51 protein-coding genes and 1 pseudogene (1 of these 52 only partly in view) are annotated in these 55,929 nt (G+C 70.9%); 38 read left to right on the plus strand and 14 right to left on the minus strand.

Going from position 1 to position 55,929, the window contains the following annotated elements; translation table 11 throughout:
* Positions 1 to 389 precede the first annotated feature (389 nt).
* Positions 390 to 1,601 (plus strand): ATP-binding protein, encoded by a 1,212-nt coding sequence (locus ACT3SQ_RS13060; protein WP_441445248.1) that lies wholly within the window; start codon positions 390 to 392, stop codon positions 1,599 to 1,601.
* Positions 1,602 to 1,645: 44 nt separating this feature from the next.
* The gene (locus tag ACT3SQ_RS13065; RefSeq protein ID WP_441445249.1) at positions 1,646 to 2,143 is read left to right on the plus strand and encodes a DUF1648 domain-containing protein; all 498 of its coding nucleotides are present in this window, start codon (positions 1,646 to 1,648) and stop codon (positions 2,141 to 2,143) included.
* A gap of 10 nt (positions 2,144 to 2,153) precedes the next feature.
* Here the strand turns inward: ACT3SQ_RS13065 and ACT3SQ_RS13070 are convergent, their stop codons facing one another.
* Positions 2,154 to 3,257 (minus strand): MerR family transcriptional regulator, encoded by a 1,104-nt coding sequence (locus ACT3SQ_RS13070; RefSeq protein WP_441445250.1) that lies wholly within the window; start codon positions 3,255 to 3,257, stop codon positions 2,154 to 2,156.
* 155 nt (positions 3,258 to 3,412) lie between these two features.
* Here ACT3SQ_RS13070 and ACT3SQ_RS13075 point away from each other — a divergent pair, with 155 nt between their 5' ends.
* The 4 genes from ACT3SQ_RS13075 (at position 3,413) to ACT3SQ_RS13090 (ending at position 6,794) form a co-directional block, all read left to right on the plus strand.
* Positions 3,413 to 4,444: a GNAT family N-acetyltransferase gene (locus ACT3SQ_RS13075; protein WP_442332697.1), complete on the plus strand. Its 1,032-nt coding sequence runs from the start codon at positions 3,413 to 3,415 to the stop codon at positions 4,442 to 4,444.
* A 90-nt stretch (positions 4,445 to 4,534) separates the two neighbouring features.
* A complete protein-coding gene (locus ACT3SQ_RS13080) occupies positions 4,535 to 5,752 on the plus strand; it encodes a YncE family protein (RefSeq protein ID WP_441445252.1) in 1,218 nt (405 codons plus the stop codon).
* A gap of 14 nt (positions 5,753 to 5,766) precedes the next feature.
* A complete protein-coding gene (locus ACT3SQ_RS13085) occupies positions 5,767 to 6,234 on the plus strand; it encodes an SRPBCC family protein (RefSeq protein ID WP_441445253.1) in 468 nt (155 codons plus the stop codon).
* 62 nt (positions 6,235 to 6,296) lie between these two features.
* The gene (locus ACT3SQ_RS13090) at positions 6,297 to 6,794 is read left to right on the plus strand and encodes a J-domain-containing protein (RefSeq protein ID WP_441445254.1); all 498 of its coding nucleotides are present in this window, start codon (positions 6,297 to 6,299) and stop codon (positions 6,792 to 6,794) included.
* Positions 6,795 to 6,852: 58 nt separating this feature from the next.
* Here ACT3SQ_RS13090 and ACT3SQ_RS13095 read toward each other — a convergent pair whose 3' ends face one another.
* Positions 6,853 to 7,746, minus strand: coding sequence for a serine protein kinase RIO (locus ACT3SQ_RS13095; protein WP_441445255.1), 894 nt, complete (start codon positions 7,744 to 7,746; stop codon positions 6,853 to 6,855).
* Between the two features lie 313 nt (positions 7,747 to 8,059).
* On the opposite strand from ACT3SQ_RS13095, the gene ACT3SQ_RS13100 reads away from it, so the two are divergent.
* The 4 genes from ACT3SQ_RS13100 (at position 8,060) to ACT3SQ_RS13115 (ending at position 12,279) form a co-directional block, all read left to right on the plus strand.
* Positions 8,060 to 8,239, plus strand: a complete 180-nt coding sequence (locus ACT3SQ_RS13100) for a hypothetical protein (RefSeq protein WP_441445256.1) — start codon at positions 8,060 to 8,062, stop codon at positions 8,237 to 8,239.
* 88 nt (positions 8,240 to 8,327) lie between these two features.
* On the plus strand, positions 8,328 to 10,676 hold the full coding sequence (locus tag ACT3SQ_RS13105) for a hypothetical protein (RefSeq protein ID WP_444601190.1): 2,349 nt from the start codon (positions 8,328 to 8,330) through the stop codon (positions 10,674 to 10,676).
* Positions 10,673 to 11,035 carry a DoxX family protein gene (locus ACT3SQ_RS13110; RefSeq protein ID WP_441445258.1) on the plus strand — a complete coding sequence of 121 codons (363 nt, stop codon included), beginning with the start codon at positions 10,673 to 10,675 and terminating at the stop codon, positions 11,033 to 11,035. The genes ACT3SQ_RS13105 and ACT3SQ_RS13110 overlap by 4 nt, the downstream gene beginning before the upstream one ends.
* Before the next feature lie 8 nt (positions 11,036 to 11,043).
* A complete protein-coding gene (locus ACT3SQ_RS13115) occupies positions 11,044 to 12,279 on the plus strand; it encodes an MFS transporter (protein WP_444601191.1) in 1,236 nt (411 codons plus the stop codon).
* A gap of 9 nt (positions 12,280 to 12,288) precedes the next feature.
* Here ACT3SQ_RS13115 and ACT3SQ_RS13120 read toward each other — a convergent pair.
* Positions 12,289 to 12,588 (minus strand): annotated as a pseudogene (locus ACT3SQ_RS13120) (cysteine hydrolase); the annotation flags it as partial.
* A 74-nt stretch (positions 12,589 to 12,662) separates the two neighbouring features.
* Entirely contained in the window at positions 12,663 to 14,180 is a 1,518-nt protein-coding gene (locus ACT3SQ_RS13125) for an amidohydrolase (protein ID WP_444601192.1), read from the minus strand.
* A gap of 97 nt (positions 14,181 to 14,277) precedes the next feature.
* Between ACT3SQ_RS13125 and ACT3SQ_RS13130 the strand changes: the two genes are divergently transcribed.
* From ACT3SQ_RS13130 to ACT3SQ_RS13165, 8 genes are all read left to right on the plus strand, one after another.
* A complete protein-coding gene (locus tag ACT3SQ_RS13130; protein WP_444601193.1) occupies positions 14,278 to 15,246 on the plus strand; it encodes an ABC transporter ATP-binding protein in 969 nt (322 codons plus the stop codon).
* 56 nt (positions 15,247 to 15,302) lie between these two features.
* Positions 15,303 to 16,142, plus strand: coding sequence for an ABC transporter permease (locus ACT3SQ_RS13135; RefSeq protein WP_444601194.1), 840 nt, complete (start codon positions 15,303 to 15,305; stop codon positions 16,140 to 16,142).
* A gap of 13 nt (positions 16,143 to 16,155) precedes the next feature.
* Positions 16,156 to 17,307 carry a sensor histidine kinase gene (locus ACT3SQ_RS13140; RefSeq protein ID WP_444601195.1) on the plus strand — a complete coding sequence of 384 codons (1,152 nt, stop codon included), beginning with the start codon at positions 16,156 to 16,158 and terminating at the stop codon, positions 17,305 to 17,307.
* Entirely contained in the window at positions 17,304 to 17,939 is a 636-nt protein-coding gene (locus tag ACT3SQ_RS13145) for a response regulator (protein ID WP_444601196.1), read from the plus strand. Before ACT3SQ_RS13140 ends, ACT3SQ_RS13145 begins: the two co-directional genes overlap by 4 nt.
* A gap of 33 nt (positions 17,940 to 17,972) precedes the next feature.
* A complete protein-coding gene (locus ACT3SQ_RS13150; protein WP_444601197.1) occupies positions 17,973 to 18,911 on the plus strand; it encodes a bile acid:sodium symporter family protein in 939 nt (312 codons plus the stop codon).
* Between the two features lie 144 nt (positions 18,912 to 19,055).
* Positions 19,056 to 20,960 (plus strand): ABC transporter ATP-binding protein, encoded by a 1,905-nt coding sequence (locus ACT3SQ_RS13155; protein WP_444599605.1) that lies wholly within the window; start codon positions 19,056 to 19,058, stop codon positions 20,958 to 20,960.
* Positions 20,961 to 20,994: 34 nt separating this feature from the next.
* On the plus strand, positions 20,995 to 21,567 hold the full coding sequence (locus ACT3SQ_RS13160; protein ID WP_444599606.1) for a GrpB family protein: 573 nt from the start codon (positions 20,995 to 20,997) through the stop codon (positions 21,565 to 21,567).
* A gap of 74 nt (positions 21,568 to 21,641) precedes the next feature.
* Positions 21,642 to 22,352, plus strand: coding sequence for a class I SAM-dependent methyltransferase (locus ACT3SQ_RS13165; protein WP_441445293.1), 711 nt, complete (start codon positions 21,642 to 21,644; stop codon positions 22,350 to 22,352).
* On the opposite strand, the gene ACT3SQ_RS13170 is transcribed toward ACT3SQ_RS13165, so the two are convergent.
* Entirely contained in the window at positions 22,318 to 23,277 is a 960-nt protein-coding gene (locus tag ACT3SQ_RS13170; protein ID WP_442332862.1) for an arsenic resistance protein, read from the minus strand. The two genes, ACT3SQ_RS13165 and ACT3SQ_RS13170, sit on opposite strands and share 35 nt — an antisense overlap.
* A 96-nt stretch (positions 23,278 to 23,373) precedes the next feature.
* Here ACT3SQ_RS13170 and ACT3SQ_RS13175 point away from each other — a divergent pair, with 96 nt between their 5' ends.
* The 5 genes from ACT3SQ_RS13175 (at position 23,374) to ACT3SQ_RS13195 (ending at position 28,745) form a co-directional block, all read left to right on the plus strand.
* Positions 23,374 to 24,588, plus strand: coding sequence for an SHOCT domain-containing protein (locus ACT3SQ_RS13175; RefSeq protein ID WP_444599607.1), 1,215 nt, complete (start codon positions 23,374 to 23,376; stop codon positions 24,586 to 24,588).
* A 211-nt stretch (positions 24,589 to 24,799) separates the two neighbouring features.
* Positions 24,800 to 26,116: a TFIIB-type zinc ribbon-containing protein gene (locus tag ACT3SQ_RS13180; RefSeq protein ID WP_444599608.1), complete on the plus strand. Its 1,317-nt coding sequence runs from the start codon at positions 24,800 to 24,802 to the stop codon at positions 26,114 to 26,116.
* 51 nt (positions 26,117 to 26,167) lie between these two features.
* The gene (locus ACT3SQ_RS13185) at positions 26,168 to 26,488 is read left to right on the plus strand and encodes a hypothetical protein (RefSeq protein WP_345080905.1); all 321 of its coding nucleotides are present in this window, start codon (positions 26,168 to 26,170) and stop codon (positions 26,486 to 26,488) included.
* Position 26,489: 1 nt separating this feature from the next.
* Positions 26,490 to 28,193 (plus strand): FAD-binding dehydrogenase, encoded by a 1,704-nt coding sequence (locus tag ACT3SQ_RS13190; protein ID WP_444592430.1) that lies wholly within the window; start codon positions 26,490 to 26,492, stop codon positions 28,191 to 28,193.
* A 9-nt stretch (positions 28,194 to 28,202) separates the two neighbouring features.
* Positions 28,203 to 28,745, plus strand: coding sequence for an AAA family ATPase (locus tag ACT3SQ_RS13195; RefSeq protein ID WP_442332657.1), 543 nt, complete (start codon positions 28,203 to 28,205; stop codon positions 28,743 to 28,745).
* Positions 28,746 to 28,777: 32 nt separating this feature from the next.
* Here ACT3SQ_RS13195 and ACT3SQ_RS13200 read toward each other — a convergent pair whose 3' ends face one another.
* The gene (locus tag ACT3SQ_RS13200; protein ID WP_442332658.1) at positions 28,778 to 29,644 is read right to left on the minus strand and encodes an NAD(P)-dependent oxidoreductase; all 867 of its coding nucleotides are present in this window, start codon (positions 29,642 to 29,644) and stop codon (positions 28,778 to 28,780) included.
* Between the two features lie 111 nt (positions 29,645 to 29,755).
* Between ACT3SQ_RS13200 and ACT3SQ_RS13205 the strand changes: the two genes are divergently transcribed.
* Positions 29,756 to 30,976: an endonuclease/exonuclease/phosphatase family protein gene (locus ACT3SQ_RS13205; protein ID WP_442332659.1), complete on the plus strand. Its 1,221-nt coding sequence runs from the start codon at positions 29,756 to 29,758 to the stop codon at positions 30,974 to 30,976.
* Between the two features lie 65 nt (positions 30,977 to 31,041).
* Positions 31,042 to 31,890: a sulfurtransferase gene (locus ACT3SQ_RS13210; RefSeq protein ID WP_444592431.1), complete on the plus strand. Its 849-nt coding sequence runs from the start codon at positions 31,042 to 31,044 to the stop codon at positions 31,888 to 31,890.
* A 7-nt stretch (positions 31,891 to 31,897) separates the two neighbouring features.
* Here ACT3SQ_RS13210 and ACT3SQ_RS13215 read toward each other — a convergent pair whose 3' ends face one another.
* Positions 31,898 to 33,670 carry an alpha/beta hydrolase gene (locus ACT3SQ_RS13215; RefSeq protein ID WP_444601198.1) on the minus strand — a complete coding sequence of 591 codons (1,773 nt, stop codon included), beginning with the start codon at positions 33,668 to 33,670 and terminating at the stop codon, positions 31,898 to 31,900.
* A 139-nt stretch (positions 33,671 to 33,809) separates the two neighbouring features.
* Here ACT3SQ_RS13215 and ACT3SQ_RS13220 point away from each other — a divergent pair, with 139 nt between their 5' ends.
* Positions 33,810 to 34,751: a phosphoglycerate dehydrogenase gene (locus ACT3SQ_RS13220; protein WP_444592433.1), complete on the plus strand. Its 942-nt coding sequence runs from the start codon at positions 33,810 to 33,812 to the stop codon at positions 34,749 to 34,751.
* Between the two features lie 33 nt (positions 34,752 to 34,784).
* On the opposite strand, the gene ACT3SQ_RS13225 is transcribed toward ACT3SQ_RS13220, so the two are convergent.
* From ACT3SQ_RS13225 to mtnN, 4 genes are read right to left on the minus strand one after another with little or no spacing between them, the layout of a single operon-like run.
* A complete protein-coding gene (locus ACT3SQ_RS13225; RefSeq protein WP_444592434.1) occupies positions 34,785 to 35,969 on the minus strand; it encodes an MFS transporter in 1,185 nt (394 codons plus the stop codon).
* Entirely contained in the window at positions 35,966 to 37,297 is a 1,332-nt protein-coding gene (locus ACT3SQ_RS13230; protein ID WP_442332663.1) for a hypothetical protein, read from the minus strand. Before ACT3SQ_RS13230 ends, ACT3SQ_RS13225 begins: the two co-directional genes overlap by 4 nt.
* The gene (locus ACT3SQ_RS13235; protein WP_442332664.1) at positions 37,290 to 38,330 is read right to left on the minus strand and encodes a substrate-binding periplasmic protein; all 1,041 of its coding nucleotides are present in this window, start codon (positions 38,328 to 38,330) and stop codon (positions 37,290 to 37,292) included. The genes ACT3SQ_RS13230 and ACT3SQ_RS13235 overlap by 8 nt, the downstream gene beginning before the upstream one ends.
* A 22-nt stretch (positions 38,331 to 38,352) precedes the next feature.
* Positions 38,353 to 39,162 carry a 5'-methylthioadenosine/S-adenosylhomocysteine nucleosidase gene (mtnN, locus tag ACT3SQ_RS13240; protein WP_444502490.1) on the minus strand — a complete coding sequence of 270 codons (810 nt, stop codon included), beginning with the start codon at positions 39,160 to 39,162 and terminating at the stop codon, positions 38,353 to 38,355.
* Positions 39,163 to 39,269: 107 nt separating this feature from the next.
* Between mtnN and ACT3SQ_RS13245 the strand changes: the two genes are divergently transcribed.
* Positions 39,270 to 40,178, plus strand: coding sequence for an alpha/beta hydrolase fold domain-containing protein (locus ACT3SQ_RS13245; protein ID WP_444502491.1), 909 nt, complete (start codon positions 39,270 to 39,272; stop codon positions 40,176 to 40,178).
* Positions 40,179 to 40,199: 21 nt separating this feature from the next.
* Here the strand turns inward: ACT3SQ_RS13245 and ACT3SQ_RS13250 are convergent, their stop codons facing one another.
* Together ACT3SQ_RS13250 and argS are read right to left on the minus strand one after the other, a co-directional pair.
* Positions 40,200 to 40,907, minus strand: coding sequence for a lysoplasmalogenase family protein (locus ACT3SQ_RS13250; RefSeq protein WP_441445283.1), 708 nt, complete (start codon positions 40,905 to 40,907; stop codon positions 40,200 to 40,202).
* 175 nt (positions 40,908 to 41,082) lie between these two features.
* Positions 41,083 to 42,864, minus strand: coding sequence for an arginine--tRNA ligase (argS, locus tag ACT3SQ_RS13255; RefSeq protein ID WP_444502492.1), 1,782 nt, complete (start codon positions 42,862 to 42,864; stop codon positions 41,083 to 41,085).
* Between the two features lie 140 nt (positions 42,865 to 43,004).
* Here argS and ACT3SQ_RS13260 point away from each other — a divergent pair, with 140 nt between their 5' ends.
* From ACT3SQ_RS13260 to ACT3SQ_RS13295, 8 genes are all read left to right on the plus strand, one after another.
* Positions 43,005 to 43,424, plus strand: a complete 420-nt coding sequence (locus ACT3SQ_RS13260) for a YccF domain-containing protein (RefSeq protein WP_441445286.1) — start codon at positions 43,005 to 43,007, stop codon at positions 43,422 to 43,424.
* Positions 43,425 to 43,433: 9 nt separating this feature from the next.
* Positions 43,434 to 43,922: a flavin reductase family protein gene (locus ACT3SQ_RS13265; protein ID WP_441445287.1), complete on the plus strand. Its 489-nt coding sequence runs from the start codon at positions 43,434 to 43,436 to the stop codon at positions 43,920 to 43,922.
* A gap of 83 nt (positions 43,923 to 44,005) precedes the next feature.
* Positions 44,006 to 44,977, plus strand: coding sequence for an alpha/beta hydrolase (locus tag ACT3SQ_RS13270; RefSeq protein WP_441445288.1), 972 nt, complete (start codon positions 44,006 to 44,008; stop codon positions 44,975 to 44,977).
* Entirely contained in the window at positions 44,974 to 46,461 is a 1,488-nt protein-coding gene (locus ACT3SQ_RS13275; protein ID WP_441445289.1) for an alcohol acetyltransferase, read from the plus strand. Before ACT3SQ_RS13270 ends, ACT3SQ_RS13275 begins: the two co-directional genes overlap by 4 nt.
* A complete protein-coding gene (locus tag ACT3SQ_RS13280) occupies positions 46,458 to 47,123 on the plus strand; it encodes a DUF6320 domain-containing protein (RefSeq protein ID WP_441445290.1) in 666 nt (221 codons plus the stop codon). Before ACT3SQ_RS13275 ends, ACT3SQ_RS13280 begins: the two co-directional genes overlap by 4 nt.
* Positions 47,124 to 47,321: 198 nt before the next feature.
* On the plus strand, positions 47,322 to 49,070 hold the full coding sequence (locus ACT3SQ_RS13285) for a DUF7937 domain-containing protein (protein ID WP_444601199.1): 1,749 nt from the start codon (positions 47,322 to 47,324) through the stop codon (positions 49,068 to 49,070).
* A 78-nt stretch (positions 49,071 to 49,148) separates the two neighbouring features.
* Entirely contained in the window at positions 49,149 to 50,447 is a 1,299-nt protein-coding gene (locus ACT3SQ_RS13290; RefSeq protein ID WP_442332444.1) for a uracil-xanthine permease family protein, read from the plus strand.
* 4 nt (positions 50,448 to 50,451) lie between these two features.
* On the plus strand, positions 50,452 to 51,006 hold the full coding sequence (locus tag ACT3SQ_RS13295; protein WP_441446119.1) for an AAA family ATPase: 555 nt from the start codon (positions 50,452 to 50,454) through the stop codon (positions 51,004 to 51,006).
* Here the strand turns inward: ACT3SQ_RS13295 and ACT3SQ_RS13300 are convergent.
* A complete protein-coding gene (locus ACT3SQ_RS13300; RefSeq protein WP_444599622.1) occupies positions 50,981 to 52,009 on the minus strand; it encodes an ornithine cyclodeaminase in 1,029 nt (342 codons plus the stop codon). The genes ACT3SQ_RS13295 and ACT3SQ_RS13300 overlap by 26 nt on opposite strands.
* Positions 52,010 to 52,259: 250 nt before the next feature.
* Between ACT3SQ_RS13300 and ACT3SQ_RS13305 the strand changes: the two genes are divergently transcribed.
* From ACT3SQ_RS13305 to ACT3SQ_RS13315, 3 genes are all read left to right on the plus strand, one after another.
* Positions 52,260 to 53,150, plus strand: coding sequence for an ABC transporter ATP-binding protein (locus ACT3SQ_RS13305; protein WP_444601200.1), 891 nt, complete (start codon positions 52,260 to 52,262; stop codon positions 53,148 to 53,150).
* A gap of 154 nt (positions 53,151 to 53,304) precedes the next feature.
* Positions 53,305 to 54,348 carry an iron-siderophore ABC transporter substrate-binding protein gene (locus ACT3SQ_RS13310; RefSeq protein WP_441446116.1) on the plus strand — a complete coding sequence of 348 codons (1,044 nt, stop codon included), beginning with the start codon at positions 53,305 to 53,307 and terminating at the stop codon, positions 54,346 to 54,348.
* A protein-coding gene (locus tag ACT3SQ_RS13315; protein WP_442332442.1) for an iron ABC transporter permease crosses the window boundary here: on the plus strand, positions 54,345 to 55,929 show its 5' portion. Its footprint extends 473 nt past the window's final position; the window shows 1,585 of its 2,058 coding nt (coding positions 1-1,585); it begins with the start codon at positions 54,345 to 54,347; its stop codon lies beyond the right edge, outside the window. Before ACT3SQ_RS13310 ends, ACT3SQ_RS13315 begins: the two co-directional genes overlap by 4 nt.

Raw genomic sequence — 55,929 nt, forward strand, 5'->3', positions numbered from 1 at the left:
GGATTTCTCTGTGCTCACGGGCCCATATTGTGGGGGCGGAACGGCATAGAGCGGGCGGGACCGCGCACGGTAAGTGGGATTGCGCTGAGCTCAAAAAAGTTCCGGAACTTCTCGGAGAGAAATGGATTTGTCAAGACGGGCCGCGTAAATGTGGATAACTCGCGTTAGGGGGGAATGGTGCGGCCAGGCTCTATGTGAATCGCTCCGGTGACGCCGAGGGCGAGGGCGAGGCCGAGGGCGAGGGCGAGATCCGGGAGCACGCTGTCGCGCACCGCCAGCGACGAGCGCTCGCGACCCAATCCTCTGGGGATGACCCGACCCCTGTACATACAGCGACATACAGCGCACGATGGCTCCATGGCGACGCCCCACCCGATGAACCCCATCCGATGAACCGCTCCACGCCCCCGTCGATCCGTGCGACCTCCGCGAACCCCTTCACCCCCGGCTTCGGGCTCACCCCGATGATCCTCGCCGGGCGCGACCTCGCGATCGAGGAGTTCACCGCGGCGCTGGCCGGGAACGTGCCCGAGGCGAGGGCGATCCTCATCTCGGGTGCGCGCGGCTCGGGCAAGACCGTGCTGCTCACCGAGTTCCGGGAGCTGGCCCTCGACGCCGGATGGACGGATCTGCGGCTGCACACCTCCTCGACCTCCCTGGTCGAGGAGCTGCGGGGCCAGGCCATCGCGCACCTGAGGGAGATGGACCCTGACGCAGAGACCTCGCGGCTGACCTCCGCCGGGGCCTTCAACGTCAACGCCTCGCGCGACGTCATCCAGCGCTACGAGGGGGAGGGGGAGGTGCTCTCCACGGTGCTCGACCGACTGGCCCAGCTCACCGATGAGGATGGCGGAGGGCTGCTGATCACCCTCGATGAGCTGCAGTCGGTCGAGCGTGATCAGCTGCATGCCCTCACCCAGCACGTGCAGGACCTCATCGGGTCCGGCCATGCCGTCGCCTTCATCGCTGCCGGGGTGAGGCCGGGGGTCGATGCGCTGCTGGACCATGAGCGCACCACCTTCCTGCGCCGCGCCCACCGGATCGAGGTGGGCAGCGTGGATGTGGGCACCGCGGCGGAGGCGATTCGCATGACCGTCGCCGACACCGCGAAGACGATCACCCCCGAGGCTGCAGTGCTGGCCGGCGAGATCTCGCGGGGGTACCCCTACCTGATCCAGCTCGTCGGCTCGAAGGCCTGGCAGAACAGCGGCGAGGCGGACACGATCGAGATCGAGGACGTGCGCGGCGGGCGCGACGCCGTGGTCGCGGCGATGATCAAGAACGTCCACGGCCCGGCGCTGCGCGGGCTGAGCCCCCGCAAGCGCGAGTACCTCCACGCGATGCTCGCGGACGAGGGGCCCTCCGCCGTCGGCGACATCGCGGCACGGATGGGCATCGACCCGCGCAACCAGTCCACCTACCGCGAGCGCCTCATCGAGGAGGAGCTGATCCGCCCCGCCGGGCGCGGCTTCGTCGAGTTCTCCCTGCCCTACCTCGGCGATGCGCTGCGGCATGAGGCGCGGGAGGGGGTGGGGGCGGATGTCGAACCAGATCGCGGGGTCCGACGCTCTCACCGTGCGCGGCGCAGCCCTCGACGATAGGCGGAGGCGGGCGCCGGGACGGCGTCGGTAGCGTGAAGGGCACCATGAGCACGATCATCAGTAAGTCCCAGCGCCCCGTCCGTACCTACACCACCGGCCCCATCACCAGGGCGCTGCGGTGGTTCGCGGTGCTGTCGACGGTCGGCATCACGGCCTGGCTGCTCGTGCGCTACCCCTCCCTCCCGGACACGGTGGCGACCCATTTCGACGCCCGCGGCGAGGCCGACGACTGGGGGCCGAAGTGGTCGATCCTCGTGCTCGCCGGCGTGATGCTGCTGCTGTCGCTGGGCTTCGCCGCGCTGTCGACGCGGCCGCGGGCCTTCAACTATCCGCTCGAGATCACCACGCGCAACGCCCAGGCCATCTACCGCGAAGGGGAGCGGATGATGGTCTGGACGCTGCTCGCGATGGTGGTGGTCTACCTGGGGATCGCCTGGTCGGTGCTGGAGACCGGTGGGGCGCCGCTGATCGCCGCGGGGCTTGCGGTGATGGTCGCGGCGGTTGTCGTCGGGGTGATCCGCCTGGTCCGCGCCGGGCGCTGAATCGGCGCCGTCAGAGCCGTGCGAGCGCGAGGGCGATGTTGTCCGGGGCGCCGGCGGTGAGGGCGAGGTCGACCAGCCGGGCGGAGAGCGCGTCGACGTCGTCGCGGCTGTTCTCCAGCGCCTCCACCAGCGTCTCCGCCAGGGCCGACGGGTCGACGACGGCGTGCAGTCCGTCGGTCGCGACCAGCACCAGATCGCCCGGGGCGAGGCGGCGTACCAGCAGATCTGGCGCGGTGGGAGCGCCCGCGGCCAGCGCCCGGTTCAGCACTGCGCGATCCGGATGCGCGGCGACCTCCTCGGGGGAGAGCCTGCCCGCCTCGACCAGCGAGCGCAGACGGGTGTGATCCTGCGTGACCACGTCGACCTGCTCGCCGCGCACCAGCACCACCCGGGTGTCGCCGAGATGCGCGATGTGGAGCTTCTCGCCGTCGATCAGCGCCGCGGTCAGGGTCGAGCCGGCGTCGCCGTCGGCCGGCACCAGGGCTTCGGCGGCGGCCCAGGCGGTCTCGAGGGCAGCCAGCGGCGCGGCCGACGGATCGGCCTCGAGGGCCGACGAGAGCGCCGCCGCGAACGCGGCGAGGATCTGTGAGGCGAGGCCATCTGCGCTGCCGAGACCATCAGTGCTGCCGAAGCCATCGGCGACGGCGAGTAGGGTGCGGCCGCCCGGCAGCTCACGGACCAGCACGGCGTCCTGCTGAGCGCCTCGGACGAGGCCCTGATGGAGCGCCGAGGCGGTGCGAGGGGTGAGGGTGGAAGTGGTCATGATGTCCTCCGTCGGACGTTCCCCGAGGTCACGGGCGAGTGAGCGGACGGACGCGGCACGGGAGAGGGCGTCGGCCTCCTCCTGCCGCCACCAGGAGCGCAGCTCCGCGGCAGCGGCATCGCTGTCCAGATCGCACAGCACGCCGATGCGCGCGAGCCCCATCCCGAGGCCGCGCAGCGCGGCGATCAGCCGCGCCCGCTCGACCTGGTCACCGCCGTAGGAGCGGTAGCCGGTGAAGGGGTCGACGCGTCGGGGCACGAGCAGTCCCGATTCGGCGTAGAGGCGCAGCGCCTTGGGGCTCAGCCCGCTCGCGGCGGCCAGCTCCCCGATGCTCAGCAGCGTCTCGTCCATGCCATCCTCCGTCATCTCTCGCCCGGTCCCCGGGCTCCGGGTCTCTCCCGGTGAGCACCACGTTCCGGATTGTCCCAGGGGGAGAGTCAAGCGCTGCCGAGAATATTCCGTCGACCAGCACGGATCTGGTGTGGTCTGCTTTCCGCATGCATGTGATGATCCGACCCCTGGACCCCACCTCCGATCTCGAGCTCGACCAGTACCTCGCGCTCGGGAGGGCGCTGGACGAGCACACCTACGGCGGCAGTCAGGCCCTCACCCGGGAGCAGCTGCGGGCGCAGTTCAGCGAGTCGCCGTACTGGATGGTGCGGCGCTGGGTGGCGATCGCCGAGGTGATCGAGGGCGGCGAGCTGCTCGTCGGCCGAGCGAACACCTTCATGCCGCTGCAGGAGAACCTCGAGACCATCTCCGTCGGGGTCTCGGTGCATCCCGCCTTCCGCGGTCAGGGGATCGCGACTGCGCTGGTCGAGGAGGTGCTGCTGCCTGCGATCCGCGAGTCCGGCCGCACCCTGGTCGAGGGCTATGGCGAGGTCCCATCCGAGGGCGACCCCGACAGCCCCGAGGAGCCCGTGAACCGGCTCGCCCGCCGGCTCGGGATCACCCGCAAGAACCTCGCCGTCTGCCGGGCGCTGGCACTGCCGCTCGAGGCCTCCCTGCTGGAGATGCTGCAGGCCGAGGCTGCGGAGAAGATCGGCCAGTACCGGGTCGAGGTGTGGGACGGGGAGATCCCCGAGGAGCACCTCGAGACCTACGGCCTGCTGCTGCGCCAGCTCGAGCTCGATGAACCCGACGAGGACGTCGAGCACGAGGCACCCGAGTACACCCCGGAGCGGATCCGCGAGAGCGAGCGCCGCATGCGCGAGGCGGGGACGCTACGGATCACCGCAGTGGCCATCGCACCCGACGGCAGCTTCGCCGGGAACTCCGAGGTCCACGTGCACACCGCTGCGGACAGCACCCTCGGCTGGCAGGAGAACACCCTGGTGATGCCCGAGCACCGCGGGCACCGGCTGGGCCTCGCGCTCAAGGTCGCCACCCACCGTCAGCTGGGCGAGCGCGCGCCGCAGCTGCGGAGCCTGGTCACCTGGAACTCGCACGTGAATCCCTGGATGATCCAGATCAACGAGAAGCTCGGCTACCGCGCCCTCTATCGGGAGCTGGTGCTGCAGGGGCGTCCCGCGCTCTGAGTCTGAGCCCCGAACCTCCGACACGCCGCGCCGCCTCCCGCTCGGCGGCGGCTGTCGGGCTAGGTTCGGCCGCATGGGAGCGGACGATCGATGAGCGTGCAGGCGAAGCACCGCAGGAGGCCCCGGCGCGAGCGACCGCATCACCAGTTCACGATCGCCATCGCGATCCTGTCGTTGGTGATGGCCGGGGGCATGGTCGCAGGGCTGGTGACCAGCGTCGCGGGGCCCGACGGCGGGACATCGGCCGCAGGCTCCGAGCTGCCGCCCGGCGAACCCTCGAACACCACCCGCCTGACCCACCTGGACAGGATCACCGGGGACATCACCCCGAAGTCCGTGGTCGCGAGCCCGGCCGGCACCGTCATCGCGAACAACATGATGTACAGCCACTCCTCGACGCTCTACGACGCCGAATCCCTCGAGCTCACGAACACCGTGGCCGACACCGTGGATCTCGCCGAGTTCGGGTATCCGGACCGCGCCGGGACGACGGAGGGAGCGCCCGTGGAGGCGGTGTTCTCTCTCGACGGGAAGTACGCCTACGTCTCCCAGTACCGCCTGCGCGGCCCCGGCGAAGGAGCCGCTGCCACCGACGACTGCGCAGGTGGTGAAGAGATCGGGCGCTCCGCAGTGTTCCGCCTCGACATCGCCGCCGGTGAGTGGGACCAGGTGATCGAGGTGGGACGGGTCCCGAAGTTCATCTCCCTCTCCGCCGACGGCAGCACCGCGCTGGTCTCGAACTGGTGCGATGAGACCGTCTCCGTGCTCGACCTCGAGGCGGGGGAGGAGGTCCGGGAGATCCCGGTGGACGCCGCTCCGCGCGGCAGCGTGATCCTGCCGGACAACCGCACCGCCTATGTCACCGCGATGTACGCCGATGAGCTGTACAAGGTCGACCTCGAGACCGGGCAGAGCGAGCTGGTGCTCGAGACCGGGCGCAAGCCCCGCCATCTGGTGCTCTCGCCCGACGCGACGCGCATGTACCTCACCGTCTCCGGCAGCGATGAGCTGCTCGAGCTCGACGCCGCCACCGGCGAGGTGCTGCGCACCGCGCCGACCGGCCGCGAGCCGCGCACTATGGCGATCTCCCCGGACGGCCTCGCGCTGTACGTCGTGAACTACTACGCGAACACCGTCTCCAAGTTCGACACCGCGACCCTGGAGGAGATCCAGAGCGTCGAGGTGGGCAAGAACCCCATCGGCATCACCTACGAGCCCACCCAGCGCCGGGTCTGGGTCGCGAACTACGCCGGTTCGATCGACGTCTTCGACGACACCACCTCCTCTGGCGGCACGCTCGAGCCATGAGGCACGATGGAGCCATGAGCCAGGACCTCGAAGGCATCGTCACCGCGACCCGTGAGATCGACGCACCGGCCAGCGCGATCTTCGCGCTGATCGCCGATCCCTCGCAGCAGCCCCGCTGGGACGGCAACGACAACCTCGCCGAGGCCGCGCCCGGCCAGCGGGTCCATGCCGTGGGCGAGCTCTTCGTGATGACCAATAAGAACGGCGGGGTGCGCGACAACCACATCGTCGCCTTCGCCGAGGGGCGCGAGATCGCCTGGCGCCCGGCACCGCACGGCGAGCAGCCGGCCGGCCACCAGTGGGGCTGGGAGCTCGAGCCGCTCGAGGACGGTCGCACGCGCGTCACCCACACCTACGACTTCACCGCGCTGCCCCCCGAGCAGGAGAAGCGCCTGGCCAAGGCTCGCCTGATGACTGCGGAGAGACTGATGGCCTCGATCGACCGCCTCGTCCGGCTCGCCGAGGAGGGCGGGCAGTCCTGAGCTCGGCACCGGAGGGGCCCGTCGACCCTGAGCCCGTCGACCCGAGGACCCTCGGGCCGGTGATGGCGCCCGACGTCGCGCGCGTCGAATCTGCGATCGAGCAGGCCGCGCGGCGCGGGGACTTCGACAACCTCCCCGGCGCCGGGAAGCCGCTGAACCTGCCGGCCACCCACGATCCGGACTGGTGGATCAACCAGCGCCTGGCCAGCGGCGAGATCGACAGCCAGGCCCTGCTGCCGGTGGTGGTGCTGCTGCGCAAGGAGTTCGAGCAGCGCGCGGAGACACTCGCCGCGCTGACGGACGAGCGCGCGGCCCGCGCCTACGCCGAGGATTTCACCGAGCGGGTCCACCGCGACCGGCGTGAGAACCCCTTCCAGCGGATGCTCGCCCCGGCCTGGGATCCGGACGACGCGGCGCAGCGGTGGCGGGAGCTGCGGGCGGCAGCGCCGACATCGGTGGCGGAGCCGACAGCTCCGCAGGAGTCGGTGGCCGAGCCCCGCCGGCGGCGCTGGTGGCAGCCCCGCCGGCGGCGCTGGTGGCAGCCGCGCCGACGGGGCTGATCGAGACGTAGGAACTGTGCTGTTCCGGGCTCGGTGGCGCACGTTTCCTACGGCTCGGTCAGCGCAGTGCCTGCCCGGCGGCGGCGCACCACTCCTCGGGATCGCTCAGCGCCGTCGGCGCCCCGTTCGCCCGCAGCCAGGTGCACACATTGACGCAGTCACGGCGCAGGAACTCTGTGCCATTCGGGTTCGCGATCAGGTCGATCACCTGCGGGACGTCGATGATCACCGGATCGGGCTCGTTCTGCCGAGAGTCGACGAGGATGTTGTACGGGGAGAGGTCGCCGTGGACCAGGCCCAGGAGGGCGAGATCCAGGACCGCGCCCCGCAGCAGGTGGGCCCAGCGCTCGATCGTGCGTGGATCAGGCGTGGTCTCCTGCAGGCGCGGGGCGGCGACCGTGCCGTGCTCGTCGTCGGTGCCGATGAACTCCATGCACACCTCGGTGCCGACGAGCTGGATCGGGTAGGGCACCGGCAGCCCGGCCTCCCACAGCCGGCAGAGCATGTCGAACTCGGTGCGGGCCCACTGCGCGGCGGCGACCTGCTTGCCGAAGGCGGTGCCCTTGGCCATCGCCCGGGCCTCGCGGGTGTCCTTGGTGCGACGGCCGTCGGTGTAGGCGCTGCCGCGGTGGAAGGTCGAGTGGTCGGAGGAGCGGTACCGCTTGGCGACCATCAGCACTGCCTCGCCGGGAGCACCGCTCAGGAGCTCCTCGGGCAGGGCGCGTTCGAGGAGGAAGGCGTCGGCCTCCTTGCCGGTCTTGAGGATTCCGAGCTCGGTGTCGATCGCCCCGTCGTGCTGGACGACCCAGTCGGGGAAGGGCTGCGGGCCACGGTCGATGGTGCGGGCGGTCTCGGGCCAGGTGGACCAGCGCTGATCCTCGTCGAGCTCGGCGATGGTGGCGGTGAACATGGCGTGGGCGAAGAAGGCGTCCTGGTCGAAGGACGTGGCCATAGGGGTCTCCTGAGGGAGGACCTGCGAGATGCTCAGCAGGTCGTGGCGGAAGGGAGGACTGCAGGGGTCAGCACGGTGACAACCATCAGCTCCTCCTTCCCTCAGGGCTCCACGCGGAACCGGGGACAGCGTATGACGGGACGTCGGCGGAGTGCGAGCGAATATTCGGCAAGCGAGGAAAAGGCGTGGTGACCAGTGGATTGGGGAAAACTCTCGTCGCCCGGAGAGAGGGCAGGGTGCCGAGGAGGAACCGCCTCCGCGCGCGACGGTCACGCTGGCGCCGCTGACCATCTCCGAGGCCCTGCTGCCCACGGTGCCCGTAAGAGCCGGGACCTGGACCGCGACGCTCCTGCCTGACGGCGAGGGCCGCTTCCCCGGGGTCCATCTCGCCGAGGACGGCGAGGACGTGGTGGTGCTCGCCATCGAGCAGGACGTGCCCCGGGGATACCGAATCGTCGGGGCCAGGTCAGAAGTGCTCAGGGCCGGGGAGTGAATCGAGGGGCAGCCGTCGGCCGTCACAGTCATGATGCGATTCACCAGAAGCTGTCCCGATCGCCGGACGAATGTGGTCAGATTTCAGGATGACCGCCTCGCGCTCCACGCTCCGCACCGTCCCGCCCCGCACCGTCCCGCTCCGCCCCGCTCGCCGCTCCGTGCTGCTCTCCGGCGCTCTCCTGGTGCCGCTCGGACTGGCAGGATGCGACCCGGAGCGGGACGGTCCTCCCGAGGAGCTGTCCGCGCCCACCCTGAACTTCGAGCCGATGACGAGCGACGAGAAGCTCCTGCCCGAGCAGCCCATGCTCGAGGACTCCTGGAACATCTCGCCGACGGACGAACACCCTCTGGCGGTGCTCGTGAGCCGGACTCTCGCCCAGGAGCGGGATCTCTTCGTGATCACGCGCGAGCAGCCGAGAGGCATCGCGGTCCCGATCGATCCGGCGACGACGGGGCTCGCCGTCGACCGCCACGCGGCCACGGTCGGAGTCCTCGCCTCGACCGTCGTGGACGCCGAGCATCGGCAGCAGCTGTGGAGCTCCGCGGACCTCGCCGACTGGACAGCGGTCGAGGTCACCGGCATCGACCGGGAGATCGCGGCCTTCGGCGGCGGGATCGTGGCCTCCGCCGTCAACGGGCGCACCGTCGCCGTCTGGGAGCTGCCCGCCGACGGCACGGCTGCCGCTCTCACCGCACTGGAGGTGCCCGAGGGTGTTGAGTGGGAGGTGCTGGACGTCGCACGGAACAACGCGGCGATCGTGCTGCTGGTGACCGCGAGGGACGCCGCCGGCACGGAGGCGCCCGCGATCCTGGCCTCTCAGGACTCCGGCGCCACCTGGGCAGAGCCTCAGGTGCTTCCCGACGACGGGAAGGACGCCGTCGCCATGTCGGTCTCTCCCCTCGGCGAGGGCTTCGTGGTGATCGGGAGCCACGAGCCGGCATCGGATGACGGCGCGTATATGAGACCGACGGCCTGGGTGAGCCCCGACGGCACCTCCTTCACGCAGGAGGAGATCCCATTACCGGCGTTCGGCCTGGACGGATGGACGAGGAGCGGCGAGAAGATCCCCGTGGACGATCCCATCGACTGGGGGTCATTCGGTGCGTCCCCGGCGGTGGTCGACGCGAAGACCGGGACTGTCCATTTCGCGGCCATCCTCGAAGACGACTGCCGCTGCGCGACCCGGTCCGCTGAGGGGACGTGGACGGTCTCAGACATGGGCGACTTCGTCGGGCACACCCTCACCCACGGCGCGGCGACCCCCGACAGCCAGATCCTGCTGGGTGAGACGAGCACCTACGCCCGTGAGGGCGGTGGCGGATCCCTCGCACTGGGGCTGCCCTTCACAATCGGTCGGAATTACATCCGACTGATACACGATGTGCACAACGGTATCGATGCCGTGATCCAGGGCTACCGGAGCTTCGTCGACAAGTCGAGCACACATAGCTCGACCTCCGTCGCCAGCAACCTCGGAGTGAGCATCCGCGATGGCGGATTCGTCCTCGCCGAGGACTTCCCCCAGCAGGTGGAGGAATGGGACTGGGGCCGGGTCCATCGGCTGCCGGACGGGGTGGAGATCCTGTCCGGCCGGGAAGAGGACGAGGACGGCAACGGACAACTCCTCTCCCTGGCCCGGGGCGACGGCGAGTGGGTCGACACCGAAGGGCTCGAGATCCCCGGGCTCTACATGCTGGGAAGCACCTCCATCGTCGGCGAGACCAGCTACTTGTCCGGTGCTGGCACCATCGCGGACCAGGACGGATCAGCCCTGGGCGGGATCAAGGTCCTCTCCTCCTCGGACGGGCTCACCTGGGAACAGGTCGGATCGGGCCCCGACTCGCCTTCGGAGGATCCCGCCTTCGGCGGAGGTGGATACATCACGACCGTCACCTCTGTCGACGGAGTGCTCATCGGCCTGGGGACGGCAGTGGCCGAGCACGGTCTGAATCGTGCCGCGACATTCGTCCTCACGGTCGGTGTCTGGACGCCGCGGGTGATCGAAGACATCCCGCCGGGCCTCAACTTCGGCTTCCCCTACCCGGTCGGGGACGCCGTGCATGTGTTAGCGGCAGGCTATGACAGGGTGTATCACGGTGTCCTCGCTGCGGACGGGAGCTGCACACGGACCTACCTGTCCTCGGACCAGGAACAGCGCGATATGCTCACCGACCTCGGCGGCGGGGCGCTGCTCGCCTCCGGGTGGAGCCGGACCGCCTCGGCCTTCGGGGCGTGCGTGTGGGCGAGCCGAGACGGCGGCGAGACGTGGGCGGCGACGGTGCTCCCCGAGCATGAGGGCCGGTTCCCCCGCGTCGACCTCGCCCGAGACGGGGAGGACGTCGTGGTCATCGCGGAGCATGACGATGCTCCAGTGGGCTTCAAGATCATCGGTGCGCAGAAGGCCGTCCTGCCGGACACAGGATCTGAAGGGTGACCCACGCGAGGAAGACCGCCGGATGCCTGGCGACGCTGCTCGGCGGAGCGGGGATCCTGCACCTGGCCCGGCCCGAGCCTTTCGACAGCATCGTCCCACCGGCGCTGCCCGGCCCGGCGCGGACCTACACCTACGCCTCCGGGGTGGCGGAGCTCGGCATCGCCGGGCTGCTCGCCGTGCCGCGCACCCGACGGCTGGGCGGGATCGCCGCAGCGGCGCTGTTCGTCGCGGTGTTCCCCGCGAACCTGCAGATGGCCTACGACTGGCGCCACGCCCGGCCCCGGAAGCGCGCGATCGCGTGGGGGCGCCTGCCGCTGCAGGCGGTGCTCATCGCGCAGGCGCGGCACGTGGCGCGATGACGGCACCTGTGCCCGCAGCCATCCTCGATGATCTCGAGCGCTGCCGGGTCCAGCGGCGCACTCTCGCGATCCTCATCGCGGGACAGATCGTCTCCGGCCTCGGCGTCGGTGCGGCGTTCAGCATGGGCGCGCTGCTGGTCGCCGCGGTGACCGGCAGCGAGGCCTGGTCCGGGATGGCCGCGACCATGAACACCCTCGGTGCCGCGGTCTTCGCGATCCCGCTCGCGATGCTCGCACGCCGTCGCGGCCGACGGGTTTCGCTGACCACGGGCGCCCTGTTCGCCGCGCTCGGCGCCCTCGCAGTCACCGTCGCCGCGGCGCTCGACAGCCCGGCCCTGCTGCTGCCCAGCATGGCCGTGATGGGCATCGGCTCCGCCCTGAACTTCCAGTCGCGCTTCGCCGCGACCGACCTCGCGACCGAGGCGACCCGCGGCCGGGACCTGTCCCTCGTGGTCTGGTCCACGACCCTCGGCGCGGTGATCGGCCCGAACCTCGCCGAGCCCAGCGACGCCCTCGGCATCGCCCTCGGGCTGCCTGCGCTCAGCGGAGGGTTCGTCATCGCCGCTGCAGCTCAGCTGGCGGGTGCGCTGCTGTATGCGATCGCGCTGCGGCCGGATCCGCTGCTGCTGGCGCTCGGCCCGCACCGAGTGGTGCCCGCCGGGCCGGAGCGTCGGGCGGCGCGCGGTCTCGCGATTCTGCGCGCCAACCCGACCGCCCGCAGCGCCGTGCTCGCCGTCGCCCTCGGTCACGCCGTGATGGTGGCACTGATGGGGATGACGCCGATCCACCTCATGGGCCACGGCGGGTCCCTGTCGATCGTCGGCATCACGATCAGCCTCCACGTCGCGGGGATGTTCGGGCTCTCGCACGTGTTCGGGATCCTCACCGACAAGATCGGCGGGCGTGCCGTGATCCTCGGCGGTCAGGCCATGCTCGCCGCCGCGATGCTCATCGCGGCGGTCGGCGCGGAGAGCAACGCGCTGGTCGCGGTCGCGCTCACACTGCTGGGCCTCGGCTGGTCCGCGTCGAACGTGGCCGGGTCGACCCTGGTCAGCGGCGCCGTCCCCACTGCGCAGCGCCCGGCCGTGCAGGGCACCTCGGACCTGCTGATGAACCTTGCCGGGGCGACCGGCGGCGCGCTCGCCGGGCTGATCCTCGCCGGGATCGGATTCTCGGGCCTGGCACTGGTCCTGCTGGTGCCGGTGGTGATCGTGACCGCGGACCAGCTGCGGAGGCGCCGCTGAGCGAAGGGCTCAGGCGCCGGCGGCCTGCTGGGCGCCCATGACGGCGGAGGTGCCCAGGTCGCTCTTGGGCAGCGGCTGCTGAGCGGAGAGCGCCTCGGTCCAGGCCTCGGTGGTCACGACCGCGGCCAGGTTCGAGTTCAGCACCGCCATGATCGTGCGGTGCACCGTCTCGGCGGAGGCGAAGCCCGCGTCGTTGGCGATATTGATCGCGCTGGTGGCGTCGGACAGCACCTCGGTGGTGAACCCGAGGCCCTCGCCCTCCACGGCGGAGGCGAGGATGCAGTTGTTGGTCATGTAGCCGACCAGGGTGACAGTGTCGACCTACTGCTGGCCGCCGCGATGCTGATCGGGCAGTGATCGCGCGGAGGTGACCTCCCGGCGGTTCAGAGTTGGGACTCGAGCCGCCCTGCCACGATCGTCGCGAGCACCGTGGTCTCCTGCAACAGCTCGGAGGCCTCTCGAGCGGCGGCGTCGACCATCAGCCCGTCGGCGCCGAGTGGGACGTCGGCGAAGGGTGAGTGCTCGAGCAGCACGATGTCTCCTGGGCCGCCCACCTGCAGGGACGTGATCTCGTCGGTGGAGGCGGCGAGGGCCTCGCGGGGCTGCAGCTGCTGGCCGGGATGCCAGCCCGGGCGCTCGTCTGCGCTGCGGTGCACGGCGGCGGCCATCGCGAGCCAGGGATCCAGCGGTGCGACGGGCGCATCGGAGCCGAGGGCGAGCGGCACTCCGGCGTCCAGCAGGTCCCGCAGCCGGAAGGCCTGGGTGCCGTGCCCGGGCCAGATCGCCTCGGTCGCGTCCCGGTCGTCCAGCAGATGCGCGGGCTGGACGGAGGCGATTACGCCTAGCGCGGCCATCGCGTCGATGTCGTCATCGGTGAGCATCTGCGCATGTTCGATCCGGGCGCGCTCGACGCCGACGCTCCTGATCGCATCGAGCGCGACCTGCGCGGCGGCGTCCCCGATCGCATGGACCGCGGCGGCTAGACCCTGCGACGTCGCCCTGGTCAGCACCTCGCGGAGCGCCTCGGGGCCGACGCTGAGGACACCGCGCCCCGCATAGCCGTGGCCGTCGGTGTAGGCGTCACGGGTGTAGGCCGAATGCGAGCCGAGGGCACCATCCACGATCACCTTGAGCGGCCCCATCGTCACCAGGCCCAGTTCATCGAGCACCGTGCCCGTCGGGCCGGGTGCCGCAGCGAGCTCCTCGGGGTAGACGGCAGTGCGGATCCGCATCCGGGCTGCGCGGTGCAGCCATTCCTCCCACGGCCGGCCCCACTCCATGTCCGTCATGCCCACCACGCCGCGCTGCAGGGCTTGACGCTGCAGCATCGCCGCGCCCGTGGCCACCGACTCGGCGACCCCTGGCAGCTCGGGCAGGCGCGGGGCGATCACGAACCACTCCTCCTCCGCGACGATCCCGTCCCGCGGCGGCATCCCCAGGGCACGCAGCGCGGCGGAGTTCAGCCAGGCATGGTGCGCATCCCCGCCGATCAGCACGGTCGGCACCGCGCCGGTGGCCTCATCGAGCGCCGGCACCGTCGGCTGCACCGCGAAGTCCACCAGGCGGTGCCCGAAGCCGATCAGCGCCTGCGCGGGATCGAGGGCGGAGTCACGACGTGCGGCGAGCTCGGCCCGCACCAGTTCGAGGATCACGCCCACGCTGCCCGCCCCGGAGGTGTCCAGGCGGGCATGGGCCTGGGCGAGCTGGCCGGAATGGACATGCTGGTCCCACAGGCCGGGGATCGCGAGGGCGCCGGCGGCCTCGTGGATCTCCTCGCCGGGAGCAGCTCGGAGGTCGGTGGCGAGCTCGGTGATCACCCCGTCGCGAAGCCGCAGGTCCACCGGGCGGGCCGGCGCCTCTCCCGTGGCGGCGTTGAAGGGCCGCACCTGTCTGATCAGCACCGATCCAGACTAGCCGCACGAGGTCATGACGACTGTCATGGCCCGGTCATGACCGCGGGGACTGGGGCGGGGGCCGCCGCTGCGGAAGCCTGGAGCCATGACCACGACCACCGCCTCCGCCACGGCTGCCGAACCCGCCTCCACCACCCCCGCCGCTGCCGCCACCGCTGCGATCAGCCTGCGCGGGCTCACCAAGCACTACGGGAGCGTCCGCGCTCTCGACGGCCTCGACCTCGAGATCCAACCCGGGGAGATCGTCGCCCTGCTGGGCCCCAACGGCGCCGGCAAGTCCACGGCGATGGAGATGATGGTCGGCCTCGCCACGCCCGACGCCGGCACCGTGGGCGTGCTCGGCACCGAACCCGCGACCGCCACCCGCACCGGACTGATCGGCACCATGCTCCAGGCCGGCGCGCTGCTGCCCGACCAGTCCGTCCGCTCGATGCTGCGGATGCTCCACTCCCTGCAGGCCCACCCGATGCCCATGGCCGAGGTGATCGCCCAGGCCGACATCCAAGACCTGGTGAAGCGCAAGATGGGGGCGCTTTCCGGCGGGCAGGCTCAGCGGGTCCGCTTCGCGATCGCCCTGCTCGGCGACCCGCAGGTGCTGCTGCTGGACGAACCGACCGTCGGGATGGACGTCGGCGCTCGCCGCGCCTTCTGGGACCAGATGCGGGACGTCGCCGCGACCGGTCGCACCGTCGTCTTCGCCACCCACCACCTCGACGAGGCCGAGCGCGAGGCTCGCCGCGTGATCGTCATGGACCGCGGCCGGGTGGTCGCCGACGGCACCGGCGCCGAGATCAGCGCCGTCGTCGCAGGCCGGGTGATCACCCTGCGCGGTGCGGAGCCCGCACAGATCGCCGCACTGCCCGGCGTGCAGAGTGCCGCGGCCGACGAGACCGACCCGCGCCGCGTGCGCGCCGTCTGCTCCGACTCCGATGCCGCGCTCGCCGCGCTGTTCACCGGGCCTCTCGCCGCCGACGTCCACGAGGTCCTGGTCTCTGCCCCCGGGCTCGAAGAAGCATTCCTGCGCATCACCGACCACGAGGGGGACGAGCGATGAGCCACCCCGCCGCCACGTCGGCCGCCCGAACCACCACCGATCAACGGAGCTCCGCCATGACCTCGCCGACCGTCGCCACCACGCTCACCTCCACCACTGCCACCACTGCCACCACCACCACATACGTTCCCCCGCCGCGCACCTCGGCGGCCCCGTCGGCTGTGACCCGCACCGCGCGCTATGCGCTGCACACCACCCGGATGACCGTCACCAACGTCATGTTCATGGTGTTCACGATTGCGATGCCGGTGGGGATGTACCTGCTGTTCGGGATGATGTTCGGCGACCAGGCCGAGGGCACCGTCCGCGGCATGATCATGGTCAACATGGCGGCCTACGGCGGGCTCGGCGCTGCCGTCACCGCCGGCACCCAGATCCAGGAGGACCAGCGCAACGGCTTCCTGCGCCAGCTGATCGTCGCAGGGCTGTCCCCGCGCTCGTTCCTGGCAGGCTCGGTGATGGCCGCGAGCGCCGTCATCGTCCCTGCTCTCCTCGCCGTGGGGGCGACGGGGCTGGCCACCGGTGTCGAGGTGGGTCCCACGAACTTCCTCGCCACCATCGTGATGCTGTGGCTGGGACTGCTGCCCACCATCCTCATCGGCCTCGTGCTGGGCATGGTCCTCAAGGGCGGTGCCGCGATGGCCGGAGGCATCGTCACCATGATGGCGATGGCGATCTTCGGCGGGCTGTGGATGCCGCTGGAGACATTCCCGAGCTGGATGCAGCAGATCGGGCAGTCCATACCCACCTACTGGATCTCGCGGCTCGGGCAATGGTCGATGTACGGCGGGGAGCTGCCGGTGACCGGCCTGCTCGTGATCGGCGCCTGGACCCTGGTGCTCGGCGTGCTGTGCGCGATCAGCCTGCGCCGCGCCGTGGGACTGAAGCGTCGCTGACACAATGAGCACCATGGGAACCACCGAGGCACCGACGTGGGGAGCCTGGGCGCGCGGCTCCGAGGAGGAGGCCGACGCCCGACCCCTCACCCCGCGCGCGATCCACCGGGCCGCCGTCGAGTCCGGAGGCCTCGCCTTCGCTCTCCCGCCGGTGCTGTTCATCCTGATCCCGATCTCGGTCGCCTGGTGGCAGGACCCCGGCCCCGGGGCTGTCGCGGTCACGCTGCTGCTGCCGCTCTACGCGCTGCTGTTCGTCTACGCCACCGGCATCGGCCTGTACCCGCCGCGGGTGCGGCTGGGCTGGTTCGCGGTGTGCACCGCCCTGCTGCTGCTCCTGATCCCCGCGCTGGGTGCGAATGTGCTGTTCATGGTGATGTTCCAGGCCATGACCCATGTGCTGCTGCTGCCCTGGCGCTGGGCCGTGCCCACGATGCTGCTGATGAGCCTCGGCGTGGTCGTGCTCGCCGTGGTGTTCGAGGTGTACATCGCGGCGGGGCTCGCAGTGATGGGCACCGTGATGGCGTGGGGCATCGGGTACGGGGTGCGCCAACAGATCCTCCAGGAGCAGCTCGAGGCCGCCCAGCACCGCAATGCCGTGCTCGCCGTCGCTGCGGAGCGTGAACGGATCGGCCGTGACCTGCACGATCTGGTGGGTCACTCGCTGACCTCGCTCACCATCTCTGCGCAGCTCGCCCGCAGGCTCCTGGACTCCGATCCCGAGGCGGCGCGCGAGCAGCTCGTCCACATCGAGACCACGGTGCGCCAGGCCCTCGCCGATGTCCGTGCCACGGCCTCCGGCATGCAGCATGTGCGCGCCGCGACCGAGATCGCCTCGGCCCGCACCGTGCTGTCCACGGTCGGCATCCAGGCCGAGGTCCCCACCGCCCTGCCGCCGCTGCACGACGACCTCGCTGAGCTGTTCGGCTATGTGATCCGCGAAGGGGTCACCAACATCGTGCGCCACTCCCGCGCCACCCGGGCCGAGATCAGCGTCGGCGAGGACTCCGTGAGCATCGAGGATGACGGCGTCGGCATCCCTCAGGGAGCGGACCGCTCCGGGCTGCGCGGCCTCGAGGCACGGGTCGCGCTCGCCGGCGGGCACCTCGAGGTTCGCTCCTCCGAGACCGGGACCCGCCTCACCGCAGTGATGGGAGCGGCGGCATGATCCGCCTGGTGGTCGCCGACGATCAGGCGATCCTGCGCTCGGGCCTGGTCGCGCTGCTGCGCCTGGAGAGCGACCTCGAGGTGGTCGGTGAGGCGGCCGACGGGGCGGGCGCCCTCGCCGCGGTGGCCGAGCATCGCCCCGATGTGCTGCTGCTGGACGTGCAGATGCCCGCCGGTGTCACGGCCGAGGGTGCGGAGGGCCCTGCAGATGGGATCGAGGTCGCCGAGGCTCTGCGGGGGAGCGACGGCGCGCCGCGGATCATCGTGCTGACCACCTTCGGCCGCGCCGGCTACCTGCGCCGCACCATGGAGGCCGGAGCACACGGCTTCATGGTCAAGGACACTCCCGTCGAGCAGCTCGTCGACGCGGTGCGCCGCGTGGACCAGGGGCTGCGGGTGGTGGACCCCGAGCTCGCCGCGCAGTCCCTCGCCGTCGGTGCGAGCCCGCTGACCGCCAAGGAGACCGAGGTGCTCCAGGCCGTGGCCGCGGGCGGCACCACCGCGTCGATCGCGCGGAGCCTCTTCCTCTCCGAGGGCACCGTGCGCAACCACCTCTCCGCCGTGATCGGGAAGCTCGGGATCACCAACCGAGCCGAAGCCGTGAGGACCGCCTCGGACAACGGCTGGATCTGACCCCTGCCCAGCCGGCCCGCGTAGTCTGCCGAGGTGCACACGCTCGAATCCCTGTTCGGCCTGCTGATCCAGATCAGCGTGCCGATCTTCGCGATCGCCTCCATGCTGTCGATGGGCCTGCGCACCCCGCTGCGCGCCTTCCGCAGCCAGCTGCGGGACCGCCGCACGGTCTTCGCGGTGCTCGGCGCGAACTTCGTGGTGGTCCCCGCCGTGGGCACCCTGCTGATCTGGCTGTTGAAGGACCTGCTCCCGCATCAGACCGGGGAGGGCTTCATCATCGCTCTCTGCGCCGCCGGCGCCCCCTTCGTGCTGCAGCTCGGCGCGATGGCCCGCATCCCCTATGGCGAGACCGCCGGCCCGATGGCGGTGCTGCTGCTCGGCTCGATCCTGTTCATGCCGCTGGTGGTGCCCTTCCTGCTCCAGGACGTGACCGTGCACGGCTGGGCGGTGGCGCAGCTGCTGCTGGGCACGATGCTCTCGCCGATGATCGCGGGCATCGTCATCGCGGCCGTCTGGCCGGGGTGGGCCGACCGGTTCGCCCGCACCGCCGGCAGCGTCGCCGCGATCTCCGCGGTGCTGATGTTCCTCTCCGGCTTCGGAGCCAACAGCCATCTGGTGCTGGACCTGATCCTGTCACCGGTGCTGCTGGTCGCGGCGGGCCTGGTGGCGCTCGCCTTCGTCACCGGCCGCATCGCCGGAGATCTCGCGGGCGACACCCTGACCGTCCATGACGGACCCGCGATCCTCACCTCCCAGCGCAATATCGCCGCCGCCCTGCTGGTGGCCCGCACCGGCGCCGAAGGGTCCGACGGCGACGGCTCGATCGTGGTCGCGATCCTGCTGCTCAGCGCCGTCGGCTTCGTGATGCTGGTGCCCTACGCGCTGGCAAGCGGCGTGCTGCGACGACGGCGAGCGGGGGAGAGGACCTCCCTCGGCGTGCTGCTGGGCGTGGTGGGCCCGAAATCGGACTGAGCCTGAGCGGTCACGTACTCCTCGGTATCCCCTCTGAGCTGTCGCCTGGGAGAGGTCGCAGCGACAGCTCAGAGGGGATACCTGCGAGGAAGGGGAGAGCAGAAGCACGTGGTCAGCGCTCGGGACCCCGCCTAGGCTGACCGGGTGACATCCCTGCTGCGCATCGTCCGCTTCACCCGTGCTCTCGCCCCGCTGTACATCGCGATCATCGCCTGCTCCGTGCTCACCGCGGTCGCGGGCCTCGCGGTCCCCTTCCTGATCGGTCACGCGACCGACACCGTCGCGGGCGCCGTGGGCGGGCAGGGCGCGACCGGCACCGCCGTGCGCACCGTCATCCTCATCGCCGTGGCGGTGCTGGTGGCCGAGCTGGCCGTCACCGTGATCTCGAACGTCGGCGGCTGGTTCGGCGACGTGATGAGCAACCGGATGCGCACGATCCTCTCGGTGCGCTACTACGACAAGCTGCTCCACCTGCCGCAGCGCTGGTTCGACGGCGAGATCACCGGCACGATCGTGGCGAGGCTGAACCGTTCGATCACCGAGATCACGAACTTCACGAAGATGATGTCGAACTCCTTCGCGTCGATGCTGATCACCACCGCCGCGGTGCTCGCGATCAGCGCCTACTACGCCTGGCCGCTCACGGTGCTGCTGCTGATCGTGTTCCCCGTCTACGTGTGGCTGACCTCGCTGACCTCGGTGAAGTGGCAGCGCCTGGAGGGGGAGAAGAACGAGCAGATCGACATCGCCTCGGGCCGCTTCGCCGAGGTGGTCGGGCAGATCCGGGTGGTGAAGTCCTTCGTGCGCGAGCGCGGGGAGCTCGCGGACTTCTCCCGCCGCTTCCGCTCCACCGACGCCACCACGCGTGCGCAGTCCACGCACTGGCACCGGATGGACGTGATCCGTCGGGCGTTCCTGAACCTCATCTTCTTCGGCATCTACGTGATCATCTTCGTGCGCACCGTCCAGGGGCAGTTCACCCTCGGCGAGATGGTGCTGCTGATCCAGCTGATGGCCATGGCCAAGGCCCCGGTGGAGTCGATGAGCTGGGTGATCGACTCCGCCCAGCGCGCGATCGCCGGCTCCAAGGACTACTTCCGCGTGATGGAGACCCCCGTGGATCCCCGCACCGCCGCGGTGATGGCGGCGCGGCCGACGGATGCTGCGGATGCGGGCCACGCGAGCGGCACCGCCTCCGCCGAGGAGGGGGTCGAGGAGCGAGCCGACGACAGCGCTCCCGCCCCCGTGCTCACCGTCTCCCCGGAGATCGAGTCGGTGCCGGGCGCTCCCGTGGTCGCCTTCCGGGAGGTGTCCTTCGCCTATGAGGACGGCGAGGATGTGCTGCACGAGATCGACTTCGCGGTCGAGCGCGGCGAGAAGATCGCCCTGGTGGGGGAGTCCGGCGGCGGCAAGTCCACCATCGTGAACCTGCTGCTGGGTCTCTACGAGCCGCGCCGGGGCAGCATCGAGGTGGTGGGCCACCCGAGCGCGGACCTGCCGCTGGACCAGCTGCGCTCCCGTATCGGGGTGGTCTTCCAGGACGCCTCCCTGTTCTCCGGCAGCATCCGCGACAACATCTCCTACGGGCGGCCCGAGGCGAGCGAGGAGGAGGTCGTCGACGCGGCCCGTCGCGCGAACGCCGACACCTTCATCCGCCGCTTCCCGGCCGGCTACGAGCAGGTGATCGGGGAGCGCGGGCTCAAGCTCTCCGGCGGGCAGCGCCAGCGGATCGCGGTGGCCCGCGCGATGCTCAAGGACGCCCCCGTGCTCGTGCTCGACGAGGCCACCTCCGCCCTGGACACCAAGGCCGAGATCCAGGTGCAGAAGGGGCTCGAGGAGCTGATGACCGGGCGCACCTCGATGATCATCGCCCACCGCCTCTCCACAATCGCCGGGGTGGATCGGATCATCACCCTGAGCGACGGGCGCATCGACGAGATCGGCTCCCCGGCCGAGCTCGCCGCGAGCGGTGGCATCTACGCCCAGCTGCTGGACCTGCAGAGCTCGGGGAACACGAAGAAGCTCGCGACGTTCGACATCACCGGCTGAGGCGGTTGTCGCTGACCGGTGAGAGGATCGCTTCATGACCTCCCACCCTGCCCCTGTCCGTCCGGACGTTACGGAGACCCAGCTCATCGGAGGCGTGGAGAAGCGCACCATCGAGATCGTCGACTATGACGAGCGCTGGCCCGACTGGTATCTCGCCCACGAGCAGCGGATCCGCGACGCGCTCGCCGGCGCCGGTATCCAGATCGAGCACATCGGGTCGACCTCCGTCCCCGGCCTCGCCGCGAAGCCGATCCTCGACGTCCTGGTCGTGGTCGAGCACATCACCGCCGAGGAGGACCATGCCGAGCCGCTCGTGCGGGCCGGCTACGAACTGCGGGTTCGTGAGCCGGGGCATCGTCTGGTGCGCACTCCGGAACGTGACGTCCATGTCCATCTGCTCGAGCGGGGTGACCCGGGCATCGAGGCGTACCTCCTGCTGCGCGATCGGCTGCGGACCGACGCCGCAGACCGTCAGCTCTACGAGGAGACCAAGCGAGAGCTCGCCACCAGGGTCTGGGAGGACATGAACGACTACGCGGACGCCAAGACCGAGGTGATCGCCGCGATTCTGAGCCGTGCACGCCAGCGCCGTGGGGTCGCTGAGTGAGCACCTGGAACGGCGTGGCGGAGGCATATCGACGGTCCTTCGCGACTCTGTGTGCCGGGACCGATGACACTCTTGTGGAGGCGACAGGGCCGGCGCACGTCCATCTCGACGTCGGGTGCGGGACAGGTAGCCTCGCGCTCGCTGCTGCGCGTCAGGGCCGACGGGCCATCGCGGTCGATCCAGACCCGGACATGGTCGCCGTGACCCGCAGGGCAGTGAGCACCTCGGGACTCGACGTCGATGTCTTCGGCGCGGGAGCACCGTCACTTCCGCTGGACGACAGCTCGGTTGATGCCGTCACCGCGAATTTCGTCATCAACCATGTGTCCGATCCTCGCGCGAGCGTCCGTGACCTTGCCCGGGTGGCCGCACCGTCGGCCCGGGTAGCGATGACGATCTGGCCCGCATCTCCGGGGCCGCATCTCGCCGCTTATGCGAGCGCAGCTGAGGGAGCCGACGCAGTCCCAGTTCCGAGCTCTCGGCTGGCTCCTGAGCGGGACTTCGAGCGCAGCCCTGCGGGGCTCGCCGAGCTGGCAGAGGACGCGGGGCTGCGCACCGAGCACGCGGGGGAGGTGCACTGGACCTGGCGGGTCACAGCCGACGATCTGTTCGCCGGCATCGCCGGTGGCATCGCAGGGCCCGGCCGAATCCATCAGGCGCAGACGGAGGCGGTGCGGGAGAAGATCGAGGAACGGGTACGAGGGCTGTGGGCGCACTATTCCGCCGATGGCGGCGTCCTCACCTTCCCGGTCACCGCAGTGCTGGTGGTTGCGGTCCGTCCCTGAGCAGCCGAGGCAGGATCCGCACCAGCACCACCATGCCGAGCAGCTCGACAAGGGTCTGGGTGACGACGGCGGCCGGGACGAGCGGGGACGGCATCGCGAGAGCTAGCGGCAGCACGACGAGGGAGTTGCGGGTCGCCGCAGAGAAGGTCAGGGCGCGGGATTCACCGACCCCGAGCTTCGCGAGCCGGGAGACGAGGATCCCGGCGGCCGTCGCCAGGACCAGGAATCCGGCGTAGATCGGCACCAGGGCCAGCAGCGCCGTGCCCGCGCCGAGCACGCGCGGAGTCTGGGACGCCACCACCGTGACCAGCACCAGCACCATCAGCGGCACCATCGCGGGGGAGAGGTCCCACCGCGGGGCGAAGCGTTGGATCAGGGCGGCCACCAGCAGGGGGAGCAGCACCAGCAGCACCAGCGCGCGCAGGAACGGGACCGGGTCGATGAGCCCCGCCGCCCCGCCGCCGCTCAGCAGCGGCACCAGCACCGGCAGGGCCAGCATCTGGGCGAGCATGAGCAGCGGCGTCGCCGCGAGCAGCCGTTGGTGAGCGCCGCCCGCGAGCGCGGTGAACACGATGACGTAGTCGATGCAGGGGGCCAGCAGCACCAGCAGGGCGCCGATCAGCAGTTCAGGGGAGTCGGCGAGCGGCCGGGTGAGAGCCCAGACGATCAGGGGGACTGCCAGGAGGTTGACTGCCAAGAGGGCCAGCAGGAAACGGCGATCCGCCAGCGCCGCCCCGATCCCGCGCAGCGGCACCCCGAGAAAGGTCACCAGCAGCAGGGCGGCGATCGCCGGTTCCACCGCGAGCTCGAGGGCCGGTGCCGCCCCGGGCAGGAGCGCCCCGAGCACCGCGCCCGCCCCGATCGCCAGCAGGTAGATCGCGACCTGATGACGCTCGGCCCACCGCCGGCTCTGCTCACGCTCCATACCCAGCGACGGTAGCCCGCGGATCCAGCGAGCATTCGGGTGCTTCGCGATAGCATGGCTCCGATCACACAGTCGCGGGGGAACGAAGGAGCTGACATGGGATTCATCCAGGCATTCAAGGGCGCGGTCGGCGGGATGCTCGCCGATCAGTGGAAGGACTTCCTCACCGTTCCGAACGGTCTGCCGCAGACGGCGGCTCTGTTCCCGGCGGTCCCCCAGGGCACCAACGCCGGTCGCGGCTCGAACACCCGCGGCAGCGAGAACGTCATCTCCAACGGGTCGAAGATCCTGGTGCCCCAGGGCTACGGCCTGATCACCGTGGTCGACGGCCGTGCGACCGGCCTGATCACGGAGGCCGGCGGCTACGAGTTCAACGACTCCTCCCCGGATTCCCGCTCCGTCTTCGCCGGTGACGACATCCTCGCCTCCACCGTCGGCACCTCCTGGGAGCGGTTCAAGTTCGGCGGCCGCCCCTCCTCGCAGCAGCTCGCCTTCTACGTGAGCCTCAAGGAGATCCCGGACAACCGCTTCGGCACCCAGTCGGAGATCTACTGGGACGACGCGTACCTCAACTCGCAGGTCGGCGCCGTGTGCCGCGGCTCGTACACGCTGCGGATCATCGACCCGCTGCTGTTCGTCCATAACTTCGTGCCGGCCACCTTCATCTCCGCGAACGCCCCGGTGTTCGACTTCGCCGATGTCGACAACAAGGCTGGCAGCCAGCTGTTCCAGGAGGTCGTCGGCTCCCTCGCACAGGCGTTCTCCCGCTACACGAACGATCCCGACAAGGGCAACCGGATCTCCAAGATCCAGGGCGACTCGGTGGGCTTCGCCCAGTCGCTCTCCGCCGCCGTCGAAGAGGGTTACCGCTGGTCCAGCGACCGCGGCCTCGCGATCGTGAAGACCGCGATCGTCTCGATCGAGTACGACCAGCACACCCGTGAGCTGCTCAAGGACGTGCAGAAGGCCGATGCCCTCTCCGGCGCCCGCTCGCAGTCGTTCATGAATCAGGCCGCCGCGCGCGGCGTGCAGGCCGCCGGGGAGACCGGTGGCGGTGCGGGTCTGGCGATGTTCGGGGCGGGTATGGGTGCGGCCGGCGGCATGGTCAACCCCGTCCAGCCCTGGGCCCCGCCGGGCCAGCAGGGCGCCCCGCAGCAGGCCGCGCCTCAGCAGGGTGCACCTCAGCAGCAGGCGGCGCCGGCGCAGGACGACCCGGTGGCCAAGCTCGCCCAGTACAAGCAGATGCTGGATCAGGGCCTGATCTCCGACGAGGACTACGAGGCGGCGAAGAAGGCCGCCCTCGGCCTCTGAGCCGGCACCCCGCAAAGCGATGACAGTGCCTCCTGAGCGCCCGCCGTGGGCGCGACCGGACCAGCCCGCCAGGCCTTCTCAGCCTGGCGGGCCGGTCCCGCCCGCCCCGACCGGGCAGCCGCTGCGTCCCGGACAGCCCGGACAGGGGGACCCGTCCGCCGGGGACCCCCGGTTCACCCCGTCGGGCGCTCCGAGCGCTGGGCCGCAGGCGATGCCCCAGTGGCCCGGCGGCGCTCAGCAGGGTGGTGCCCAGCAGGGCGGCAGCCAGCAGCCCCCGGAGCAGATGCTCGGCGATGAGGCGGTCTCCGGCGCGGCAGAGGCGGCGCTGAAGCACTCCTCGAACCGGATCATCGACACCAGCTCGGGCAAGGACGACGGGCTGAACAAGTGTCCCCGCTGCGGTGGTTCGGACATCCACTATTCGCTGAGCGCGAAGGCGCTGTTCTGCTCCTACTGCCGACACACCTGGAACGAGGAGAACGCGGAGCGGGCCTTCGGGCTGGACTCCTCGATCGCGGAGCTGCGCGGCCACACCCTGGCCTCGGGCACAGCGGACATCCGCGAGGACCTCACCACCGTGACCCTGAAGTGCCAGGGCTGCGGCGCCGAGGTGGTCATCAACGTCGAGCAGCAGCTGCAGGCCCGTTGCCACTGGTGTCGGCAGACCCTCTCGATCAACACCCAGATCCCCAACGGCGCGATCCCCGATGCGGTGCTGCCCTTCCAGCTCACCCGCGAAGAGGCGATCGAGCGCATCAGTGCTTTCGCGGGCAAGCGCAAAGCCTTCGCGCACGCCCGCTTCAAATCGGAGTTCGTCCCCGACAACGTGATGGGCGTGTACATCCCGTACATGGTGGTGGACGGGAACATGCATGCCGTCCTCCAGGGCACCGGTGAGGTCACCACCCGCCAGTACACGGTGCGGCGGAAGGTCGGGAAGGACAACTACGTCACCGAGACCTATTACGACGCGGACGTCTACTCCGTCCAGCGTGCCTTCGACCTGCTGGTGGACGACCTCACCGTGGAGTCCGCCGAGCGCTTCGATGTCAAGGACAACAAGCAGGCCACGAACAACATCCTCAATGCGGTGCAGCCGTATGACACCCAGAACGCCGTCGCCTACAACTCGAACTACCTCAAGAACTTCACCTCGGAGCGCCGTGACCTGAACGTGCGCGACGTGGACGACGAGGTCGAGAACCGATTCCTGGCGATCGCCCGCGCGAAGGCCGGCCCCACCATCGGCCGCTACGACCGCGGGGTGCGCTGGGAGGAAGAGGGGGTCGCCGTCCGCGGCACCCGCTGGGTCTCGGTGTACGTGCCGGTGTGGCTGTACAGCTATGCCGACTCCGCGAAGGGCGAGGGCTCCCTCGTGCACTACATCGCGGTCAACGCCCGCAACGGCAACACCATGGGCTCGGTCCCCGTCTCCCATCCGAAGATCTTCGCCGTGGCCTGCGCTGCAGGGTCCGTGGCGGCCGTGATCGGGGCCGTCGTCGGCTTCGGCTGGTTCCTGGCCGGATGAGACCCGCGATGACGCCCCTGATCTGTGATCCCCGCCCCCGAGGAGGATGCGATGCTCCCGCTGCTCGCTGAGCTGGCCGCCGATCCGACGACCACGATGCTGCTGGCCGATTCCGACTCCGGTGCCATCGGCATCGCCTTCCCCTTCATCGCCGGTCCGGCGGTGTTCGCGGCGGTCTACGGCGGGATCTACCGCTACTACCGCAACACCGACAAGCGCCACGAGTACGAGAAGGAGACGGAGGTCGCCGTCGGCAACCTCCGTCAGGGCGACCGGAAGGTCGGCTCCAACAACCGCCAGAAGAGCCGCTCCATGTCCGGGCGCAACAGCACCGAGCACCTCCAGCGCGTGCGCCGCATCAAAGTCCAGTGAGATGACCGCCCGCTCGAGCTCCGCCGGTGGCCAGGACGCGATCGTCATCGGCGCGGGCCTTGCGGGGCTGGTCGCCGCCACCGAGATCGCCGACGGCGGCCGACGTGTGCTCCTGCTCGAGCGCGAGGGGGAGCAGGATCTCGGCGGCCAGGCCTGGTGGAGCTTCGGCGGGCTGTTCTTCATCGACTCCCCGGAGCAGCGCCGACTGGGGATCCGCGACAGCCTGGACCTGGCCCGCCAGGACTGGTTGGGTTCCGCGGCCTTCGACAGTCCCGCCGACCACTGGCCACGCCGCTGGGCTGAGGCATACCTGCAGTTCGCCGCGGGCGAGAAGCGGGACTGGCTGCACCGGCTCGGCCACCGCAGCTTTCCGGTGGTGGGCTGGGCGGAGCGGGGTGACGGCCGCGCCGAGGGGCACGGCAACTCGGTGCCGCGCTTCCACATCACCTGGGGCACCGGTCCGGGGATCGTGGAGCCCTTCGTGAAGAAGCTCGCCGCACATCGCGCGGCCGGTCGTATCGTGCTGCGCACCCGGCACGCGGTGGAGGAGCTGCTGGTCGAGGGCGGGCGCGTCACCGGGGTGCGCGGCAGTGTGCTCGCGGCCGACGCCACCCCGCGCGGCGTCGGCTCGAGCCGCGAGGTGGCCGGGGAGTTCGAGGAGCGGGCTGCCGCGGTGCTGGTCGCCACCGGTGGCATCGGCGGCAACGAGGAGCTGGTGCGTCAGCTGTGGCCCGCCGAGCTGGGGACCATGCCGGAGCAGTTCGTGCACGGGGTGCCGACGAGCGTCGACGGGACGGGGATGCTCGCCGCGGCGCGGGCCGGCGGCCACTGGATCCACCAGGATCGGATGTGGCATTACACGGAGGGGATCCGCAACTGGGACCCCGTCTGGCGGGGGCACGGGATCCGGATCCTGCCCGGTCCGTCCTCGCTCTGGATCGATGCCCGCGGTAACCGGCTGCCGGCGCCCGCCTATCCCGGTTTCGACACCACCTCGACGCTGCGCCACCTGCGCACCACCGGCCATGATCACTCCTGGTTCGTGCTCACCCGGAAGATCATCGAGAAGGAGCTCGCGCTCTCCGGCAGCGAGCAGAACCCGGACCTCACCGGCAGGGACGTGCGCCAGGTGCTCTCCCGCGTCAAGCCCGGCGCGCCCGGCCCGGTGCAGGCCTTCCTCGACCACGGCGAGGACTTCCTGCAGGCGGATTCCGTTCCCGACCTGGTCCGCCAGATGAACGCGCTGACAGGTGAGGAGCTGATCGAGGCTGAGGAGCTCGAGCGCGTGATCCGCGCCCGGGACGCAGAGGTGCGGAACCCGTTCTCGAAGGACGCTCAGATCACGGCCCTGCGCGGAACGCGGAAGTACGTGGGTGACCGGCTGATCCGCACTGCCGCCCCGCATCGGCTGCTGGATGCGAAGGCCGGTCCGCTGATCGCGGTGCGCCTGCACGTGCTGCTGCGCAAGACCCTCGGCGGTCTCGAGACCGATCTCGGCGGGAGAGTGCAGCGCGAGGCGGGTACGGCCGCTGGCACAGAGGTCGCGGGAACCGAGCCGTTGGCCGGGCTGTACGCGGCCGGGGAGGCGAGCGGGTTCGGGGGCGGCGGCGTGCACGGGCACAACGCCCTCGAAGGCACCTTCCTCGGCGGTTGCCTCTTCTCCGGACGCCAGGCGGCCCGCGGAATCCTGGTGGACCTGCGGTGAGCGGGGCTGATGATGAACTGGGCTGATGACCTCGGAGCGTCGCCGCACGCGCTGCTGCTCAGCGGCGCGGTCGGCGTCGGCAAGACCACCACCGCGCACGCGATCGGTGACGAGCTCCGGGCGCGGGACATCCCCGGTGCGGTGATCGATCTGGACCAGCTGCGTCTGGCCTGGCCGGCCCCCGCAGGCGACAGGTTCCACTCCGCCCTCGAACACCGGAACCTCACCGCCGTCGCGGCGAACTATCGCGCGGCCGGCGCCCGGGTGCTGGTCGCGGCTGGGGTGCTCGAGGAGCGCACAGTGCGGCAGGAGTACCAGGCGGCGCTCGGCAGCCCGCTCACCGTGGTGCGGTTGAGCGCCCCGCGGGATCTGGTGCGCGCCCGTCTGCGCCGTCGGCACGAGCACGACCCAACAGGACTCGCCTGGCACCTGGACCGTTTCGACGAGCTCACTGCGATCCTCGACGCCGCGGCGGTCGAGGACGTCCAGGTCGAGGTCGGAGCTGACCCGCAGGCCACCGCGCGCGCCGTGCTCGCCGCCGTCGGTATCTGACCCCGAAGCGGCGAGCGGAGGGAGTCAGCCTCTCAGCGGGTCGTCGGCTCGGCTCCCGGCAGCAGCATCGTCGAGAAGTCATGCTCGCCGTGACCCGCCTCGATCTCAGCATCCAACGAGGCCAGCGCGCCATGCAGGGCGGGCAGGTCAGCACCCGGACGCGCCGTGCCCTCAACGCTGTCGATCATCAGCCGGGCATCCTTCGCGATCGCATTCGCCGTGAAGTCTCCGCCCTCGGTCGTGCGCTCGCCGCGGACGAAGGGGCCCTTCATCGTGGCGATGAAGGCGAGACCGGTCCCGCCGAGCATCTCGAGGGTCTCCTCGGCGGAGGCGCCGGTCGCCTCGCCGAGGGCGAGCGCCTCGCGCAGGCCCTGCGCGCTGATCGCAAGGGCCAGGTTCGCAAGCAGCTTCCCGACGGCGGCCTTCCGGCCGGAATCCACCCCGATCAGCCGCGTCGGATCGGCCCAGGGGGCCACCAGCTCCATCACCCGGGCCCGCAGGGCGGCGTCAGGGGTGCCGACGTAGACGCCGAGCGCGCTGTGGCGGGCGGGGCCCAGCGAGCCGACCACCGGCACACCCACATAGGTGGGGACTGCGGCGGCGAACTCGTCCGCATCGGCGGGGGAGACGGTCGTGGTGTCCACCCAGGGGATGCCCCCGGGGATCAGCGCGGGCGCGATGACCGTCTCGCGCACCGCGTCGGGTCCGAACAGGGAGGTGATGACCAGTTCGGCACCGTCGACGGCCGCAGCGGCGGTGGCGGCGACCGCGGCACCCGCGTCGGCCAGCCGCGCGGTGCGCTCCGCGGTGCGGTTCCAGACTGTCAGCTCATGGTCCTTGACCAGGTGAAGGGCGAGCTCGGTGCCCATGCGGCCGGTTCCCAGGAATGCGATTCTCATGCTCCCCAGTCTGTCATCTGGCGCGCATCTGGCGCGGCTCACGGGAGGGGGTGCAGGCGGGCCGTCCACAGCGAACTGTCGTGCGCTCTCCGGAGAGTGCACAATGGGGGTATGACTCCTCGCGTAACCCGTCGTCGAGCACTCGTCGCGGCTGCTGCCGCCGGTTTCGGTCTGCCCGCCGTGGCGGAGGCCGCCCCGGCACCTGCTCGTCACAGCGGCCGCTTCCAGAACCTGCGAGTCGCGACCTTCAACGCCTCGCTCAATCGGGGCCGGGCCGGGCAGCTGCTCGAGGACCTCGCCACCGGTGAGGACCCGCAGATCCGCGCGGTCGCCGAGGTCATCCAGATCAACAACCCCGACGTGCTGCTGCTGAACGAGTTCGACCACGACGAGGCCGGTGCCGGCCTGGACCTCTTCCGCGAGAAGTACCTCGAGGTGCCGCAGAACGGCAAGAGCGCGGTCTTCTACCCCTACGTCTTCACCGCCCCGGTGAACACCGGGGTGCCCAGCGGGATGGATCTGAACCGTGATGGGACCGTGGGCGGGCCGGATGATGCCTGGGGCTTCGGGGAGTTCCCCGGCCAGTACGGGATGGCGATCCTCTCCCGCTTCCCCATCCTCACGGATCAGGTGCGCACCTTCCAGAACCTGCTCTGGGCGGACATGCCCAGCAACCTGCTGCCCACCGAGTTCTACGGCCCGGAGATCGCGGCCCGGCTGCGCCTGAGCTCGAAGTCGCACTGGGATGTGCCGGTGCAGGTCGGTCCGAGCACCCTGCATGTGCTGGCCGCGCATCCCACCCCGCCGAGCTTCGACGGGCCCGAGAAGCGCAACCAGCGCCGCAACAGCGACGAGATCCGCCTGTGGGCCGACTACCTCAGTCCCGGCCGACGCTCGAGCTGGATCGTCGATGATGCCGGCATTCGCGGAGGGCTCGCACCCCAGGAGCAGTTCGTGATCCTGGGCGACTACAACTCCGATCCGCTCGACGGCGACTCATGGCCCGGTGCTATCGATCGGCTGCTCTCCCATGCGCGGGTGCAGGACACCAAGCCCCGCAGCTCGGGCGCGGTGGAGGCTGCGACCACGCAGGGGGCGGCGAACCGCGAACATCTCGGGGACCCCCAGTTCGACACCGCCGACTTCGGCGACGATCCCGCCCCGGGCAACCTCCGGGTGGACTATGTGCTCCCCTCTCGGCCGCTCCAGGTGGTCTCCTCCGCGGTGTTCTGGCCGTCGCAGGGACACCCCGGCAGCGAGCTGACCGGCGTGTACCCGTTCCCGACCTCCGATCATCGCCTGGTGCGGGTGGACCTCCAGCTCAAGTCCTGAGCGCCGCGTAAACGCACTGTGGAGTCGTGCTGTGGTGTCGCTCTGTGGAGTCGTAGGCTTCTGACATGACCTCCGCACTGCCTCCGATCATCGACATCGCCCACCTGCAGACGCTGCTCACGGGAGCCGCTGCGGGGGACAGCCAGGTCCAGCTGCTCGACGTGCGCTGGGCGCTGGATGGTTCCAAGGGCCATCACACCTATCTCGAGGGTCATCTGCCGGGTGCGGTCTACCTCGACCTCGACACCGAGCTGGCCGCCCCCGCCCGGCCCGAGGCGGGGCGTCACCCCCTGCCCGCGGCGGCAGACTTCGCGGAAGCGCTGCGCAGGGCCGGAGTCACCGAGGGCTCCACCGTGGTCGCCTACGACGACAGCAACGGGGCCCCGGCCGGTCGCCTGGTGTGGATGCTGCGAGCACTGGGGCACGACGCCGCGGTGCTCAGCGGCGGTCTGGATGCCTGGGACGGGCCGCTGGAGACGACGGACGCGCGTCCCACAGCCGGTGACGTGCCGGTGCGTGACTGGCCCGCGAGCCGCATCGCCACCGCTGACGAGGTCGCCGCCGGGGCGGCCCTGGTGATCGATGCCCGCGCCGCCGAGCGCTACCGCGGGGAGGTCGAGCCGATCGACCCCCGCGCCGGGCACATCCCCGGCGCCGTGAACCTGCCCTTCGCCGAGAACCTGGATCCGGAGGGCCGCTTCCTGTCCCCGCACCAGCTGCGTCGCCGCTTCGAGGCCGCCGGGGTGCGCGAGGACCGTGAGACCGTCGTGTACTGCGGCTCGGGCGTCACCGCCACCCATGACCTGCTGGCTCTGGAGCGTGCAGGCTTCACCCGGGTGCGCCTGTTCCCGGGATCGTGGTCGCAGTGGAGCGCGGAGGCTACCCGCCCCGTGGTCGTCGGCCCCACTCCCTGAGCGGCCCTCACAGCTGCGGGGTGCTCCCACGGATCGCGTCGACGATCGCGCGGAGCCTGCGCCGCTGCGCCATCTGCTGCGCCTCGGTGCCGGTCCCGGCGCCGTCCTGGCCCAGCACCGCGGCCCAGATCGGCACCATCTCCTCGTGATAGGAGTGGCCGTGACCTCCTCTGACCTTGATCGACAGCGGCATGTCCGCCGCGATCTGCCAGAAGGTGATCCAGGGGAACCAGCGCATCGCGGGGGTGACATCGTGCCCCACCCGTTCCCGCAGCCAGGCAGGTTCCCGCCAGAGCAGCGAGAGATCCATCCAGACCACCGGGTCGGAGGGGTGCTGGGCGTAGACCACCCGCGGATGCTCCCACGGCGCGTAGAGGCCGCCCCAGTAGTTGCGCACCAGGTCCCGCGGCCGGGTGACCACACGGATGTTGCGCCCGCTGTCGATGATCGGGGCGACGGCGGGGGAGCCGGGACGGGAGTGCGCGGTGAGCTGCTGCCAGAGCGGCGTGATGCTCGGGGTCCCGGTCCAGACCGCGCCGTCGACCGTGGAGAGCATCTCCGGGACGTCCCGGAAGGCGGCCTGGCCACCATAGGAGCCCAGGGATTCCCCGGCCACATAGAGCGCGGGCCGACGATCCGCTGGGAGCTCGGCCAGCCGGCGACGGACCGCTTCGAGCAGCAGGCGCCCGGCCCGCTGGGGGGAACGACGGTCCACCAGATACGTCAGCGGGCTGGGGTAGAACGAGTACTGGATCGAGGCGGTGGCGCAGTTCCCGGCGGTGAGGAACTCGATCGCCGAGAGCGACCATTCCTGCAGCCAGCCGGTGCCGGTGCCGGTGAACAGCACCAGCACCTTGCGGTCCCAGGCCCCTGTGCGGTCCAGCTCCGCCACCACCCCGGCGACGGTGTCCTCGAGCGAGCGGGAGGCGGACTTCGCGGCGTAGACGCGGATCGGCTCGAGCGCCTCCCGGCCGACGGTCCGGGTGATCAGGCGGCGGTCCGCGCCGCCGGCGACGATCTTGCGGCCGGGTGCACCGAGCGACTGCCAGGTCTCGAGCGACTGGGGACCACCCGAGCGCAGCGGCGAGGTGGGGCGGGGGACGTCCGGGGAGATCAGCCGATTCGCGATCTCGGCCCGCTCCAGCATGTTCTCCAGCACACGGCCGCGGAGCAGCCGGTCGGTGACCACCGCGACGGTCGCCGCAGTGAGCAGCAGGGAGAGCACGCGCACGGTCCGGGGTGGGAGGTAGGGACGCAGCATCGCGCGATACAGATGCGCGGTCGCGATCACCGAGCGGGCCAGCACCAGCGCGCCGAGAGAGGCGCCGAGGCCCGCCGCGCTGCCCACCACATGGGTCGCGACGTTCTTCGGCTCCTGCTGCACCCGATGGCTGATCTCCCGCTGACGCAGCACCCCGCGAACCCAGGAGTAGGACGAGATGCCCACCAGGGCGGCTGCCCCGGCCCAACGGACCCGTGCCCGATGGTCGGGGGCGATCTGGACCTGCAGACCGATCCCGGTGCCGATCCGACGCACCAGCTTCCGGGCCATCACGCCGCTCGCGTAGCCGTAGACCTCGGACAGCCCCATGTTCACGGCCCACATCCACCAGGTGCGCGGCAGCAGGCTCGGGGAGGTGGAGATCCAGGCGGCGACCGAGGCCCCGAGGAAGCCACCGGTGTCCAGCGGAGCAGCGACCGCGACCCGGCGGGCCCGCTGCCCCGTCCTCCGGGTGGCCGAGCGCAGCATCGCCCGGGCACCGCCCGTCAGTCTCGTCACGCCGAAGAGGGATCGTGCGGGGCCAGAACGCATGAGCGCAGGCTATCGGAACGGTCCCTCGGTCCGCATCCGTGAGGGCGCCGGTCCGGAGGGCGGCGGGGCGGCGCCGGGCGCATCGCGGATCCGTAGTCTGAGGGGCATGAAGATCCTGCTGCCCGACACCGTTCCGCTGGACCCCACGCTGCCCGCGGGCTGGGAGGCGGTGACGATCGACGCCCGTGCCGAGATCCCTGCCGCGCATCACGACGCACAGGTGCTGGTGGTGTGGGGTTCCTCCCGTCGCCATCTCGCCTCCGCGGCGGAGCAGCTGCCAGATCTGAAGCTGGTGCAGTCGCTCTCAGCGGGGGTGGAGGGCATCCTCGCCGCGGGCTTCGAGGAGGACGTGGTGATCGCCGCAGGGGCTGGGCTGCACTCCCTCACGGTCAGCGAGCATGCCCTCGCGCTGCTGCTGAGCCTGGTGCGGCGCCTCCCGGAGAGCCGCGAGGCGCAGCAGCGCCACGAGTGGTCCACCGAGCTCGGTGGCCTGCAGCCGCTCCATCCCGAGGGCCGGCTCACCACCCTGATCGGTGCCCGGGTGCTGATCTGGGGCTTCGGACAGATCGGGCAGACCCTCGCCCCCACCCTGCGGGCGCTCGGCGCCGAGGTGCGGGGAGCCGCCCGCAGCGCCGGCACCCGGGCGGGGTTCGAGGTGATCGCCGAGGAGACGGTGCTCGCCGCACTGCCCGAGGTCGATGTGCTGATCAACATCCTGCCCGCGACGGAGCAGACCGCCGGGATCGTGGGACGCGAGGTGCTGGCCGCGCTGCCCGACCACGCGCTGCTGATCAACGTGGGCCGCGGCGCCACCGTGGACCAGGTCGCCCTGCGTGAGGCGCTCGAGGCCGGCACCCTGGGCGGTGCGGCCGTGGACGTCACCGATCCGGAGCCGCTGCCCGCAGAGGATCCGCTGTGGGACGCCCCGCGCCTGCTGATCACCCCGCACGCCGCAGGTGGGCGTCCGGTGGGTGCCGACGAACGGATCAGCGAGAACCTCGGAGCGCTCGCGGCGGGAACGGAGATCCTGCACTCGACGGAGCGCTGAGCCCGTGCGGTGGAGCTGGGTCGCCGGGTCCGCTCAGCCGTACGGGTGCGATGCCGCGACGGCGGCCCGGGCCCGCCGCCGCCACAGCAGCAGGCAGGCAGCCATCCCGGCCATGCTCACCGCGCCCCAGGCGGCGAAGGCCTCGCCGGCGCCGATCACCCCGGACAGCACCACCAGCCCGGGCCGGGCGACGGCGATCACCAGCCCACCGATCAGCGAGACCACGGAGAACACGGAGGCCAGCACCCGCGGCCCCGAGATCTGCGCGACCCAGATGTCGGTGACCGTCTTGGCGAGGGCGTGGAGGATGCCGATGATCGGCAGCAGCACCACGATCGACAGGATCGCGAGCTCCGAACGGATCAGCAGCCCGATCCCGACGCAGGCCAGGGCGAGGCCGAGCATCGACAGCGGCACCCATGGCTGGGAGACCCGCGCCGAGCGGGCACCGAGCACCCCGCCCAGCCCACCGGCCACCGCGAACACCGCATAGACCACGCCGGTGGAGGCAGGGGCCAGCCCGAGCTGCAGGGCCAGCGGCTGCACCAGGATCTGCAGCGACCAGCCCGTCGCGAGCACGACGGCGGCGAGGGCCACCGCGTTGCGCAGGGACGGGTCGCTCAGCGCCATGCGCAGGCTCGAGGTGGCGGTGGCGGCCGCAGTGCCCACGCGCTCCGGATCGATGTCCGGCAGGGTGAGCGCGATCAGCAGTGCCAGCGCCGCCAGGGCGGCGGTTGCCCAGAACGGCAGCCCGGGTGCGATGTCGTACAGCCAGCCAGCCGTCAGCAGGGAGATCACGCCGGCGGTGCCGGTGATCGCACGGGTCCTGCCCAGGTAGCGCTGGGCGTGACCGGGCCGCTCCTGCTGGGCCAGCTCCCAGGAGTAGGCGGTGTCCACCCCGGACGCGAGCGCCCACAGCAGGCCCCACGCGATCCAGGTGATGACGAGCACCGGCAGGGTGTTGACCAGGCCGATCGCCGTGAACACGACGCTGGTGGCCAGACAGACCAGGATCACGGTGCGCTTGCGCCCGAGCCGGTCCGCGAACTTGCCCATCGGCAGCTCGGCGGCGACCACCACCACCCGGAACAGGCCATCCACGAGTGCCGCCTCGCCGAGACTGAAGCCCCGGTCCAGCAGCAGGATCAGCCAGACCGGGAACCAGAACTGGACATCGAGCAGGAGCCTGACCGCGCCCAGACGGACCAGCGGACTCATGAGATGCTCTGGCGCCGTTTCCAGACGAAGACGAGCACCAGCACCAGCGAGATGATCGCACTGACCAGGACTATGGTGTCGATCGACTGGGACGAGAACCAGTAGGTGATCCGGCCGCGCCCGAGGTCGAAGGCGGACTGGCCGGGATCGGAGCTGGCAGCGCGGCCGAACTGCACCAGCGCGATCGCGGTGGCCAGCACCGACGTGACACCGATGGTCATCAGGATGACGTCGGTGAACATCGCGCTGCGGGCGGATCGGTCCTCCGCGAGCGAGTCCAGACGCTCGCGGCAGATCCGCAGCTTCTCGCGCACCGGCGCGCCGAGGATCTCGTCATAGTCCCAGCCCGCGAGGATCCGTTTCATCTCGGTGCGGCCGATCCGGTTGGCATATTTACCGACCTCGGCCTGGACCAGCAGCAGCTCCTGGGCCTGGTTCATCGAGTCCTCGAGCTGGGAGCGCAGCAACGTCAGCGAGACCTCGGAACGCTCGGCCATGGACCAGGAGAGGATGTTGCGCAGCGTCGAGTCCACGCCCCTCATCGCGGCGTAGAAGTACTGGGCGCGCCGCAGCGCCTCCCACAGCACCTCGGTGGAATCGTTCTCGGCGTAGACGTAGTTCATCCACTCGGTGACGTTTGTGCGTTCCCCGGCCAGGAGCTCACCGATGTAATCGCTGGCGTGTTCGCCGATCCCGGCGATCCACGCCCGGGCGAACTCCACCTTGGCGGTGTCCAGGCCGGTGAATCGCAGTGCCCGAGCCACCCACAGCGGCCCCTCCCAGAGCCCGCGGCTGAGCTCGGAGGCCGCCTCCTCGTTCCGATCGATCACCACATGCTCGGCGGAGTCCGGGGCGGTGTCGAGCACGTCCGTCAACCGCGTCAGATCCTCCTCGAGGATCTTCCGGGACAAGCGCTTGGCGATCGCCTGCACCGAGACCTCAAGCCGCTTCGCCGCCTCGGAGGTGCGCTCCCCGGGCAGCATCTCTGCACTCAGGACTCCCTCGAAGAGCACCACGCCATGGTCGAACAGAGTCCACTTCAGCGCGGTGGGCGCCATCCCCTCCTCGGTGACCAGCCCGGCCAGGGTGGCGGGATCCATCTGCGCCTCCACCAGCTCGAGCGGCTGGGGGAGCCGGTCCCCGGTGGCCTCGGAGTACTCGAGCTCGCCGTCGAACTCCTGGGTTCTGGGGAACTTCCAGGTCTCGCCCGGGAAGTCACGTGCGACACGGGCCCAGAAGGCGCGATCACGGGTGGGTTCGCGGTCCCGGATGCCGGGCACCGATGTCACCCCGATCAGTGCCGGAGCCAACCAGCGGAACTCATGCATCAGCGATCACCACGTCCCCCAGCCGTACGCTGACGATCTTGCCCTGCCATGGTCCGTCCAGGAGCTTCACCTGCACCCGTGCCTCCTCATCGTCCGGTGCTTCCGGCCATCCCAGGACCGTGCCATGGGTGCCCGGTGGGGTCACGCCGAGCCGCAGCCCGGGGTCGTCGTCGTCGAAGAGCTCGATGCCTGCGGTCCCGCCCTGCAGCGTCACCGCGGCGGAGGTCTGCTCGAGCGAGAGCAGCTGATCCGTGTACTCAGAGGTCTCCCGGTAGGCGGCGAGCGAGGTATTGAAGTCCTCCTGCAGGCGACGCCCCTCGGCACTGTCCCGGATCAGCATGTGCAGGCCCTGCGTCGAGGAGGTCAGCGGGGTGATCGGCTGCACCTCGGTGATCGAGGCGCCGTCGCGGGCATAGCCGGGCCCGTCCAGGGCGGCGCGGCCCGCCAACGCATCCTCGGCGACCAGATCCACCTCGCCGTCCTCGAGGGCGGCGAAGGCGACCTCCGCGGTGGGATAGGTCGAGAACTCGGCCCCGGAGCTGTCCAGCTCGGCCCAATAGTCATAGCCGTCGATCCGGGCTACCCGCAGTCCTCCCAGGTCATCACGCTCGGAGATCGCTGCGAGGTCGTCGTCGCTGAGGCCGAACAGCGTGTACCGCAGCTCGACGATCGGGTCCGAGTAGAGGAACCGCCCGTCCCGCTGCCCCGACTGCACCATCGCCACCACGCCCAGCGCGCCGCCGTTCTCCACCGCCTGCTGCGCGAGGGTCCAGCTGGTGAAGGTGTACTCGGGCTGATAGCCGGCACCCTGCAGGGTCTGCGTGGTGATCTGGGCGAGCGGGCCGTTCTCCGGCAGGTCGGGGGAGAGGTAGGGCTCCCAGTCCGAGCTGACCAGAGTGATCGGCAGCGACCGGGACGGAGGTCGCACCTTGACCACCATCGACACCAGGACCAGCGAGGCCACGACCGTGATCACGAGCGCGATCACTTGCCAGGTGACGGGTCGGGAACGGGGGACAGGGCGGCGAGTCACCTGAGAATCTTAGACATACGGCTCAGAACTCGACGGGAGTGCTCAGGGACAGCGCCCGTGCGAGCTCTTCGACCGCGCGGGCCGAGATCTCCGCGACCAGGTCCAGCTCGAGATGGAACTGCTGACCGGCCGCAGGCCCGCACAGGTCCGAGATCGCGCGCAGCGCCACGAAGGGAACCCCCAGCGCCGCCGCGGTGCGGGCGCTCGCCGTGGTCTCCATGTCGGCGCTGAGCGCAGAGGGGAACCGGGCGCGCATCGGCTCGGCGAGCTCGGCGGTGACGAAGGCATCCCCGGAGAGCATCAGGCCGCGCCGCACCCCCCGGCCCGCTCCCTGCGCTCCGGGGGTGTCCTGTGCTCCGTGCGCGTCGGCTCGCAGTGCCGCCTGCTCGGCGAGGTCCACACAGTCCGGGGCAGCCGCGAAGCGCTCGGGACCGCCGGGGACCTGCCCCGGGGCGTAGCCGAAAGCGGTGGCATCGGCGATCGAGTAGGTGAAGGTCTCACCGACGACCAGCGTGCCCACCTCGACGTCGGCCGCGAGACCGCCGCAGGAACCGGCGGCGACGACCAGGGCCGGAGCAGTGCTGAGGATGCCCCAGGTGGCGGCCGCTGAGGCGGCGGCGATCCCGATCCCGGTGGTGACCACCACGGTGTCGATGCCCCGCAGGGCGCCGCGCACCGCGGCGACGCCCTCGGTGAAGGGGGTCTCGAGCACAGCGGCGCCCTCGAGCCGTGCGACCAGCGGCGATGCCTCCTCGGGCATCGCGACAAAGACCAGCAGGGGTCCGGGGAGAGTGCGGGGCGACGACGACGGAGGCAGAGGCGAGCGAGGCATGGGGGAAGGGTACCGGGGCGCGGCGGAGGCTCGGTCCCAGCTCGATTCGTTAGGCTGGGTGCATACGCCAGCGAGGCGGCCCTCGAGGTCGCGGACAGGAGGCACTGATGGGACGCATCCGAGACGCCATGGTGACGGGGGCACGTGCTGTACGGCGGATCCCGATCCCCGCGACCCTGTCCCATCAGGCGCTGAGCGAGGCCCGCCGCCCCAATCCGCCCAGCCACGTGCTGAAGTCCCACGCGATCGAGCCCGAGATGATCGGTCGCACCCGCGCAGTCTGGCTGGACGAGCATCGCGCCGAGAACGGCGTCATCGTCTACCTCCACGGCGGCGCCTACGTCTCCGGCCCGTTCTCGAGCGACTGGGCCTGGCTCTCGCGCCAGGCCGAGGCCAGAGGCTGCGCCGGGCTGATGCTCGACTACCGCAACGCCCCCGACCACCAGCACCCCGTGGGCAGGGATGACGTGGAATCGGCGCTCGCCGCCCTCGCCGCCGACGGCCGCCTCACGGACCGTCCCTGGGTGCTGGCCGGTCAGCACTCCGGCGGCGGCCTGGCCTTCGTCATCGCGCGGCGGCTGGGGGAGCAGAGTGACATCCCCGCCCCCGTCGCGCTGATCGCGATGTCCCCCTGGCTGGACCTCGAGCTGTCCAACGCCGGGATCACCGAGACGGATCAGACCGATCCGGTGCATGAGCGGCGCCTGCTGCGGGACGCGGCGCGCCGCTACGCGGGGCGCACCGCGCTGGACGATGCGGATCTCTCCCCGATCAACGCCCGGCTCGACGAGCTGCCGCCCATCCACCTCAGCGTCGGGATGCGGGACCTGTTCCTCTCCGATGTGCGGGTCGCGAAGCTGCAGCTCGAGGAGAACGGGGCGGACCTGTCCTATCGCGAGGTCAGCGGCCGCCTGGGCCTGCAGCTGATCGCCCGCAAGGGCGAGGACATCGAGCGGCTCCACCGCGAGCAGGCGGAGCTGTTGGAGCGGGTGCTGGCACCCTCGCCGCGGTTCTGACCGGCAGAGCCCAGGCTGGCCTCAGTTCTCGACGATCACGAGGGCTGCGGTCGGCGCGCAGGCGGTCCAGCGGCGGCGCGGCAGCGCCTGGACCATGCCGGCGATCAGGAGGGCGTGGCCCACGGTGTACGTGAGCATCACCAGCTCGGTGCTGTAGGCGATCGAAGCGCCCGGCAGGAACCAGTCCATCGCCAGCAGCGAGCTGGACATCAGGAACAGGGTGCCCCCGGTCCAGGTCAGCCCGTTGCCGCCGGCCGAGAGGAAAGCCATCGTGGCCAGCGCCACCGCATAGGCCGCGACCACCGGCAGCAGGGGACCGGCGCCGTCGGCGCAGGCCACGAACAGCCCGATCACCACCCCTGCATAGGGGATGGCCAGGGCGATGCGCATCGCATCGCGGCTGCGCGCCCAGATCGGGGCCAGCGCCGCCGAGTAGAAGACCAGCGCCCCCAGGAAGCCGAACACCGTGAGGAGCTGGACGGCAGCGGGCAGCAGCTGGCCCAGCGTGTCTCCGGCCCAGGCGCACAGCAGCCCGCCGAGCAACAGGGTCGTGGTGCGGGAGCGCTGCGGCGCGGCGGTGAGCAGCACCGCCATCAACAGCGGTGCGAACAGGGGCTGGGTCAGCCGCTGGGCGACGTCCGCGTCCATCATCACGGCACCGATGTGCACGATCACCGTGAGGGCGTAGAGCGCCCAGAGCAGGTGGTGGACGGAGCGGATCGGCGGCACTGCTCAAGCGTAGGAACCGCTTCCCGTCCGGACCAGGGCATGAGCCGCTCGGATCGGGCACGTTTGGATAACGTCGGGCCACGTTTCGGTCACGACGGCCGACAGCTGTATGAATTGCCGCGGGTTGCCCGCCGGAGGCGTCACTCCGGCGGGGCCCAGAGCTCACATCCGGAGCTCACATCTGCTGAGGCGCGTTCACCCCGAGGGCGTCGAGACCGTCGACCAGCACCTGCTCGGTCAGCTGGGCGAGGGCGAGTCGGCCGGCCCGGATCCCCTCGTCGGACTCCTTGAGGATCGGGGAGGCCTCGTAGAACGAGGTGAATGCCTGCGCGAGCGAGAACAGGTAGGCGCACAGCCGGTGCGGTTCGAACTCGGCGCCGACCGCGGCGAGCGTCGGCCCGAACTCCAGCAGCGCCAGCGCGAGCGCCCGCTCCGCATCGTTCTCGACCTGCGGGGCGGCGGCCGCCGTGATCCCCTGGGCGGCGGCCTTGCGGCTGATCGAGCGGATCCGGGCCACCGCGTACTGCAGGTACGGGGCGGTGTTGCCGGTCAGGGCCAGCATCCGGTCCAGGTCGAAGGTGTAGTCCGAGTCGTGCGCGGTGGAGAGGTCGGCGTACTTCACACCGCCGATGCCGATGTCGTGGGCGATCTGCTCCCGCTCCGCCTCGGGCAGGTCCGGTCGCAGTTCCTCGATGACGGTGCGGGCGGTGGCCACGGCCTCCTCGAGCAGCGCCATCAGCCGCAGGGAGGAGCCGGAGCGGGTGCGCAGGATCTTGCCGTCCTCGCCGAGCACCGAGCCGATCTTCACGTGCTGCGCCTGGACGTCCTCCGGCAGCCAGCCGGCCTCGCGGGCGACGCTGAAGACCATCTGGAAGTGGAGTTCCTGGGCGGTGCCGACCACATAAGCGATGCGGTCGGCGCCGAGCGTCGTGGTCCGGTGGCGGATCGCGGCGAGATCGGTGGTGGCGTAGCCGTAGCCGCCGTCGGACTTGCGGATGATCAGCGGCAGCGGCTGCTCGTCCCGGCCCAGGAAGCCCTCGGGGAAGACGCACAGCGCGCCGTCGGAGATCCGCGCGATCCCGGCGGCCTCGAGATCCGTGCAGACCGCCTCGAGCAGGTCGTTGTAGCTGGACTCGCCGGCCAGGTGCTCGTCGGTGAGGGTGACGCCGAGCATGTCGTAGATGCGGTGGAAGTACTGCTTGGACAGCTCCACGAGGTTGGTCCAGATCCGCAGCGACTCGGCGTCGCCGGACTGCAGCGTGGACACGCGCTGGCGAGCGCGGGAGGCGAAATCGCCGCCCTCGGGTCCGGGGGTCCCCGCGCCCGCCTCCTGGGCCGCTTCTGCGGCGTCGAACTTGCCGCGCGCTGCCTGGTAGAAGGCGTTGGGATCGGTCTTGAGCAGATCGGCCTCGGCGCTGTCCTCGCCCACCTCGAGGAGGTGCTCGATGAGCATGCCGAAGGGGGTGCCCCAGTCGCCGATGTGGTTCTGGCGGATCGCGGTGTGGCCGAGCTTCTCGAGCGTGCGCACGATCGAGTCGCCCACCACGGTGGTGCGCAGGTGCCCGACGTGCATCTCCTTGGCGACGTTCGGCGCTGAGTAGTCGACCACCACGGTGTCGGGGGAGGCGGGGGAGGGGACGCCGAGGCGCGCATCGGCGGCGAGCTCGGCGGCCTGCGCGGCGATCCAGTCGGTGCGCAGGCGGATGTTCAGGAAGCCGGGCCCGGCGATCTCGGGGGTCTCGGCGATGTCGTCCAGGTCGACCGCGGCGAGGATCTCGGCGGCGATGTCGCGGGGCTTCTTCCCCAGGCGCTTCGCGAGTCCCATCGCGGCGTTGCACTGGAAGTCCGCGAACTGGGAGGGGCGGATGATCGGATCCGCGTCGGCGAACTCGGGCCCGAAGGCGGCGGTGAAGGCGGACTGGAAACGCTGGGTCAGCGCGATCTCGGGAGCTGGCATGGCTCCAGGGTAATCGGCGCGGCGAGCTGATCCTGCGCGGCGGAGCGTGATGCTGGACGGACCTCCCGGCCGCTGCCCGCAGGCTCGCCGAGGGGGACATCCCCATGGCCACCGCCGCAGCAGATCCCTAGGCTGGTGCCATGCGCTCCGTACTGACTCTGATCCTCAACCTCATCTGGCTGCTGACCGCTGGCTGGGCTCTGTTCCTGGGCTACCTGGTCGCCGGCGTCCTCGCCTGCATCTTCATCGTCACGATCCCCTTCGGGATCGCCTCCTTCCGGATCGCCGGCTTCGTGCTCTGGCCGTTCGGCCGTGAGGTCGTGGACACTGGCGGCGGCGGAGCGATGAGCACCCTGGGCAACGTGATCTGGTTCGTGATCGCGGGCTGGTGGCTGGCCCTCGGGCACGTGGGCACCGCGCTCGCACAGGCCGTCACCATCATCGGCATACCGCTGGCCTGGGCGAATCTCAAGCTGATCCCGGTGACCTGCTTCCCCTTCGGCAAGGAGGTCATGGACTCGAGCTCGGCCCGGGCCCGGATGTTCCCGACGGCCCGCTGAGCCGCGCCGATGAATTCCGTGGACCAGGACGAGTACCGCCGCCTCAGCGACCTGCTCGCGGTGGGGCTGGCCGTGGTCAGCACCCGGCAGGGCTCCCATGATCTCGCCGTGACCGTCGACTCCTATCTCGACCTCTCCTATGACCCGCCCACCATGCTGATCGCGCTGTACGGCATGTCGCGGGCGGCGGAGGCGGTCGAGGAGGCCGGGCACTTCTGCCTGAACCTGCTCGCCGAGGATCAGCACGATCTCGCGGACCGCTTCGGCACCCCGGCCGCCCCGCTGCAGGGGATGTTCAACGGTCTCGAGGTCACCCGCACCGGTGACGGGGACGCGATCCTGCCCGGCGTGCTCGCCCACTTCGCGATCCGCATCGAGCAGGCGGTCGACGCCGCCACCCACCGCCTCCTGATCGGCCCGGTGATCGAGATGGGCGAGGGCCGGATCGAGGCCGGTCCCGCAGTGCGCTTCGCCGCCGACAGGGCAGATCTGTGCTGAGCGACGAGGTCGAGCGGACCGGCCCTCAGCGCTGACTATCCTGGAGGCATGGACCTGTTCCCCGCCGTCACGGGCTCCCGCCCGTGAACCCGCTGCTGAGGCTCGCGCTGCGCCTCGTCTCCCTCGCCCGCTTCGATGTGCGGGAGGACTACGAGCGGGTGCGGCATCTGCAGCGACAGCTGGCCGCGCTGCCTGCCGCGCGCTACCGCACCCCCACCTGGGACACCTTCTCCGACAGCGGGACCGGCAGGCGCGTGCCGGTGCGCGTGTTCACCCCGCGCGTGCAGCGGCGTGACGAGCTGCTGCTGTTCTTCCATGGCGGCGGCTGGGTCACCGGAGATATCGAGAGCTACACCCCTGCCTGCGCCACCATGGCCGACCTCACCGGCTGCCGGGTGGCGTCGGTCGACTACCGGCTGGCGCCCGAGCATCCGTTCCCGGCCGCGCTCGAGGACTGCTACGGCACCGCGCGCCGGCTGCTCGAGGATCCCCGCCGGGCCGGGCTCGAGGACGCGGACCAGATCGTGCTGATGGGCGACTCCGCCGGGGGGAACCTCGCCGCGGCGGTCTCCCTGCTGCTGCGTGAGCGCGGCCACCGCCCGCCCTCGCGTCAGATCCTGCTGTACCCCGTCACGCACTGGGATCACGATCCGGAGACCTCGCCGTTCCCCTCCGTGCGCCATCACGGCGAGGACTACCGGCTGACCAACACCGAGATCCAGGACTACTTCGAGATGTACGCCCCCGATCCCGAGCAGAGGAAGAATCGCCTGGTCTCCCCGCTGATGGCCACCGACCTCTCCGGGCAGCCGGACACCCTCATGATCACCGCCGAGCTGGACCTGCTGTGCGATGAAGGCGAGGCCTACGCCCGGGCGCTCGAGGCGGCCGGCAACCGGGTGCGCCTCCACCGGGTTCAGCGGGCGCTGCACGGCTTCATCACCCTCCCGCGATTCGCCCGCCCGCTGCGGGAGGCCTACGAGGTGATCGACGAATTCCTGGAGGCAGGCGTGCCCAGCACCGCCCAGGACCCCCCAGTGCAGGTGAGCCCATGAACCGGCCCGTGCGCCGCCGGCACTGGGTCCGCCTGGACAATGCCTCGAACATCTTCCCGGCGGCCCGCAGCGACGCGGATCCCAAGGTGTTCCGGATGAGCGCCGAGCTGGACCACGAGGTCGACCCGGCCCTGCTGCAGGAGGCGCTCGACGAGACCTTCGAGCGCTTCCCGCTCTATCACGCGGTGCTGCGCCGAGGGGTGTTCTGGTACTACCTCCAGGACAGCGACCTGCAGCCGGTGGTGGAGGAGGAGGTGCTTCCCAGCTGCGCCGCGATCTACCAGCCGGACCGGCGCACGCTGCTGTTCCGGGTGCTCCATCACCGCCGGCGCATCATCCTGGAGATCTTCCATGCGCTCTCCGATGGCACCGGGGCACTGTGGTTCCTCACCGACCTGCTGGCCGGATACACCCGACGACGCTTCCCCGAGGAGGCCCCGCCCCTCTCGGTGGCGGCGGCCGAGGCGCGTCCGGGGGCTGCGGAGCGCCCGGATCCTCCGCTCGGGGCAGTGGGCACCCGGACCGGCGCGCTGGCCGCCGAGGAGGTGCATGAGCTGACCACCGACTCCTTCGCCCACTACTTCCGGCGCCGTCGCCGCACCGTCGATGCTGACGAGGACGCCCACCAGGAGGAGTTCAGCCGAGAAGCCGCACCTGCGGTGCTCACGGTCCCGGAGGCTGATGAGCCGCCGACGGAGGAGACGCCCGTCGAGCCCGCCGCTGCCCGTCCCGCCCGGCGCCGGATCCACCGGGTGCGCGGCACCCGCACCCCGGATCACCGCACCCGCATCATCGAGCTGACGATGCCGGCGCGGCCCGTGCTGGGCCTCGCGAAGGCCGAGGGGGTGGCGCTGACGATGTACCTCACCGCACTGTTCTTCGAGGCGATCCGCCGCGCCGACGAGGGAGCGCACGGGGCGCCGACGATGGCGGCATCGGTGCCGGTGAACCTGCGCCAGTTCTTCCCCTCGACCTCCGCCCGGAACTTCTTCGCGACCATCCGGGTCGAGCACACCTACGGCCACGGCGACGACGCGCCCGGGGCGGTGGCCCGCGGACTCCAGGAGAGCTTCTCCGCGGAGGCCACCCCCGAGGCGCTCGAGCAGAAGCTGCAGCGGCTGATCCGCGTGGAGCGCCTGCCGCTGGCCCGGATCGTGCCCAGGCCGGTCAAGGACCGGCTGCTGAGCATGATCAACCATGCGAACAACCGCCGGCTGACGGTCGCGGTCTCGAACCTGGGCCGGGTCACGCTGCCCGAGCCTGCCGCGTCTCATGTGGGACGGATGCTGTTCCACGTCTCCGCCGTGCGCCCGCAGTTCTGCGCCATCTCGCACGCCGGGCTGCTCACCCTCAGCTTCACCGCTCCCTTCGTGCAGACCGATCACGTGCGGGAGTACGCCGCACTGCTCACCGAGGCGGGAGTCGAGGTCACGGTCTCCGCAGCCCGCGTCTCCGAGGACGAGCTGCTGGAGTTCGGGACATGAGGCGCTGCCCCGACTGCACGGTCCAGGTCGAGGGCGACTGGATCCGCTGCCCGCTGTGCGGGACCACCCTGGTGGGCGCGCCCGTCCCCGGCCCCTACCCGGCGGTGCCGCTGCGCTTCTCCCGACGCCGGGTGCTGAGGGTCCTGGCCCTCACCTCGCTCGGCGTGATCGTGCTGTCCTTCATCGCCCAGCTGCTGTTCGGGCCCGACGATGACGGCATCGGCGCGCTGCGCAGTGTATGGCTCGGCATCGCCACGACCTGGCTGGTGGTCGTGATGGCGGTGAGCAAGCGCCGCAACCTCGCCAAGTTCATCGTCTACCTGGTGGTGGCGGCGGGCGGGGTATGCGTCTACTGGGACTACCTCTCCGGCTGGGACGGCTGGTCCCTGACCTTCGTGGTGCCGATCGTCTGCGCCGCCTCGATCGTCGGGCTGCTGATCACGGCCCGCGTGATCCGGATGGAGGTGGGCGACTACGTCGTCTACAGCGGGCTGACGGTGCTGCTCGGGCTCACCCCGATCGTGTTCCTCGCCCTGGGCTGGGTGGACCCGGTGATCCCCTCCGCGATCTGCGGCGGTCTCAGCCTGGTCGCGGTGGTGCTGCTGCTGACGGTGCGCGGCGGGGCCGTGCGCCACGAGCTCGCCACACGCCTGCACCTGTGAACAGCCGTCCGGGAGCCCGCCGCACACGCGCGGGCGCCGAGCGCTGCTGTGAGACGACCTGAGACGCACTGCGCACCCGCCCCACGGCGCGCCGACGGGGGGAGCACCCCTCCCGTCCCTAGGATGCAAGACGCACACCCGCGCATGGAGCGCAGTCACGGACGGCCCCAGGGCGTCGCACGGCAGGAGAGAAGGTCGATGGACAGGGAGCCACGGGACAGTCAGCACCGGGACCAGGACGCCGACTGGATCTTCGCGGTCGACGACCCGCACAGCCTGCCCACCGACCGGCTGCCGGATCGTGCCGCGTTCGACCGCTACGCCACCCCGCTGCTCGCCCGTCGGGGCGCCGCACCGACGCTGCCGGCCGGCGAGAACGAGACGGTCGACCTCAGCGGACTGGACCTCGCCGGTCCGGACGTCACCGCGGAGCCGGCACCGGTGACCGGCGCGATCCCGGTGCTGGAGGACGGCGACGTCGACCCGGACGCCGAGGCCGAGCGGGAGCTGGTCTCCCCGCTGTCGCGCCCGGGCACCGTCTCCTATGCGCGCTCGGGCACCACCCCGAACGCCGAGGATGACGAGATTCCGCTGAACGGATTCGTGCTGCCGAACCGCTTCAAGGAGCTGGGCGTGTTCGACGCCCTGCGCGATGTGTTCGCCCTGGTGTGCCTGGCCACCGCGCTGACCACCACCTTCACCCTCGCTGAGAGCCCGCTGCTGGATCTGCTCGGGAAGATCGCGATCGGCACCGGGCTCGCGACGCTGCTGATCGTGCACCTGCTGCGCTGGGTCCCCGAGAAGCCGCCGCTGGTCGCCGTGCGCATCCTGCGCCTGGTCGGCCTGCTGCCGGCACTGCTCGTCTCCATCACCGTGATCGGCGCGGACCTGGTGCTCTCCCTGCCCAAGCTCTTCGCGTCCCTTCCCGACGGGCCACCGGTGGGCATCGGCATCGGGGTCTCTCTGCTCCTGCTCGGTGCGATCCTGGGCATCGAGCCGCGCGTCCACGAGGGCTACCTGCCCCAGGCGCGAGCCCGGCGCACGGCCCGGATCGCGCTCCAGGGCGTGGCCGTGGCCACGGCGCTCTCCCTGCTGATCGCGACCGTGATGATCGTGGGCCGCGTGTTCACCACCGGCTGGGCGTTCTCGCTGATGACCTTCGCCAACGCTCTGGTCTCCGCCCTGCTGCTGGGGATCGTGCTGGCCTCCGCGCTGCGCCGGGAGCGATCCTGGTACGTCTCCTCGACCGCGGTGGTGGCCGCGCTGGTGATCGCTGCGCTCGCCGACAACAGCCTCGGGCTGCAGTTCGCGGCGCCGCTGAGCTTCGCCTCCGGCTTCGTCTACCTGCCGTTCCTGGTCGCCGCCTTCGGGCTGATGATCTCCCGGTCCTTCGTGCGGACCATGCCGGTCTCGTTCCGCCGCACCGACTGGCTGGTCTACACGGTGCGGGCCTTCGAGCTCAGCGCGATCATGCACACCGCGGCGGTGATCTGGCACCTGCTGGCCGCGATCGTCGCGACCACGGGGAAGGCGCCCGGAAGCTCGTCGCTGCACCTGATCGATGCGGTGGTCTGCGGCTGCTTCGTGGTGGTCTCGCTGTTCGGGCGCACCTCGCTCCTCTCACGTCCGGCCGTGAGCGCCCGGGCCAGCGGCGTGGTCGCCGCGCTGGTGCTGACGGTCGTCGGCTTCCTCGACGTGATCGTCAACTCCCTGGCGATGGCCGCCGGGGCAGGGCTCGCCACCGGCGGAGTCGCACTGTTCATCGGACTCGCCGCAGCGCTGATGCTCACGGTGCCCGCCCCGGTGCGTGACGAGTTCGGCGCCCCGGACGTCACCCGGATGTTCGCCGACTTCCGGGCCCGTGATGGCGGGCGCGTCTCCCTGCTGGACCGGGTCCCGGATGTCACCGAGGAGACGGCCCGCCGGAAGAACTTCCCCAGCGCCTGACCGCGCTGCAGCGCGCTCCTCCCCGCGAGCCGCCTGCCTCCGCCCCACCCCTTCACCCTCCTCACCCCCTGGAGAATCATGTTCCGCTGGAGCCTGCACGGAGATGGCCGCACCATCGCCCCCGACGCGATCGTCCTGCCCGAGGAGCGGCTGGCCTGGCCGCTGACCATCGGCATCGGCGCCCAGCACGTCATCGCCATGTTCGGCGCCACCTTCCTGGTGCCGCTGCTGACGGGCTTCCCGCCGTCGACGACCCTGCTGTTCTCCGGCATCGGCACCCTGCTGTTCCTGATCATCACCCACAACAAGGTGCCCAGCTATCTCGGCTCCTCCTTCGCCTTCATCGCCCCCATCACCGCCTCCACTCAGGCAGATTCGATGGGCGCGGCGCTCGGCGGGGTGATGGTCACCGGCATCCTGCTGGCACTGCTGGGACTGCTGGTCCAGAAGATCGGCACCCGCTGGATCGGGGCGCTCATGCCGCCGGTGGTGATGGGCTCGATCGTCGCCCTGATCGGCTTCAACCTCGCTCCGACGGCGTACCTGAACTTCAAGGAGTCGGCGGTCACCGCCACCATCACCCTGTTCGCGGTGGTGCTGTGCACCGCCCTGTTCAAGGGCCTGCTGGGGAGGGTCTCGGTGCTGCTGGGCGTGCTGGTCGGCTACGCCGTGGCGGTGCTGCGCGGCGAGGTCGACTTCTCTCCCGTCGCCGACGCCGCCTGGCTCGGCCTGCCCGAGTTCCATCACCCCGAGTTCAACCTCGGCCTGCTGCCGATGTTCCTGCCCGTCGTGGTGGTGCTGCTGGCGGAGAACGTGGGCCACGTGACCAGCGTGGGCCTGATGACCCATCGGAACCTCGACCACATGGTGGGCCGCACCCTCAGCTCCGACGGTTTGGCCACGGCGCTCTCGGCCGGCTTCGGCGGCTCGCCGACCACCACCTACGGCGAGAACATCGGCGTCATGAGCGCCACCCGCGTCTACTCCACCGCCGCCTACTGGGTGGCCGGCATCGTCGCGATCCTGCTCTCGCTCTCCCCGAAGGTCGGCGCCATGATCTTCACCATCCCGCCGGGCGTCCTCGGCGGCGTGACCTTCGTGCTCTACGGCCTGATCGGCATCGTCGGCGTGCGCATGTGGGTGGACGGCAAGGTCGACTTCTCCCGCCCGAAGAACCAGTTCACCGCCGGTGTCGCCCTGGTGGTGGGCATCGCGAACGTGACCTGGACCTTCGGAGGCATCCAGCTCACCGGCATCGCGCTCGGCACCGCGGCAGCACTGGTCATCTACCACCTGATGAACGTGCTCGGGCAGATCACCGGCACCGAGCCGGAGACCACACCCGCCGAAATGGTCGAGCCCTCCCACGGAGCGTGACCCGGTGCCTTCCGTGCTCGTGATTCTGCGCGGGAACTCCGCGTCCGGCAAGTCGACGATCGCCCGCCGCGTGCAGCGCTCGCTCCCGCGAGGGCGGGTCGCCGTGATCGGGCAGGATCAGGTGCGCCGGGAGATGCTTCGCGAGCACGACGCCCCAGACCCCGAGGCCGCCGACCTGCTTGCGGTCATCGTGCGGCACTGCCTTGGACTTGGGCGGATCACGATCCTTGAAGGCATCCTCCCGGCCGAGTACTACGGCGCGATGTTCGAGCGCCTGCTGGCCGAGCACGAGGGTCCGAACCTCGTGTACTACCTCGACGTGAGCCTCGAGGAGACCCTGCGCCGCCACGCCGGCAAGCCTCTGGCGGTGTCCGTCGGCCCCGTCGAGGTCGCCTCCTGGTATCGGTCGCGGGATCTGCTCGGAGCGACGGAGGAGCAGGCTCTCGGGGAGGAGCTCGATGAGGACGGCCTGGTGGCGCGGCTCCTCGCGGACCTCGAGCGGGCGGACGCCGAGCAGGTCTCCGGCCGGCCGCTCAGCCCGCCGGCGTCTGCGCGGTGAGCAGCGAGAACAGATCCTTCGGATCATCCGGATCGGCGATCACATCGATCCACTCCAACAGATCGGTCCCGTCGGTCGCCTGCTGCGCGTAGCGCAGCGCTGAGAAGTCAGCGAGGGCGAAGCCGACGGAGTCGAACACCGTGATCTCCTCATCGTCGGTGCGGCCGGCGACCTCCCCGGTGATCACCTGCCATAGCTCGGCGACCTCGAACTCGGGTGGCAGCTGCTGGATCTCGCCCTCGATGCGGGTCTGCGGCTCGTACTCCACCACCACCCGCGCAGCCTCCAGCAGCGCGGGATCGAGCTCGGTCTTGCCGGGGCAGTCGCCGCCGATCGCATTGACGTGCGTGCCGGGCCGCACCTGGTCGCGGTGCAGCACGGCGGCGCGGGCCTTGTCCGCGGTGCAGGTGGTGATCACGTCGGCGCCCTGGACCGCTTCGTCCACCGATTCGCACAGGTGCACCTCGAAGCCGAGCGGTTCGAGATTGCGGCGCACCTTTTCCACCGCGGCCTCGTCCAGGTCCACCACCCGCAGCTGATCGATCCCGAGCATCGCGCGGAAGGCGAGGGCCTGGAACTCTGCCTGGGAGCCTGCTCCGATCAGGGCATGGGTTCGGGCCCCGGGGCGCGCGAGTTCTCTGGCCGCGAGCGCCGAGGTCGCGGCGGTGCGCAGCGCGGTCAGCAGCGTCATCTCCGCGAAGAAGATCGGGTAGCCGTTGTCCACATCGGCCAGCATCCCGAAGGCGGTGACGGTCTGCAGCCCGCGGGCAGGATTCAACGGGTGGCCGTTGACGTACTTGAACGAGTACAGCTCCCCGTCGGTGATCGGCATCAGCTCGATCACGCCGAACGGGGTGTGGCTGGCCAGGCGGGGGATCTTCTCGAAGGAGTCCCACCGGCGCAGGTCCTCCTCGAGGATTCGGGTCAAGCCGGTCAGGACGTTCTCGGGGCCGTCGCGCTGGATCCAGCGGCTCATGCCGGGCACATCGAGCAGGTGGGGCATCGTTCTCATCTCCCGTCGTGGGGCGCGTCATCGCGCAAGGTCGAGGAGTGCTCTGGCCCCCAGGGTAGGCCGGGAACGACGGACGTGACGGGAGTTCCGGCTCGAGAGCCGCCGGGCGGCGTTGCAGCCGCTGAGCCGCCGGGCATCCTTACGGCCGCCGTGCCCCTGCTGATCAGCCGCCGTGCCCTCCCGTCGTCCACGATATGTGCAAGTGTGGACGAGCCGAAATGGCTAAGGGTAGGCTTACCTTGTGTCAATCGCCCCTCCCGAGCCCAGCCGCGCTGCCAGCTCCGTTCCCTCCTCTGTTCCCGGCCCCGCTCAGCACCCGGCTCTCCTCGGTGACCAGCTCACTCTGAGCTACGGCGGCAGTCCCGTCGTCCATGAAGTCTCGCTCGCGCTGCGGTCGGGAGCCGTTACGGCGCTGCTCGGCCCCAACGGCAGCGGGAAGTCCACGGTGCTGCGTGCGATGGCCCGCCTCCATCCGCTGCGCTCCGGCGGGATCCGTCTGACCGACGGGGAGGGCGAGCGCAGTGTCGATCTGCTCGGTGCCAAGGAGTTCGCCCGGGCGCTGACGCTGTTCACCCAGACCCGCACCGCCCCACAGGGGCTCTCGGTCCGCGATGTCGTCGCCTTCGGTCGCCATCCCCACCGGCGCCGCTTCGCCGGACTCGATGCCGCCGACCGCGCCGCGATCGATCATGCGATGCGCCTGACCGGCATCACCGATTTCGCTCCGCGCGCCGTCGGCGAGCTCTCGGGAGGCGAGATGCAGCGGGTCTGGCTCGCCTCCTGCCTCGCCCAGGACACGGGGATCGTGCTGCTGGACGAACCCACCAATCATCTCGACCTGCGCTATCAGATCGAGACGCTCGACCTGGTGCGGGAGCTCGCCGAGGGTCACGGGGTCGGCATCGGCTTCGTGCAGCACGACCTCGGCCACGCCGCGCGCATCGCCGATCAGGTGGTGCTCCTGCGCGAGGGGCGCGTGCACGCCGCCGGGCGGGCCGCCGAGGTCCTCACCTCAGCACACCTCAGCCACGTCTACGACATCCCCATCGACGTCACCGCGGACCCCCTCGACGGCCGTCTGCGGATCGACGCGCGCAGCCGCCGCAGCCTCCCCGCCGCCGCTCCAGCCTGAGGCTGAAGCGCCTCCGCCGGAGGGCACGAACTGAGGATTCTCCGTCTCCGGGGACCCTGTCTCCGGGGACCCTCATCTCCCGCTGCCCGCCTCTCACACCTTCCATTCCCTGTTCTGCCCCCTCCCCGTTCTGCCCCCTCCCCAGGAGCCCCTCATGATCCGTACCCCTCGCCGCGCGCGTGTCGCGGCCACCGCCGCACTGGCCCTCACCGCACTCGCCGCCTGCGGCACGACCGAGGTCCCCGACACCGCGAGCGGGGCCCCGTCGGACGCCGCTGCGATCAGCGAATCCTGTGCGGCCGACGAGACCTCCACCGCGACCGGCCCGGTCAGCGTGACGGACCACCTCGGTCGCACCGTCGAGCTCGAGGCGCCCGCCGAGCGGGTCGCCGTGCTGGAGTGGCAGCAGACCGAGGGCCTGCTGAGCCTGTGCATCGCCCCGGTCGCAGCGGCGGACGTCGAGGGCTTCGGCACCTGGGTCACCGCAGAGACCCTGCCCGAGGGGACGATGGACGTCGGCACCCGGGGCGAGCCGAACCTCGACGCCCTGCTCGCGGCCGATCCGGATCTGGTGATCGTCGAGGCGACCGGTCCGGAGGACGAGATCATCGCGCAGCTCGAGGAGCGGGGCGTGCCGGTGCTGGCCACCCTGGGCGCGGACGCCTCTGATCCGCTCGGCCACATGAAAGACCTCTTCACCCTGATCGCCGAGGCCACCGGGCGCACCGAGCGCGCTGAGGTGGTGCTCGGCGAGTTCGAGGCGCACGTCGCCTCGGCGCGGCAGGAGATCACCGCCGCCGCCCTGCCCACCACCGATTTCGTGTACTTCGACGGTTGGGTCGAGGGCGGCAACGTCTCCCTGCGGCCCTTCGGCGAGGGCGCGCTGTTCTCAGCGATCGGTGCGGAGCTCGGCCTCACGCCGGCCTGGACCGGTGAGGTCGATCCGGCCTATGGCCTGGGGCAGACGGATATCGAGGGGCTCATCGAGGTGGGGGAGGCGAACCTCTTCTACACCGGGACCGACGATCCTGCCGGGGACTACGTCAGCGAGCTCGAGAAGAACCAGATCTGGACCTCCCTGCCTGCGGTGGAGGACGGCCGTGCCCATGCCTTCCCCGAGGGCATCTGGACCTTCGGCGGACCCCGCTCCGCCGAACAGGCGATCGACGCCTACGTCGACTCCGTCTCGGCCCCGTGACCCGGCCGGGAGCCGGCGGTCTCCTCGCGGGAACCGCCACGGTGGCGGCACTGGCGGTCGCCGTGGCGCTGGTGGGGCTGTGGCACCTCACCCAGGGCACCTCCGACATCGGACTCCTCGACCTCGTGCGACACCTCGCCGGTGCCCGGAGCGACGAGCGGACGGTGAGTGTGGCCGAGGTGCTGCTCGCCTCCCGCCTGCCCCGCCTCGCCGCCGGGATCGCCGTCGGCATCGCGCTCGGCGCCGCCGGGGCGCTGCTGCAGTCCATCTCCCGCAACACCCTGGCCTCCCCGGACACGCTCGCGGTGACGGCCGGCTCCTACTTCGCGATCAGCGCCGTGGCCGCCTTCGGCCTCACCGTGCCGCTGTGGGCTTCAGGAGCTGTCGCCTTCGTCGGCGGGCTGCTCGCGGCCGGGCTCGTGCTGGCACTCGCGGGAGGGGCCGGCTCCTCGACCACGCGCCTGATCCTGGCTGGCTCCGCGGTGGCGATGGCGCTGCAGTCCGGCACCACGATGCTGCTGATCCTCTTCGAGGCGGAGACGACGGGCCTGTACGCCTGGGGCAGCGGCTCCCTGTCCCAGCTGAACCTCGACGCCTCGCTGCGGGCGCTGCCGGTGATCGGGCTCGTGCTGCTGGCCGCCCTCCTGCTCGCCCGGCGCCTGGACGTGCTGGGGCTGGGGGACGACGCCGCGAGCGCGCTCGGCGTGCCGGTCGCCCCGACTCGCGCGATCGCCGTGCTCTGCGCCGTGCTGCTGACCGCGGTGGCCGTCACCGTCGCCGGGCCGCTCGCGTTCGTCGGCCTCGGAGCGCCGGTGCTGGCACGGCTGCTGGGCGGTCTCGTCGGCGCCGTGCACCGTCATCACCTGCTGATCCCGGTCTCCGGGCTGCTCGGTGCGCTGATCGTGCTGCTGGCCGACGCCGGGCTGCGTGCCCTGCTGACCCCGCAGGGCGCCGCCGCGATCCCCACCGGGATCCCGACCGCGCTGCTGGGTGCGGTGATGATCGTCGTGCTCGCGCGGCGCCTGCGGGACTCCGGACCGACGGCGCAGCCGCCCCAGGCCCGCTCCGGTCTGCGCTCGCGGCGGCGGTTCCTCCTGGTGCTGGCCGTGCTCGGTGCCGGTTTGGCGGCGGTCGTCGTGCTCGGGATGCTCGCCGGCAGCCTGTGGCTGCGCACCGGGGACATCGCCCTGTGGGTGCAGGGCGCGGCCCCCGACCTCGTCGGCCGCGCCCTCGGGGAACGCCTGCCGCGGGTGGGCGCTGCCGTCCTCGCCGGCGCCGCGCTGGCCCTGGCCGGCACCGTGGTGCAGTCCACCGTGCGCAATCCGCTCGCGGAGCCCGGGCTGCTGGGCATCACAGCTGGCGCCGGGCTCGGGGCGGCGGCCGTGGTGACCCTGCTCGGCGGCGGGCGGCCGCTGATGCTCCTGTGCGCCGTCGGGGTCGGGGTCGTCACGTTCGCGGCGATCGCGCTGCTCGCCTGGCGGGGCGGACTGGCCCCCGAGCGCTTCGTGCTGGTCGGCATCGGCACGGGCTACGGGATGAGTGCTCTGACCACGTTCCTGCTGCTCAGCTCCAATCCCTGGG

It is taken from the genome of Brachybacterium sp. AOP42-C2-15 (assembly GCF_052377065.1).
Classification (GTDB): domain Bacteria; phylum Actinomycetota; class Actinomycetes; order Actinomycetales; family Dermabacteraceae; genus Brachybacterium.

Excerpts from the sequence above, each read along its gene's own strand:
- ACT3SQ_RS13185 (WP_345080905.1), top strand. The coding sequence starts at position 26,168 with ATGCTCCCGCTGCTCGCTGAGCTGGCCGCCGATCCGACGACCACGATG.
- ACT3SQ_RS13145 (WP_444601196.1), top strand. The coding sequence starts at position 17,304 with ATGATCCGCCTGGTGGTCGCCGACGATCAGGCGATCCTGCGCTCGGGC.
- ACT3SQ_RS13090 (WP_441445254.1), top strand. The coding sequence starts at position 6,297 with ATGGCGCCCGACGTCGCGCGCGTCGAATCTGCGATCGAGCAGGCCGCG.
- mtnN (WP_444502490.1), bottom strand. The coding sequence starts at position 39,162 with ATGCCTCGCTCGCCTCTGCCTCCGTCGTCGTCGCCCCGCACTCTCCCC.
- ACT3SQ_RS13065 (WP_441445249.1), top strand. The coding sequence starts at position 1,646 with ATGAGCACGATCATCAGTAAGTCCCAGCGCCCCGTCCGTACCTACACC.
- ACT3SQ_RS13180 (WP_444599608.1), top strand. The coding sequence starts at position 24,800 with ATGCCCCAGTGGCCCGGCGGCGCTCAGCAGGGTGGTGCCCAGCAGGGC.
- ACT3SQ_RS13085 (WP_441445253.1), top strand. The coding sequence starts at position 5,767 with ATGAGCCAGGACCTCGAAGGCATCGTCACCGCGACCCGTGAGATCGAC.
- ACT3SQ_RS13175 (WP_444599607.1), top strand. The coding sequence starts at position 23,374 with ATGGGATTCATCCAGGCATTCAAGGGCGCGGTCGGCGGGATGCTCGCC.
- ACT3SQ_RS13140 (WP_444601195.1), top strand. The coding sequence starts at position 16,156 with ATGGGAACCACCGAGGCACCGACGTGGGGAGCCTGGGCGCGCGGCTCC.
- ACT3SQ_RS13285 (WP_444601199.1), top strand. The coding sequence starts at position 47,322 with ATGGACAGGGAGCCACGGGACAGTCAGCACCGGGACCAGGACGCCGAC.
- argS (WP_444502492.1), bottom strand. The coding sequence starts at position 42,864 with ATGCCAGCTCCCGAGATCGCGCTGACCCAGCGTTTCCAGTCCGCCTTC.
- ACT3SQ_RS13265 (WP_441445287.1), top strand. The coding sequence starts at position 43,434 with ATGAATTCCGTGGACCAGGACGAGTACCGCCGCCTCAGCGACCTGCTC.
- ACT3SQ_RS13280 (WP_441445290.1), top strand. The coding sequence starts at position 46,458 with ATGAGGCGCTGCCCCGACTGCACGGTCCAGGTCGAGGGCGACTGGATC.
- ACT3SQ_RS13075 (WP_442332697.1), top strand. The coding sequence starts at position 3,413 with ATGATCCGACCCCTGGACCCCACCTCCGATCTCGAGCTCGACCAGTAC.
- ACT3SQ_RS13220 (WP_444592433.1), top strand. The coding sequence starts at position 33,810 with ATGAAGATCCTGCTGCCCGACACCGTTCCGCTGGACCCCACGCTGCCC.
- ACT3SQ_RS13300 (WP_444599622.1), bottom strand. The coding sequence starts at position 52,009 with ATGCCCCACCTGCTCGATGTGCCCGGCATGAGCCGCTGGATCCAGCGC.
- ACT3SQ_RS13160 (WP_444599606.1), top strand. The coding sequence starts at position 20,995 with ATGACCTCCCACCCTGCCCCTGTCCGTCCGGACGTTACGGAGACCCAG.
- ACT3SQ_RS13205 (WP_442332659.1), top strand. The coding sequence starts at position 29,756 with ATGACTCCTCGCGTAACCCGTCGTCGAGCACTCGTCGCGGCTGCTGCC.
- ACT3SQ_RS13135 (WP_444601194.1), top strand. The coding sequence starts at position 15,303 with ATGACCTCGCCGACCGTCGCCACCACGCTCACCTCCACCACTGCCACC.
- ACT3SQ_RS13095 (WP_441445255.1), bottom strand. The coding sequence starts at position 7,746 with ATGGCCACGTCCTTCGACCAGGACGCCTTCTTCGCCCACGCCATGTTC.
- ACT3SQ_RS13200 (WP_442332658.1), bottom strand. The coding sequence starts at position 29,644 with ATGAGAATCGCATTCCTGGGAACCGGCCGCATGGGCACCGAGCTCGCC.
- ACT3SQ_RS13245 (WP_444502491.1), top strand. The coding sequence starts at position 39,270 with ATGGGACGCATCCGAGACGCCATGGTGACGGGGGCACGTGCTGTACGG.
- ACT3SQ_RS13225 (WP_444592434.1), bottom strand. The coding sequence starts at position 35,969 with ATGAGTCCGCTGGTCCGTCTGGGCGCGGTCAGGCTCCTGCTCGATGTC.
- ACT3SQ_RS13230 (WP_442332663.1), bottom strand. The coding sequence starts at position 37,297 with ATGCATGAGTTCCGCTGGTTGGCTCCGGCACTGATCGGGGTGACATCG.
- ACT3SQ_RS13080 (WP_441445252.1), top strand. The coding sequence starts at position 4,535 with ATGAGCGTGCAGGCGAAGCACCGCAGGAGGCCCCGGCGCGAGCGACCG.
- ACT3SQ_RS13190 (WP_444592430.1), top strand. The coding sequence starts at position 26,490 with ATGACCGCCCGCTCGAGCTCCGCCGGTGGCCAGGACGCGATCGTCATC.
- ACT3SQ_RS13130 (WP_444601193.1), top strand. The coding sequence starts at position 14,278 with ATGACCACGACCACCGCCTCCGCCACGGCTGCCGAACCCGCCTCCACC.
- ACT3SQ_RS13260 (WP_441445286.1), top strand. The coding sequence starts at position 43,005 with ATGCGCTCCGTACTGACTCTGATCCTCAACCTCATCTGGCTGCTGACC.
- ACT3SQ_RS13170 (WP_442332862.1), bottom strand. The coding sequence starts at position 23,277 with ATGGAGCGTGAGCAGAGCCGGCGGTGGGCCGAGCGTCATCAGGTCGCG.
- ACT3SQ_RS13290 (WP_442332444.1), top strand. The coding sequence starts at position 49,149 with ATGTTCCGCTGGAGCCTGCACGGAGATGGCCGCACCATCGCCCCCGAC.
- ACT3SQ_RS13210 (WP_444592431.1), top strand. The coding sequence starts at position 31,042 with ATGACCTCCGCACTGCCTCCGATCATCGACATCGCCCACCTGCAGACG.
- ACT3SQ_RS13060 (WP_441445248.1), top strand. The coding sequence starts at position 390 with ATGAACCGCTCCACGCCCCCGTCGATCCGTGCGACCTCCGCGAACCCC.
- ACT3SQ_RS13195 (WP_442332657.1), top strand. The coding sequence starts at position 28,203 with ATGATGAACTGGGCTGATGACCTCGGAGCGTCGCCGCACGCGCTGCTG.
- ACT3SQ_RS13105 (WP_444601190.1), top strand. The coding sequence starts at position 8,328 with ATGACCGCCTCGCGCTCCACGCTCCGCACCGTCCCGCCCCGCACCGTC.
- ACT3SQ_RS13275 (WP_441445289.1), top strand. The coding sequence starts at position 44,974 with ATGAACCGGCCCGTGCGCCGCCGGCACTGGGTCCGCCTGGACAATGCC.
- ACT3SQ_RS13070 (WP_441445250.1), bottom strand. The coding sequence starts at position 3,257 with ATGGACGAGACGCTGCTGAGCATCGGGGAGCTGGCCGCCGCGAGCGGG.
- ACT3SQ_RS13310 (WP_441446116.1), top strand. The coding sequence starts at position 53,305 with ATGATCCGTACCCCTCGCCGCGCGCGTGTCGCGGCCACCGCCGCACTG.